Here is a 56,617-nt window from a genome sequence, read left to right as displayed (position 1 = left end):
ACCCGATCACTTTGTATGGATCGGCCTGGAAGAACCCGATGCCCAGGAACTGGCCAACCTGCAACGCCAGTTCAACCTGCATGAACTGGCCATCGAAGACGCCCTGGAAAAACACAGCCGCCCCAAGCTGGAAACCTTCGGCGATGCGCTGTTTATCGTCACCTATTCACCAGTGCGCGAGAACGGCAAGCTGGAGTTTATCGAGACGCATATCTTTGCCGGCAACGGCTACATCATTACCGCCCGCAACGGTCACTCGGCGTCCTACGGTTTTGTGCGCCAGCGCTGTGAGGCGCGTCCACTGTTACTGGAGCATGGGGAAGATTTCGTACTCTATGCGCTGCTGGATTTCGTCACCGAGAACTACCAGCCGGTGAGCGAAGCGATCCATGCCGAGATCGATGAGCTGGAGCGCAATGTGCTGTGCAGTTCGTTGAGCGAGCGTGATATCCAGAAGATCCACGGCCTGCGCCGCGACGTGCTGCGGCTCAAGCGCTACGTGGCGCCGATGGTGGAGATCAGCCAGGAGCTACAGAAACTCAGCTTTCCGTTTATCGACAAGAACATACGCCCGTATTTCCGTGATGTGCAGATCCACGTGACGCGGCAGATGGAAGACCTGACCACCCTGCGCGATATCGCCAGCCAGACCATCGAGATCGGTGTGCTGCTGGAGGCGTCACGCCAGAGTGTGGTGCAGCGCAAGTTCGCCGCATGGGCGGCGATCCTGGCGTTCCCCACCGCAGTGGCAGGGATTTACGGGATGAACTTCCAGAACATGCCCGAGCTGCAATGGCACTACGGCTATTTTGCGGTGCTCGGGTTTATTGCGGTGGGTTGCACCAGCCTGTGGGCCAGTTTCAAGCGTTCGGGCTGGCTTTAAGCCTGGGCCTCTGGCTTGTGCGCGACGAAACGCATCATCCATTCCGCCACGGTTGCGCCGTGGTGGTCGCGCTCCAGGCTGGCCACGCCGTTTGTGTAGACCTTTTCGCCCAATGTCGTCTGAAGAATCTCCAGCAACTCGCGAGAATAGTCGTGAACAAATTCTGGGTGCCCCTGGAAGCACAGGACCTGGTCACCGATGTGGTACGCCGCAAACGGGCAAAATGCGCTGGAGGCAATGACCTTGGCATTGTCCGGCAGCGTGGTCACCTGGTCCTGGTGGCTGATCAGTAGCGTCAGTTCTTCCACTTCCGGGCTCATCCACGGCGTCTTGGCATCCAGCTTATAGTCGTGGATGCCCATGCCCCAGCCTTGGCCGGCGCGTTCGGTCTTGCCGCCGAGCAACAGTGCCAGCAGTTGGTGACCGAAGCAGATGCCGAGCAGCTTGTCGCCGCGCTCATAACGTTCGAGCAGGTAGGTCTTGAGGGTCTGGATCCAAGGGTCCGTTCCAAAGGAATCGGCCTTGCTGCCGGTCACTAGGTAGGCATCGAACACTTCATCGTCCGACGGGTATTCGCCGTTCACCACGTTGTACACGACAAACTCGGCGGGAATGGGCTGCTTGGCGAACAGGCGCTTGAACATCTGCCCGTACCCTTGGTATTGATCGATCAAGCCTGGACGCAGGATATCGGTTTCCAGGATACAGACGCGTAGCGACATAAAAAATACCTGACACGGTGATGGGAATATTGCACACCCCAGAGCCTGCCTTGAAATACCCCTTCAAGGCAAGCCCCTCCTGCTTCACCGGAACACGTCACCTTGCGCCGCTTTCTCCAGCAACAACGCCGGTGGCGTGAAGCGTTCGCCATATTGCTCAGCCAAGTAGCGAGCGCGGGCAATGAAGTCGTTCAGCCCATATTGGTTGATGAACTGCAACGCGCCGCCGCTCCAGGCCGCAAAGCCAATGCCGAAAATCGACCCCACGTTCGCGTCCGCCGTAGACATCAACACACCCTCCTCCACGCAACGCACGGTCTCGATGGCCTGGATAAACAGCAAGCGGTCGCGCACATCCTGTGGCGAGATACGTTGGTCGGGCCGTTCAAAGCGGCTTTTCAGCTCTGGCCAAAGGTATTTCTGTCCACCGTTGGGATATTCATAAAAACCGCCCCCCGCCGCCTTGCCCACGCGTTTGTATTCGTTGACCAACAGATCGATCACCGCCGTTGCCGGATGCGTCGGCACAGCCTTGCCTTCTGCCTGCAGATCCTTAGCCGTTTGCTGCCTTATATGGCTCATCAGGCTGAGGGAAACTTCATCCGACACCGCCAGCGGCCCCACCGGCATGCCGGCTTTGCGCGCTTCAGTCTCGATCATCGGCGCGGCCACTCCTTCGCCGAGCATGGCGATGCCTTCGTTGGTGAAAGTGCCAAACACTCGCGAAGTGAAGAAGCCACGGCTGTCGTTGACCACGATCGGGGTTTTCTTGATTTGCAGCACGAAATCGAAACCACGGGCCAGGGTTTCGTCGCTGGTGTGGGAACCCTTGATGATTTCCACCAGGGGCATCTTGTCCACCGGGCTGAAAAAATGCAGGCCGATGAACTTGGCTTGATTCGGCACCGCCGTGGCCAGCCCACTGATGGGCAAGGTGGAGGTGTTGGAGGCAATCACGGCGTCGGTGCCGACCACGTGTTGCGCGGCGGCTGAGACCTTGGCCTTGAGTTCGCGATCTTCGAACACCGCTTCGATGATCAGGTCGCAACCGGCCAGGTCGTCATCGCTGGCCGTAGGAAGAATCCGCGCCAAGGTGGTTTCCCGCTGTTCGGCGGTCAGTTGCCCACGGCTGACTTTCTTGTCCAGCAACGCCGCCGAATGCGCCTTGCCTTTCTCGGCGGCCGCAAGATTGATGTCCTTGAGCACCACCTCAATTCCCGCGCTGGCGCTGACGTAAGCGATGCCTGCGCCCATCATCCCGGCACCGAGCACGCCGACTTTGCGTGTAACGTTGGGCGCAAAACCTTGCGGCCGAGAACTGCCTGCGTTGATCTCATTGAGCTGGAACCAGAACGTGCCGATCATGTTCTTCGCCACTTGCCCCGTCACCAGCTCGGTGAAATAGCGCGTTTCGATCAGGTGTGCGGTGTCGAAATCCACTTGGGCGCCTTCGACGGCGGCGCAGAGGATTTTCTCCGGAGCGGGGAAACAGCCCTGGGTTTTACTGCGCAAAATCGAAGGCGCAATCGCCAGCATCTGCGCAACTTTCGGGCTCGATGGTGTACCACCGGGAATCTGGTAAGCCTTGTTGTCCCACGGTTGCTTGGCATTCGGATTGGCCAGGATCCAGGCGCGGGACTTGGCCAGCAGTTCATCGCGATCCGCCGCCAGCTCATGCACCAGCCCGGCTTGCAGCGCCTGTTGCGGCCGGACCTTCTTGCCTTCGAGCAGATACGGCAAGGCCTTTTCCAACCCGAGCATGCGCACCATGCGCACCACCCCACCGCCGCCCGGCAGCAGGCCCAGAGTGACTTCCGGCAAGCCAAGCTGCACCGATTTGTCGTCCAGCGCCACGCGGTAATGGCATGCCAGGCAAATCTCCCAGCCGCCCCCCAACGCCGCGCCATTGATGGCGGCCACTACCGGTTTTCCGAGGGTTTCCAGCCGGCGTAGTTGCGCTTTCAGTACTAGCACGCCGTCGTAGAAATCCTTGGCGTGGGCCTTGTCGACCGCGATCAGTTCATTGAGGTCGCCGCCGGCAAAAAATGTCTTTTTGGCCGAGGTAATCACCACCCCGGCAAAGCTGTCTTTTTCCGCCTCCAGCCGCTCCACCGTGGCCGCCATGGCCTCGCGGTACGCACCGTTCATGGTGTTGGCGCTCTGGCCGGGCATATCGAGGGTCAGCACCACGACGCCGTCCTGGCCTTTTTCGTAACGAATAGCTTGGGTCATGACAAATTCCTTGGGCTCAGAGGCGTTCGATAATGGTGGCGATGCCCATGCCACCGCCGACACACAAGGTGGCCAGGCCGTAGCGCTGCTGGCGCACTTCCAGTTCGTCGAGCAAGGTGCCGAGGATGGCGCAACCGGTGGCACCCAGCGGGTGGCCCATGGCGATGGAGCCGCCATTCACGTTGACCCGCGCCGCGTCGATGCGCATGTCCTTGATGAACTTGAGTACCACCGAAGCAAAGGCTTCGTTGACCTCGAACAGGTCGATGTCTTCGACGCGCAACCCGGCCTTGGCCAGGGCCTTGCGCGTAGCGGGCGCGGGGCCGGTGAGCATGATGGTCGGGTCGGTACTGGTGACCGCCGTGGCGACGATACGCGCGCGGGGTTGCAGGCCCAGTTCGCGGCCCTTGGCCTCGGAGCCGATCAACATCAACGCGGCGCCATCGACGATGCCGGAGCTGTTGCCCGGCGTGTGCACATGGTGGATGCGCTCCACATGGCTGTAGACCCGCAACGCGGTGGCGTCGAAGCCCATCTGCCCCATCATTTCAAAGCTGGGCTTGAGCTTGCCCAGACCTTCCAGGGTCGAATCGCCCCGGATGAATTCGTCATGGTCCAGCAGCACAATACCGTTCTGGTCCTGCACCGCGATCAACGATTTATTGAAGGAACCTTCCGCACGCGCCCTGGCCGCTTTCTGTTGGGAATGTAGGGCGAAAGTGTCGACGTCTTCACGGGTAAAACCTTCCAGGGTCGCAATCAGGTCCGCGCCGATGCCCTGAGGAGTGAAGTGGCTGTGCATATTGGTCTGCGGATCGAGCACCCAGGCGCCGCCATCACTGCCCATGGGCACACGGGACATGGACTCGACGCCACCGACCACCACCAGGTCTTCGAAGCCGGAGCGCACTTTCATTGCGCCCAGGTTGACGGCTTCCAGGCCCGACGCGCAAAAGCGGTTGATCTGCACACCGGCGACGCTGATGTCCCAGTCCGCTACCAAGGCCGCGGTCTTGGCGATGTCGGCGCCCTGATCGCCGATCGGGGTCACGCAGCCGAGCACGATGTCGTCCACTTGATGGGTGTCGAGGTCACTGCGCCGGGCCAGCGCAGTGAGCAGGCCGGCCACCAGGTTCACCGGCTTGACGCTGTGCAAGGCACCGTCGGCCTTGCCTTTGCCACGGGGCGTGCGTATCGCATCAAAGATCAAAGCTTGGGTCATGACGTCCTCGAACCGCTGTGCATGTGTGCCTCTACCTTAGGCCCGATTGACACGGTTTCAATGACGGATGCGCTCATTGCTTTTGACCCCCTCGCTCGGACGAACGGTAGTGTCCTAAGCTAATTGCCGGGTTAATCGTTTTAGCTGTCTAGCCAAGGCATTGGCGCCAAGATGGCGATATGCCTCATGCCTTTTTAAGCTGAATTGCTTATTAGTTGATATGAAATGAGTCTAAGCCAAGAAGAACGAGGGCTCTAAGGTTGAATCAGTAGGAAGTCGCTGCCGGGTTTTGCTGGAGCGGCTGTAAGAAAAGCGACACGTCATCTCGCCATACTGAAATAAAACCGGCACGCATTTGACGCTCAGGAATAACAACAAAAGGCAGTCAGCCATGTTCAAACATTCGAAAGTACGTCAGGCGGGGCTCATTCTGTTCGCCACCACACTGATTCTGATCTTGCCCAATTTGACCAAGGTCATTGGGTGATCCCTCAACGCCCACATTCCGTGCCTTCACAGCACCGGGTTTGCAGCTTTTGGCAGCACCTGCCGGGACATTGCGCATAGCGGTCCTGCAGGGGCTGCCTTTTTGCGCGCCGATTTCCGGTATCGTGAGCGTCATTGCCACTTTACACCGGGCCTCCCTCTTGAAACCGATCTTCGCCCTCCTCGCCTTGCTGATCGCGCTTCCCGTTTCGGCAGCAAAATTGACCATCGAACTCGACCACACCCGCAAGACGTGGCAGACCGCTGACCTGCTCAAGCATCCACAGGCGCAAACGGTTCAGATCGTCGATGACGTTTCCTACAAGCGCACCATGAATTATCGCGCAGTGCCCTTGGCCGCACTCCTAACGGGACTGAAACCTGAAAGCCATCTGCAAGCCGTTGCGTTGGATGGTTTCGCCGCCGAACTCACGGCTGCGCCGCTGCTGGAGACCCACGGTGCACGCGCCTGGCTGGCGGTGGAAGATCCTGCCCAGCCATGGCCTGCACTGGCGGAAGGCAAACCGAGTGCCGGGCCGTTCTACCTGGTGTGGACTGACCCGCAAGCCGGGCGCATCAGCCCTGAGCAGTGGCCGTTCCAGATCTCCGGGATCAAACAGTTGAAGACGGTCGCGGAGCGCTTTCCGGCTTTGTTGCCCGATCCAAAACTGGCAGCCAATGACCCGATCAACCAGGGCTTTGTGCTGTTCCAGAAAAACTGCCTGGCTTGCCATCGCCTAAATGGCGCCGGCGATGCGCAGGTGGGGCCGGATTTGAACATTCCGTATAACCCCACTGAGTATTTTGGCGGTGATTTCCTCAAGCGCTATATTCGCGACCCGCAGAGCTTGCGGCATTGGCCGCAGGCGAAGATGCCGGCGTTTGCTGCCAGTGTGTTGCCGGACGGTGAGCTGGATTTGTTGGTGGGGTATTTGAAGCATATGGCGGGGCGTAAACAGCAACCTTAAACATCGGGAGGGGGGAACCCTTGTGGTGAGCGGGCTTGCCCCGCGTTGGGCTGCGCAGCGGCCCCTAAACCCGGCACCCAGGAAATACCTGACACACCGCATTCTGCTTGACTGGGGCCGCTTCGCAGCCCAGCGCGGGGCAAGCCCGCTCACTACAACAACCCCAGTCATTGCTGCTGGACGGAAATCACCGGTGTCGGCGCCACAAACACCTTGGCATGCATCTGCTCATGCCCGCCGCCACGGCGCATGCCGCGTACCGGGCAGGCGTCGAGGTAATCCAGCCCCACCGCCAACTTCAAATGCCGCTCCGGCCGCGCCAGTTGGTTGGTCACGTCAAAGCTGTACCAGGCGTCCTCCAGCCAGGCCTCGGCCCAGGCGTGGCTGGCCAGGTGCGTGCTGTCCTCCGAGTACAAATACCCCGACACATACCGCGCAGGAATCCCCAGGCTGCGTGCACACGCCAGGAACGCATGCGTGTGGTCCTGGCAAACGCCTGCGCGGCCAGCAAAGGCCTGGGCGGCGCAGGTGTCGACTTCGGTGGCGCCAGGCGTGTAGACCATCGCCTGGTTGAGTGCGTGCATCAAGTCGATCAACGCGGTGCGATCACGACGTTGATGGCACTGCTGATCGGCAAAGCTGCGCAAGGCTTCATCGGGTTCGGTCAGGCGGGTGCAACGCAGAAACGGGAATGCGGATTGGTGCTCATGTTCGGCCTCGCGCAACTCGTCGATATCCACCTGACCACGGGCGCCAATGATGATGGCATCGTGGGGTTCGTCCAGAGTCAACACATGCAGGATGTTGCCGAATGGGTCCACCTGCGCCCGCACCGGGCGCGGCAGGTCGAGCTGCCAGCTAAGTACGCGCTGGCGTTCGCTGTCGTGGGGCGTCAGGCGCAGGTACTGGATGCTGGCGCGCACTTGGTCTTCGTAGTGGTAGGTAGTTTCGTGGCTGATGGAGAGTCTCATGCCGCCTCCAGGTAGGAACTGTAGATGGCGTCGCCCAACTGGCGGACCAAGGGGATAAAGTCGGTCAGCCAGGCGTGCAGGCCTTCCTCGAGGATTTCATCGATGGCGGTGAAGCGCAGGCGCGCGTCCATCTCGGCGGCCAGGCGCTGGGCCGGCCGACCATTGAGGCCGGGTAGGCTGGCGAGGATCTGGTCGATCTCTTCGCTGCAGGCACGCAGCGAGCGCGGCACATCGGCGCGCAGCAGCAACAATTCCGCCACTTGCCGGGCACCGGGGGCATCGCGGTAGATCTCGGTGTAGGCCTCGAACGACGACAACGCACGCAACAAGGCGCTCCATTGATAGTAGGCGTGGGCCGTGCCATCGGTGACGGCTTCGGCGCGGTCGCCCGCCATCTCATAGCGGGCGTCCAGCAGGCGCAGCGTGTTGTCGGCCCGCTCGATAAAAGTGCCCAGGCGAATGAAGCGAAACGCATCGTTACGCATGATGGTGCCGTAGGTGGCGCCGCGAAACAGATGGGAACGCTCTTTTACCCACTCGCAGAAACGGCTCATGCCATAGCGGCTCAAGCCCTGCTGGGCGATGTCGCGAATATCCAGCCAGGTCGCGTTGATGTTTTCCCACATGTCGGCGGTAATTCGCCCACGCACTGCATGGGCGCTGGCCCGCGCGGCGCCAAGACAGCTGTAGATGCTGGCCGGGTTGGCCGCATCCAGGGCAAAAAAGTGCAACAGGCGCTCGGCGTGCAGTTCGCCGTGGCGTTCGTGGTAATCCTCCAGGGTGCCGGTGATCAACAGCGGCATGGCCAGTTCATGCAGGCCATCGCCGCGCCCGTCCTGGGGCATCAGCGACAGCGAATAGCTGACATCGAGCATGCGCGCGAGGTTTTCCGCACGTTCCAGGTAGCGCGACATCCAGTACAAATCCGAGGCAGTTCGACTCAACATGGCATCAGTCCTCGACCACCCAGGTGTCTTTGGTGCCGCCGCCCTGGGACGAGTTGACCACCAGCGAGCCTTCGCGCAACGCCACGCGGGTCAAGCCGCCGGGGACCACACGGGTTTCCTTGCCGGACAACACGAACGGGCGCAGGTCGATATGACGCGGCGCGATGCCGTTTTCGACAAAGGTCGGGCAGGTGGATAAACACAGGGTTGGCTGGGCGATATAGGCGTGGGGCTTGGCCTTGATACGCGCACGGAAGGCTTCGATTTCCGCCGCTGTGGACGCGGGGCCGACCAGCATGCCGTAGCCGCCGGAACCCTGGGTTTCCTTCACCACCAGGTCGGGCAGGTTGGCCAGCACGTGGGACAGTTCGTCGGGCTTACGGCACTGGAAGGTCGGAACATTCTTCAGGATAGGTTCTTCATCCAGGTAAAAACGGATCATCTCGGTGACGAAGGGGTACACCGACTTGTCATCCGCCACCCCGGTGCCGATGGCATTGGCCAGCACCACATTGCCGGAGCGATAGGCTGCGAGCAGGCCGGGCACGCCGAGCATGGAGTCCGGGTTGAAGGCCAACGGATCGAGGAACGCGTCATCCAGGCGACGGTAGATCACATCCACGGCCTTGGGCCCGTCGGTGGTGCGCATGAAGACGCGATCATCACGCACGAACAGATCGGCGCCTTCCACCAGTTCCACGCCCATTTCTCGGGCGAGAAAGGCATGTTCGAAGAACGCGCTGTTGAAGCGCCCGGGGGTCAGCACGACCACGCTGGGGTTATCCAGGGGGCTTGAGCTTTTCAGGGTGTCGAGCAGCAAATTGGGGTAATGGTCGATAGGCGCGATGCGCTGGGCAGCGAACAGTTCGGGGAACAGGCGCATCATCATCTTGCGGTCTTCGAGCATGTAGCTGACGCCGCTCGGTGTACGCAGGTTGTCCTCCAGCACGTAGTAAGTGCCGTCACCGTCGCGTACGAGGTCGACGCCGGAGATGTGGGAATACAAGTCACGGTGCAAGTCCAGACCCTGCATCGCCAACTGGTATTGCTCGTTCGCCAGCACCTGTTCGGCGGGGATGATTCCGGCCTTGATGATGCGCTGTTCGTGATACAGGTCAGCGAGAAACATGTTCAGCGCCTTGACCCGTTGGATACACCCGCGCTCGACAATCCGCCATTCGCTGGCGGGGATGCTGCGCGGGATGGTGTCGAAGGGAATCAACCGTTCGGTGCCTTGCTCGTCCCCGTAAAGCGTGAAGGTGATCCCGGCACGGTGAAACAGCAAATCGGCTTCGCGCCGGCGCTGGGCCAGCAGATCATCTGGGGTATCGGCCAACCAGCGGGCGAACTCGCGGTAATGAGGCCGGACCTGGCCTGCCCCATCGTACATTTCATCGTAATAAGTGCGGATCATGCCGAACTCCTTGTCACCCGGGCGCTAGAACCATCGCAAGGCCCGTGCCAGCGGCATAAACACTTAAAAATCAGTGTGTTGAATTACAACCAGAATCCAGCCGCACCGTCCTGGTGCGCAGAATGCCCGGTGCACCGCCCGACGCTTCATCGCAATGCGGGCTTTGACTATCAACAGCATAGTCAGAGTTGATTTCACTGCCCGGCCCAAGCTACGGATAATTGCCCCATCTGCTGAACTGCCTTCAGCGAACCGCTCTTCCCTTTAAGCCACCCTCTTGGGTGGTTTTTTTTTGGTGCGTAAAAATAGCGCGCAAGTTCCGAGAGCTTTCCCACGGCACAAACAAAATCGGCCGACCCAAAGGTCAGCCGATACGCTGCGTTTCTCATACTTCAAGCTGCTACATGGGTAACCCACGCACCTCCTGCTTCACGCCCCATCCCTCGATGATCCCGCCCAGCGGCTCGACCACCGCCCCGAAGTCTTGCTCAAAGTCTCCAATGCCATCGTAGGTGGCGGACATGATTTTGCTCAGCTCCAGGTACCAGGCGCCATCGTCGCGCGCACTGACCTGGGCATTCAGGGATTCCCCACGAAACTCACCCGCCGCCCTGCGCGCACGTTCCTCATCCGGGAAAATGGCGTAGAACTCGATGGGGTGGAAACGCGAGAAGTCGAAGCCGCCCTCTTTCATGCGGCGCAGAACGTTGGTGCTGATGTCTTCTTGATAGGCTGTGCTCATGAAAAGTGCTCCTCGAATTGATGGATAGACTTTCCGTGCTTCCCGAAGCCCACGCCCTACTGGCGTGGGGACTACGGCAACAACATCACCGCTGGAAAACAAGCATGTAGCTGACAAGACCAGAACTAGCGATTCATTCGCTGATCTCACTTGCAGAGTAGCGCGAAGCTATCACCTCCACCAGAGGTGCTTTAAGGGTGTACAGGGAATGTTCAGGCGGCGGGAGAGATGTCGAGGATCTGGATACTGTTCTGGTCTTTGAGGATCTTGACCGTCGGTTCGGGCTTGCGGCCCTCAAGGTCATTGAGGTCCAGCTCGGCGGCGACGGGCACCAGCTTGTTGCGAATCATGTGTGCCGCATCTTCGAGGCTGGGCTTCTGGTCGCAGGTGAACTGCTCGACGGACTGCACGCCGTGATCATCAACGAAGGTAATCTGCCACTTTTGCATCGGTGCCTCCTCGATAAAACCCATGTGTGGGCTTACCTCTATCTGGACCTTGGGGGCTCGGAAAACGTTCCACCCAAGGTAGGAGACACCTGATCAGTTGCGCTTACTTTTCAGCGTGTTCTTTCAAGGCTTTCAAGGTGTTGAACGGCGCGTCCACCACGAACTTGTTGGCCAACCACGAGGGCACGCTGCCGCCTGGCTCGGTGTGCACCTGGTAGGTGACTTCGGTCTGGTTGTCGCCTTTAGGCACCAGTGTCCAGATGCCGTCGACCTGGGCGACACGTACGTAGCCTTTTTCTTCCGGCTTGTAGGTCGGCACGCCTTTCAGCTTACGGGTCAGCGTGCCGTCGGCCGCCTTGGTGGTGGTGATATGCAGGTAGGAATCACGATCCGTCACGGGGAACGGGGCTTTGAATTGGGTGTAGGTCCAACTCTCGTCGCCTTTCTTGTCGACCAGCTTCTGGGATTTGCACTCGTGGATCCAGGCACAGGCACCGGCTACGTCTTCCTGGAGGGCGACGATTTTTGCCAACGGCGCCTTGATCACGGTCACACCGCGATACGCCTTGTATTTGGAGCCGGCAATCTCGCTCAGGGACACTTTGATACCGTCTTCGTCCTTGGCGACTTGCCAATCTTCAGCCTGGGCAGTGGCAGCAAACAACACCGTAAAACCGCACAACACAGCCATTCGTTTCAGCGAACCCATTGTTGTATTCCTTATTGTTGAAGTTCCGATAGTAAAGCCCATCAAGCCGCCGTCATCTGCTCCCACCAGCCGATCAAACGGATTGCATCGGCCTGGTCGGTGCCGCAGACCTCGAGATCCGCCTTGAAATCACTGCACACCGCCGGTCGCTCCGGCTGACCGAAAATCTGACATAACAGTTCGACCGATAGGTGCACACAGCGAACGCCTGCCGGTTTGCCCTGGGGCATTCCGGGTAAAGGCGAACTGATGGAGGGGGCGATGCAGCACGCGCCACAGCCTTCACGGCAATTCATGACCAGCAGGTCCTCGACGACTCAATGTGGATGGCCGGGCTAGAGTACGCCCTAAAACAGCCGTTTTAAAATGGTCTAACAGGGGTTTTTCGCAGAAAACAAAAGTGACTGACCAGTCTCCGACACATGGTCGGCGGTCCACGTCACCTTTGTGGGAAAAGTTTACTGCTTGAACTCGAAATCCAACGCTGCACCTTCCACATCACGCCGTTCTTCGTTGCGCAATTGCAGCTTCATCTCATTGCTGAGCAGGCGGCCGTTGATCTGGAAGGCACTGTTGTCGGTGGGCTTCTCGCCAAACATCGGTGGCAGCAGGGGCACACTCTTGGGCTTGGGCATGGTACCGATGGGCTGCAAGTGCCTGACCATGTCCGACGGCAACGACAGGTCCAACTGTGCCGGTGGCAATTGTGTCTGCGTCACTTCGCGCGACGCCTTGGACTTACTGGCCGCACGTTTTTTGGCGGCAGCAGTGGGTTTCTTCACCGCTGGCGCTTTTTTTACGGAGGCCGGTTTTTTTGCGGGGGTATTCTGCTCGGTACCGGCGACGGGCTTGGTTTCGCTCACAGGTGCCGCCGCCAGCGCTGTGCCGACGTTGCACAGGCTTAACAGGCCAATCACCAAAACCGCACGAAAAATCGAAGTCATATTGCCTACAGCTTTAACGGCAGAGGGCCATATGCTCGCTTGTTGTGCGCGGCATGACAAGCGCGGTGATTAGCTTGCTATAGGATTTGTCCCCTATCTGAGCGTCACAGTCCGGCGGCGGTTTCCTGGCAGAGCTGGCTCGCCAGCATCCCCAACGTCATCAGCGCCCGCTCTGCCTCGCGGTTCCACGGCGTGCCGCAGTTGAGGCGAATACAGTGGTTGAACTGCTCGGTGTTACTGAAGATCAGCCCCGGCGCGATGCTGATGCCCTGTTGCAGTGCACGTACGTGCAGTTCCTGGGTATTGACCCGTCCGGGCAAACTGACCCACAGGATGAAGCCGCCGGTCGGACGCGTCATCTGGGTGCCTTCCGGGAAATATTGCTGCACGGCCAGTTGGAAGGCGCTGAGGTTCTTGCGGTACTCCTGGCGGATGTAACGCAGGTGCCGGTCGTAACCGCCGTTTTCCAGGTACGCGGCGACGCCCATCTGCGTGACGCTGCACGCGGAGTGGGTGCTGAACATCTGCAAGCGCTGGATCTCCTGCTGGTACTTGCCGGCAATCATCCAACCGATGCGCACGCCGGGAGACAGCGTCTTGGAAAAGCTGGAGCAATAGATCACCCGATCCAGACGATCATAGGCCTTCAGGGCCTTGGTGCGGCCCAGTTCGAACATCAGCTCGCCGTAGATATCGTCCTCGACAATCTGGATATCGAAGTCCGACGCCAGGCGCAGCAACTGTTTCTGCCGTTCTTCGGGCATGGTACCGCCCAGCGGGTTACTCAAGCGCGTGGTCAGCACCAGCGCCTTGATCGACCATTGGTTGGCCGCCAGTTGCAGGGCTTCCAGGCTCATGCCGGTGGACGGGTCGCTGGGGATCTCAATGACTTTGAGGCCCAACAGGTCGGCCAATTGCAGCAAGCCGTAATAGGTCGGTGATTCAGCGGCAATCAGGTCGCCAGGCCGCGTCAGTACGCGCAGCGACATTTGCAAGGCATCGACGCAACCGTGGGTGATCACCACTTCGGAAGGGTCCACCACCACGCCTGCATCACGCATGCGGATCGCCACCTGGCGGCGCAGCGGTTCGAAACCGGGGCTGAACATGTAGCTGAATGCCCGTGGGCTCTGGAAGCGCGTGACCTTGGCCAATTGCTGGTGCAGCGCGCGTACCGGCAGGTAATCCACGCTCGGCACAGCGGCGCCCAGCGGGAACACTCCTTCGCGGCGCGACTCGCCCAATACCTGCTGGATGATACTGCTGCGGGTGACCAGGCCCGGGCGTTCGACCCGGGCGATGTCCGGCGTCGGCGCGGTGAGTGCTGGCGTCTGGTGCACGTAATAGCCGGACTGCGGCCGCGCCCGAATCAGCCCCTGGTCTTCCAGGTTGGCGTAGGCCTGCAACACCGTGGCGTGGCTCACGTTCAACTGCGAGCTCATCTTGCGCACCGAAGGCACGCGCTCGCCCGGTTGATAGACACCGCGCCGGATATCCTCAGCCAGTTGCTGGGCGATACGTTGGTAAAGCAACAGATTGGTCATGACGCAGCACTCGATTTCACGGGTATTTTATTTTTGTGTGAAACATACCGGCACAGTTTAGAAGTGTACGGGGACAGTTGCCACAATAGTCGAGCGCGCGTTGTAGTGACAGCAAAAACTGTGAGGGTGTACACCCAACAAATGTGGGAGGGGGCTTGCCCCCGATAGCGATGGTTCAATCAACCTCTTCGGTGACTGACGCTCCGCCATCGGGGGCAAGCCCCCTCCCACAGTTAAATCGATGCAAGCCTTTATCGGGCTGCGCCGAGTTGGCCTTTCTCGTCGGAGAACACAATTTCCACACGACGGTTCTGCGCCCTGCCCCGCTCGGAAGCATTGGCCTCCACCGGGTACTGGTCGCCATAACCCTCGACCTGGATGCGTTTTTCGTCGATCCCCAGGTCAACCAGCACATCCGCCACCGACTGTGCGCGGTCACGCGACAGTTTGAGGTTTTCGCGCTCGCCGCCGGTATTGTCGGCATACCCCTCGATGCGCACCACGCGCTTGGGGTTGAGTTGCAGGAACTGTACGATTTTCAGCACCGTGCGGTTGGCCGAGTTTTTCAGCTCTGCTTCACCGGTATCGAACAGCACATCGCCCAGGGTCATCACCAGGCCACGATCGGTCTGGGTAGTGGCCAGGCTGGCGATCTGTTCTTCAAGCCATTTGCCCTGCTGCTGCACGCTGATCAGCTTGTTTTCACGCAGGGCCAACTGCAGGCGCTGGCGCTCCAGTTCGAGCTTTACACCCCGCTCTTGGTTGAGCGCCTGTTCGGTATGTTCGCGGGCGATGGCGCTGTAGCGCTGGCTCAGGTAGGCGTAATGCACTACATCGGCACCGCTGCCCCAGTAGCTGGACAAGCGATCGGCGCGCGCCAGGGATTCACCGGCGCGGATCACGTCCTTGGGCGCAAAACGCAGCACGTTGGCGTCTTCCTTGACTTGCTGGAAGTCGTTACCTGCCTGCTGCAAGGCCTGCTCGCTGTCGGGATGGCTGGCGCAACCGCCCAACACGGCGGTGCCCAACAGTACCGCACAGCTCAAACCGCGGATCATCGGGTTCATTGGGCTTCTCCCAACTGCAACTGCTTGCGCAGACGGGTGATGCGGGCGTTGAGCACGTTCAACTGTTCCTGGCTCTTGCGGGTCAGCACTTGGGCTTCTGCCAGGCGTGCATCCAGTTCGGCTTGCTCGAAACGCATACGTGCGTTTTTGTAGGATTGGTCGGCCATGCTCGACTTGGCCCGGGCGAACTTGGCTTCAGCCAGTTTCAATTCAGGCGATTCATCCGCGTTGGCCCCCACGGCACTGGCTTGCTCCAAGGCTTGCTGGGTGAGGCGCATTTGTTCATTCGGCGCAGGATCGACTGCACATCCCGCCAGAGCGACAACGGCGAGGGCCGCGAAAAGAGGTCGAAGAGTCACTGAAAATCCCTACTTTGTTGGGGTGCCGACGGGTTGCTGCAATTGCGCTTTCCAGCGCTCCAGATTGCTCTGCAACGCAGCTTGCGCCACACCGGACGCGGGCAATTCTGTCATCTTTTTGGCCAGCTGTCCGCGCAGCCACGGATCATTGCAGGCCGAGTTGTGGGAAATCGCCAGGTACAGGCCCGGCTGGTCGATGGGAATATCGCGGGCAACCAAGTCGTTGCTCATGCCCAAGGTCTGCGCCATGGCCATACCGGAATAACGCCCGGCGAGCACGTAGTCCACTTCACCCAGCAGCAGTTTCTGGAACGCCGGCGTCAGCGACGGCAGGCGTTGCAGGCTCAGTTGCTCACCGGCGAAGGTTTCGAAGGCCGCACTCAAACGCGCACGTTCCGACACTGCGCCTTTGTGCCCGTGCAGGTCGGCGGCCGTGGCATAGGCCAGCGTCGAGTCCTTGCGCGTCCACACCAAGTAGTCGAGCTGCACCAGCGCTGGGTGGATGTAGTCGAGGGTTTCCAGCTCACCCAGGTTCAGCGGCGCGTCGGCGAGGATATCCATGCGCCCGCTGCGCACTTCCTCCAGGGCCAGGGAGCGTTTGCCACCGTAGAGCAGGTCGACTTTCAAGCCGAGGTCCTTGCCCACTTGTTGCAACACATCGGCGGTGGCGCCGATCAGGTGCGTGGGGTCTTGTGGGTCGCGCCAGAGCAACGGCGGTGCGTCCGGGCTGCCGGTGATCACCAGGCGATCGCATTTGCCGGCGGCCAGCGACAGCGTCGGCAGCAATGTGAGGCCCAGCAGTACCGCCCAAGGGCGCAATTCCATGGCGTGTGTCTCCAAGTCAAAAAAAAGCCCGGTCACAAGGACCGGGCTCTTTATAAGTGAAGCGACTGGATTAGACCAGCTTCTCCAACTCAGGGACGGCTTCGAACAAGTCCGCCACCAGGCCGTAATCGGCGACCTGGAAGATCGGCGCTTCTTCGTCCTTGTTGATCGCAACGATCACTTTGGAGTCTTTCATACCGGCCAAGTGCTGGATCGCGCCGGAGATACCGACGGCGATGTACAGCTGTGGCGCAACGATCTTGCCGGTCTGACCGACCTGCATGTCGTTGGGTACGAAACCTGCGTCAACGGCCGCGCGGGAAGCGCCGACCGCAGCGCCCAGCTTGTCGGCCAGGGCGTACAGGTGCTTGAAGTTGTCACCGTTCTGCATGCCACGGCCGCCGGAAACGACGATCTTGGCAGCGGTCAGCTCAGGACGATCCGACTTGGCCAGCTCTTCGCCTACGAAGCTGGAAGTGCCAGCGTCGTGGGCAGACGCAACGGCTTCAACGGCAGCCGAACCACCTTCGGCGGCAACCGGGTCGAAACCGGTAGCACGCACGGTGATGACTTTGACCGAAGCGTTGGACTGTACGGTAGCGATGGCGTTACCGGCGTAGATCGGGCGCTTGAACGTGTCGGCGCTTTCAACCGAAATGATCTCGGAGATCTGGTCAACGTCCAACTGCGCGGCAACGCGTGGCAGGATGTTTTTACCGTTGGAGGTAGCAGCAGCCAGGATGTGGCTGTAGCCAGCGCCCAACTCAGCTACCAGCGGAGCAACGTTTTCTGGCAACTGATGCGCGTAGGCGGCGTTGTCAGCGTTCAGGACTTTGCTCACGCCCGCGATTTTCGCAGCGGCTTCAGCCACGGCGCCAGCGCCCTGGCCGGCAACCAGCACGTGAATGTCGCCACCGATTTTAACGGCAGCGGCCACGGTGTTCAGGGTGGCCGGGGCCAGCACCTTGTTATCGTGTTCGGCGATTACGAGGATAGTCATGATCAGATCACCTTCGCTTCGTTTTTCAGTTTCTCGACCAGTTCGGCCACCGACTTGACCTTAATGCCCGCGCTGCGTGCAGCCGGTGCTTCAACCTTGACGGTCTTGTTGGTGGAGGCGGTGGAAACGCCCAAAGCTTCAGGAGTAACCGACTCAAGCGGCTTCTTCTTGGCTTTCATGATGTTTGGCAGGGACGCGTAGCGCGGCTCGTTCAAACGCAGGTCGGTGGTGACGATGGCCGGCAGTTTCAAGGAAACGGTCTGCGCGCCGCCGTCGATTTCACGGGTTACAGCTACGCTGTCGCCGCTCACTTCGACTTTGGAAGCGAAGGTGCCCTGGCCATAACCGGTCAGTGCAGCCAGCATCTGGCCGGTCTGGTTGTTGTCGCTGTCGATGGCCTGTTTGCCGAGGATCACCAGCTGAGGCTGTTCCTTGTCGACAACGGCTTTGAGCAGCTTGGCCACGGCCAGGGAGGTTAGCTCTTCAGCGGACTCGACCAGGATGGCGCGGTCGGCACCCAGTGCCAGGGCGGTACGCAGCTGCTCTTGAGCAGTGGTAGGGCCGATGGAAACCACGACGATTTCAGTCGCCACGCCTTTCTCTTTCAGGCGGACGGCTTCTTCCACAGCGATTTCGCAGAAAGGGTTCATCGACATCTTGACGTTAGCAAGGTCGACGCCGGAATTGTCCGCCTTGACGCGAACTTTCACGTTGTAATCGACAACGCGTTTGACAGCTACAAGAACCTTCATGGATTCCTCGTTACTCTCCGGTGAAAAGAAAGTCGCCTAGGCGAACCTGGCGGTTGATGCTCATCGGCACACAAGGGCACCTCCAAAAACGCAGGCGGCGACCTTGCTCACGGGAAATGATGACCGTTCGTCAGTGGTGACTGAGAGGTCATTCTTTATCGCAGCGTGTAAACTGCGCGCCATTGTCTGGACGCGCGCCACCTGTCTCGCTTTTGGACGTGCTCTTGAAACCTGCAGTCTGCCTACGGTTAGCGCAAAACCGACCGTATATTGACCGGAACACCTATTCTGGTCAATACGGCAAAATAGCCAGTCATAAGCCGCACCACTTTGATTTACCTAGCCTGCGGGCAATTCAAACAAACGTTTGTATTGGACGCTAGCAGTGGTGTAGATATAATGCGCCACCTAGAGAGAAAGGTGGGTCTTGCCGTTGCCGCAAGACAACACCGAACCTCCACCCATTAGAAAAAAAAGCCTGTTGAGCCTTGAGTAGGAGATAGCCTGTGGAACGCGAATACATGGAATTCGACGTGGTCATCGTCGGCGCTGGCCCGGCGGGACTGTCTGCCGCCTGCCGACTGAAGCAGAAGGCCGCCGAAGCCGGTAAGGAAATCAGCGTCTGCGTGGTCGAGAAAGGCTCCGAAGTCGGCGCGCATATCCTCTCCGGTGCCGTGTTCGAACCACGCGCCCTGAACGAACTGTTCCCGGACTGGAAAGAACTCGGCGCCCCGCTCAACACTCCGGTGGTGCGCGATGACATCTATGTACTGCGCAGCCCCGAAGCCTCCACCAAGGTGCCTGACTTCTTCGTGCCCAAGACCATGCACAACGAAGGCAACTACATCATCTCCCTGGGCAACCTGTGCCGCTGGCTGGCCCAGCAGGCCGAGAACCTGGGCGTGGAAGTCTACCCAGGCTTCGCCGCACAGGAAGCGCTGTTCGACGAAAACGGCGTAGTGCGCGGGATCATCACCGGCGACCTCGGCGTCGACCGTGAAGGCAACCCGAAAGAAGGCGTCTACACCCCCGGCATGGAACTGCGCGGCAAGTACACGCTGTTCGCCGAAGGTTGCCGTGGCCACATCGGCAAGCAGCTGATCCAGCGTTTCAACCTGGACAGCGACGCCGACGCCCAGCATTACGGCATCGGCCTGAAGGAAATCTGGGAAATCGACCCAGCCAAGCACCAACCTGGCCTGGTGGTGCACACCGCCGGTTGGCCGCTGGACATCATGAGCGCCGAAAATACCGGCGGCTCGTTCCTCTATCACCTGGAAAACAACCAGGTGGTGGTCGGATTGATCGTCGACCTGTCCTACAGCAACACCTTCCTGTCGCCGTTCGATGAGTTCCAGCGCCTCAAGCACCACCCGGTGCTGGCCCAATACCTGGAAGGCGGCAAGCGCATCAGCTACGGCGCACGCGCCATCTGCAAAGGCGGCCTGAACTCGCTGCCGAAGATGGTCTTCAAGGGCGGCGCGCTGATCGGTTGCGACCTCGGCACCCTGAACTTCGCCAAGATCAAGGGCAGCCATACCGCGATGAAGTCCGGCATGCTCGCCGCCGACGCCGTGGCCGACCGCCTGTTCGCCGAATCCGAGGGCGGTGATGAACTGACCGCTTACGTCGACAGCTTCAAGTCCAGCTGGCTCTACGAAGAACTGTTCGCCAGCCGCAACTTCGGCCCGGCGATGCACAAGTTCGGCCCGATCATCGGCGCCGGCTTCAACTGGTTCGACCAGAACATCCTCGGCGGCAAAATGCCGTTCACCCTGCACGACACCAAGCCGGACTACGCCTGCCTCAAGCTGGCCAAGGACAGCAAGAAAATCGACTATCCGAAACCCGACGGCAAGCTGAGCTTCGACAAGCTGAGCTCGGTGTTCATCTCCGGTACCAACCACGAAGAAGAGCAACCGTGCCACTTGAAGCTCAAAGACCCGAGCATCCCGATCGGCACCAACCTGCCGCTCTACGATGAACCGGCGCAGCGCTACTGCCCGGCCGGCGTGTATGAAGTGATCACCAAAGAAGACGGCGAGAAGCGCTTCCAGATCAACGCCCAGAACTGCGTGCACTGCAAGACCTGTGACATCAAGGACCCTTCGCAGAACATCACCTGGGTCACACCGGAAGGCGCGGGTGGGCCGACTTACCCGAATATGTAAGCTCGCAACTCGAACAAAAAGGCTCCCAAATGGGAGCCTTTTTTATGGGTGGAACTCGGTCAAATGTGGGAGGGGGCTTGCCCCCGATGACAATAGGTCAGCTACAGATATGTTGGCTGATGTACCGCTATCGGGGGCAAGCCCCCTCCCACATTTTTAACCACAGTGTGCCAGGCAGAATCAGGCGGCCCGCTCCTCGCCGGGATTGCGCAGGAAGTAGCGTTTATATTCCCGACTGAACTGCGACGTACTCTGATACCCCACGTTATGCGCCGCCTGCGCCACGCCCATGCCGTCCACCAACAGCAGTTGCTGGGCCTTGAGCAAGCGCAGACGCTTCAGGTACTGCACCGGTGACAACAACGTACAGCGCTTGAAATGTTCATGAAACGTCGACGCACTCATGTGCGCATACCCCGCCAGCGTCTCGATATTCAGCGGCTCGGCGTAATGGGCATGCAGGTGATTCAGCGACGTGGCGATCCGCGAAAACTGCCCCTGCTGTTCCACCAGCGCCCGCAATACATCCGCTTGCGGGCCACGCAACGCGGTGAACAACACTTCCCTGACCCGCGCCGGGCCCATGATCCGGCTTTCCAGCGGATCGTGCAGGCATTGCAATAGTCGCTCGACGGCGCCGCGCATTGCGTCATCGAGCATCACCGAGCTCATCGACTCCAGCGTCTGTGCGGTCGGTGGCGGCCCGGCCTGAATGCCCATGGCCATGACCAGTTCACCCAACACCACGCGGTCGATGCCCACCGTGACGCCGTACAACGGCGCATCGGGGGCCATGGCAAACGTCTCGCACTCGAACGGCACCGGCATCGCCTGGATCAGGTAATGCCCGGCGCCATACTCCAGCGTACGCGGGCCGAGGTAGGCGACTTTGCTGCCCTGGGCCACGAACATCAGGCTTGGCTCGTAGATCTGCGGCCCACGCGCCACGTCGCAACTGGCGCGCAGCACCTGCACGCCGGGCAGGTTCGTCGGCGAGAAACCGTCGCAGGGCGTGAGCCCTTCAATCAAGGCAACCAGCGTGGCGTTGGCGTCGAGATGGCGGGTGAGCAACATGGCAAAAAACTTCGCGAAAAGGGGATGAGAGCATCATCGCAGGTCTCGCGTCACAAGGATCCAAACACGGGGCACTCCCGGACGAATAGGCATGAGACTCGGAGCAATCGCCATGGCCGCATCAGGACCCGGCGCGGAGAATGCGCCACCTCACCTGTCATTGCTTTTGCGAGGTCTCCCCATGTACACCGCCATCGGTTACGCCGCCCAGTCGGCCACCACTCCCCTCGCCCCCATGTCGTTCCAGCGCCGCAGCCCACGCGCCGATGATGTGGCGATCGAGATCCTGTACTGCGGCGTGTGCCACTCCGACATCCACCAGGCACGCAACGAGTGGGGCATCGCCGTGTACCCGCTGATGCCCGGCCACGAGATCGTCGGCAAAGTCACCGCCGTTGGCGCCAACGTCACCGCGCACAAAATCGGTGATCTGGTCGGCGTGGGCTGCATGGTCGATTCGTGCCGTCACTGCGACGCCTGCCAATCGAACCTGGAGCAATACTGCCTCGAAGGCCCGACCATGACCTACGCCACCCCGGACCGCGTTGACGGCAGCAACACCATGGGCGGTTACTCCGACAGCATCGTGGTCAGCGAACATTTCGTGGTGAAGATCCCAGCCAAGCTCGACCTGGCCAGCGCCGCGCCGATTCTGTGTGCCGGCATCACCACCTACTCGCCGCTCAAGCACTACGGCGTGAAGGCCGGCGATAAAGTCGGCGTGCTCGGCATGGGCGGCCTGGGCCATATGGGCATCAAGTTTGCCAAGGCCATGGGCGCGGAAGTGACCTTGTTCACCCGCTCGGCAAGCAAGGCCGAAGAAGGCCGTCGCCAGGGCGCCGATCATGTGATCGTGTCCACCGACGAGGCCCAGATGAAAGCTGCCGCCGGGCACTTCGACTTCCTGCTGGACACCATTCCGGTGCAACACGACCTGAACCCCTACCTCGACGTGCTGCGCTTTGACGGCGTGCACATCCTGGTCGGCCTGATCGAGCCGGTGGACCCGCCCGTCAACGCCGCCAAGCTGGTGCTGGGCCGCAAAGTACTGGCCGGTTCCCTGATCGGTGGCATTGCCGAAACCCAGGAAGTCCTGGATTTCTGCGACGAGCACGGCATCACCTGCGACATCGAAATGCTCGACATCCGCAATATCAACGAAGCCTACAGCCGCATGATCGCCGGCGACGTGAAGTACCGCTTTGTCATCGACATGGCGACCCTGAAGGCCTGATCAGGCCTTCGCGCCCAACTCCGCCGACAGCCGGGCTGCGACCTGTTTGACCACAGGAATCAGCTCGGCCATTTTCTCCAGCGGCATGTAGGGCACGGTACTGGCGATGCTGATACCGGCGACAATGCGCCGGCTGGCATCGCGCACCGGTGCCGCCACGCAACGGATCGACGGTTCGTTGTCTTCCAGGTCGAACGCATAACCGCCCACCACGTATTCATGCATGCGCTGCTCGAACTGCGCCCAGGATTGCTCCGGGTGCTGCGGCCACTGCAGGCTTTTCCCACCGGCTGGCAGGCTGGCTTCGTACAGACGTTGCCACTCTGCGAGCGTGTCATCCAGCAGCAATGCCTTGCCGATCCCGGTGCGCGCCAGCGGCATGCGATGGCCGACCCGCGAGCGCATTTCCGGGCCATTACGGCCGGGGTTCTTGTGCAGGTACAGCACGTCGTCGTATTCACGGATGGCCAGGTGGATGGTGTCGCCGGTCAGCGCCGACAACTCATCCAGATACGGAATGGCCAAGGTCACCAGCGGCAGCTCTTCGCGTGCCTGAAAACCCAGCTCGATCAACTTCGGCCCCAACAGGTAACCGACCTGCGGCACCACGCGCAGGTAACGCTCTTCCACCAGGCAACTGGCCAGGCGGTGGGTGGTGCTGCGGGTGGTACCGATGCGCTTGGCGATCTCTTTCAGATCCCGCGCACCGGCCGCCACCGCCTGCACCACGCCCAGGCCACGCAGCAGGGTCTGGGTGCCGGTGGGGGCGGCGTCTTTGACGGGGGTGTGGGCGTTTTCCTGCATATCGGGCCTATGTGGTGGTACGAAAACGGCGAGCATTATGACCCAATCAGCGCTGCTTCATGCGGTCGATGATGACGGCCAGCAACAGGATGGAGCCACGGATAACGTACTGGTAAAAGGTGTCGATGTTCTTCAGGTTCATCGCATTCTCGATGATCGCCAAAATCAGCACCCCGGCAATCACGTGACGGATCATGCCGATGCCGCCACTCAACGACACCCCGCCCAATACACACGCCGAGATCACGGTCAGCTCAAACCCCTGGCCAATCATCGGCTGGCCCGAGGTCATGCGCGACGCAAGAATCACCCCGGCCAACGCTCCAATCAGGCCGTGCACGGCAAAGATGATGATCTTGGTACGATCAACATTCACCCCGGCCAACAACGCCGCTTCCTGGTTACCGCCGATGGCCATGGTGTTGCGCCCGTAGGTGGTGTAGTTGAGCAGCCAGCCAAAGAACACAAAGCACAGCACGGTGATGATGATCGGCACCGGCACGCCCATCAGTTGGCCGTTGCCGAACACGAAGAAACCTTCATCCATCACGCCGACGGCCTTGCCGTTGGAAAAGATGTACGCCAGTCCACGCACGATCTGCATGGTCGCCAAGGTCGCGATCAATGCGTTGATACGCAGCTTGGCGATGACAATGCCGTTGATCAGTCCCACCACCAGGCCCATGGCCAACGCAGCGGACACGCCGAGCACCACGCTGTCGGTGTCGCGGATCACAATGCCCGCGACCACACCGGCACAGGCAATCACCGAGCCCACCGACAAGTCGAAGTGCCCCGACGCCAGGCAGAACAGCATGGTGCACGCCGCAATACCCACGGTAGAAATCGCCAGGCCCAACCCGCGCATGTTCAGCGGCGAAAGGAAGTTATCGATAAACAACGCACTGAGCACGAAGATGCTCAACGCGGCGAGCAACATCACCCAGTCATCGAGGAACTTGCGCTGGTTGAAACCCGGCCAGAAGCCCTTTGCAGTTTTTACCTCAGACATCATTCACCTCGAATTCTTCAAGCCCGCGAACGCGGGAGAGCCAGTTGCAACAGCCGTGCTTCGTCCGCCTGGTCGCGGGTGAGTTCGCCGGTCAGGGCGCCTTCGCTCATCACCAGGATGCGGTCGCTGATGCCCATCACTTCCATCAGGTCGCTGGACACCACGATCACCGCAATACCGCTGGCGGCGAGGTTGTGGATGATCTGGTAGATCTCCGACTTGGCGCCGATGTCGATACCACGGGTCGGCTCGTCCAACAGCAGCACCTTCATCGGCATCGACAGCCAGCGGCCGAGAATGGCCTTCTGCTGGTTGCCGCCGGAGAGGTACATGATTTTCTGTTCGGCGTTGGGCGTCTTGACCTTCATCGCCTTGATCTGCCGGTCGGCGTTGGTGGTTTCCCAGCCGTCGCGCAACAGCCAGCCAAAAGTGGAATGGGCACCGCGCGCGCTGATATTGATGTTCTCGGCCACACTGGACAGCGGAATGATCCCCTCCTTCTTGCGGTCTTCCGGGCACAGCAAGACGCCGGCAGCAATCGCGTCGCGGGGTGAACGCAATTGCAATGTTTGCCCGCAGAGTTCAAGGCTACCGGCGGTGCTGCGAGTCAAACCGCTCAGCAGCCGAAACAGCTCCGTGCGCCCTGCCCCGACCAATCCGAACAGGCCAAGAATCTCGCCCTTGTGCACCTGCAAGCTGACCGGCTCACGCAGGCCTGGTCCGAGCAAACCCCCGACCTTAAGCGCTACGTCGCCCTGTTCCCGTGGCCGGTAATCGTAGATGTCCTGGATATCGCGACCGACCATGCACGTCACCAACTGGTCATGGGTCAGCGCGTTCATATCGTCGAAAGTGCGCACATAACGGCCGTCCTTGAACACCGTCACCGCGTTGCAGATGCGGAACACCTCTTCCATACGGTGCGACACATAGAGCACGACTTTGCCCTCATCGCGCAGGCGGGTGATGATCGCCATCAAGCGGTCGATCTCCCGCGCCGACAAGCTGCTGGTGGGTTCGTCGAAGGCAATCACATGGGCGCCACGGGACAACGCCTTGGCGATTTCCACCAGTTGGCGCTGACCCAGTGACAGGCGTCCGAGCTTTTCGTCCGGATCGATTTCATCGGCCAGGCCTTTGAGACACGCCAACGCTTGCTTGCGCAATTGACTGCGGTTGACCACCCCGAAGCGCGTCGGCAAATGCCCGAGGAACAGGTTTTCGGCGACGGTCATTTCCGGCACCAGATGCAGCTCCTGGTGGATCACCGCCACGCCGCTGGCAATGCTGTCGGCGGCGGACTTGAAGTCCATGGTCTGCTCGCCGATCTGCAGTGTTCCGCTGCTCGGCAGGTAGGCGCCGCCGAGAATCTTCAGCAGCGTCGACTTGCCCGCGCCGTTTTCACCCATCAACGCATGCACCTCGCGCGGCCGCGCTTCAAAGCTGATTTGCGCCAGGGCTTTCACACCGGGAAATTCCTTGCCGATGCCGTTGAATCGCAGGGCCGCGCCGATCATTTCCACAGCCCGATTTTGCTCAGCTCTTCCTTGAAGTTGGCGCGGGTGATCAGGGTCACGTTGTCCAACGCGGTGAACTTGGCAGGCTCGGTGCCTTTGGTGACCCATTCGAACATGGCGCTGGCGGTTTTGTAGCCGGAGGCGTCAGGGCTTAGCAGCATCGAGCCGTAAAAACCGGTGTCGGTTTTCTTCAGTTCTTCAATCGCATCGGTACCGTTGATGCCGACGCCGATCACGTTGGCCGCTTTGAAACCGGCGCTTTCGGTGGCGCGCACGCCGCCCAGTACGGTGCTGTCGTTCATGCCGCCGATGATCAGGTTTTTCGCAGCGCTGGGCAGTTTCACCAGGGCCGAGTTGGTGGCGTCCATGCTGCCGGGCACGTCGAGGGTCTTCTGCGCACTGAACAGGATATGGTCTGCGGGCAGGCCGGCAGCCTTGAGCCCTTCTACCGAACCGTCGGTGCGTTTCTTGCCGGTTTCCAGCTCGTCAAAGGTGTTGATGACGGCGTAGGTTTCCTTCCAATCCCAGTTGCGATGCTTGGCTTCGGCGGCCATGGCTTCGCCTTGTTTCTGGCCGATCTTGTAGGCATCCAGGCCGACGTAAGGCACGTCTTCCATGGGCTTGCCCTTGGCGTCGACGAAACGGTCGTCCACCGCCAGCACCTTAAGGTTATTGAGCTTGGCCTTGGCCATGATTGCCGGGCCGAGGGACACATCCGGCGGGCAGATGACGAAGCCCTTGGCGCCGTTGGCGGCCAGGGTGTCGATGGCCGACAGGGTTTTCTCACCATCGGGCACAGCGATCTTGATCACGGTGAAGCCCTGGTCCTTGCCGGCTTTTTCAGCGAAGGCCCATTCGGTCTGGAACCAGGGTTCTTCGGCCTGCTTGACCAGGAAGCCGATTTTCACTTCTTCGGCGGATACAACGCCGCTGAACGCGACCGCGAGGGCCAGGGTGCCGAGTGTCTTCTTGAGCATGAACCACCTCGTTCTTGTTATTGGAAAACGGTTTAGTCGTGGTACATCACAGACCGCCCGCCATCGATCATCAGGCAGGTTGCATTGATAAAGGGCGCCTCGTCGGTCGCCAGGAACAGTGCCGTCATCGCCACCTCGACCGGCTGGCCAATGCGCTTGGGCGGGTGCAGGTCGAAGGCGCGCTGGCGCTCGGCGTGGGGGTCGGGAAAACCGTTCCAGTAGTCGACGTTGAGCTGGGTTTCGATGTAACCCGGCGCGATGGCATTCACGCGGATGCCTTTGGGCGCGTATTCGATGCCGAGGGCGCGGGTCAGTCCGAGCAGGCCGTGCTTGGCCACGGGATAGGGAAAGCAGCCGGGGATGATGTGGCTGGAATGGGTGGACGCAATGTTGATGATATTGCCGATGCCTTGCTCGATCATGTGCGGCAACACCGCGCGGCAGCCGAACCAGGCACCGTCGAGGTCGATGGCGAAGCAGCGGCGCCAGTCTTCGTCGGTCATTTCCAGCGGGTCGCGGAACACGTTGACGCCGGCGCAGTTGACCAGCACATCCACGCGGCCAAAGCGCTCGATAGCCAGGTTGACCAGCGTCTGCCATTGATCTTTGGACGTGATGTCGACGGCTTGTGCATAGATGTCGGCGCCGCGTTCGCGCCAGTGGGCGGCGACCCTCTCGACCTTTTCGCCCTGGATATCCGCAATGATCAAGCGCGCCTGCTGGGCCTGAAAACACGCGACGATTGCCTCGCCAATGCCTTGGGCGGCGCCGGTGATGATCACCACTTTGCCTTTGAGCCGCTCGCCATAGGTTGGCTCGGGCACGGCGGGGAGTGACAACGGTTGTGCCTGCATCGCTTCACCTGTTTTATTTTTGGTAGTGAGTGCTGATGCGGATGACTATAAACCCATCATTTGAAATATCTCAATATATAAATTTGCATCCCATATGTTGAGCGAAAATCAAAAAAATGGCAGAGGTTTTTCCCCTGCCACATTTGATCTTCAGTGTTTACAAAATAGCGAGCTAGCCGAGGGCGAAGTCACGCAGCGCATCGCCTTCCATGCGATAGCGCACCCACTCTTCCTGCGGCTGGGCGCCGATGGATTTGTAGAAGGCAATCGCCGGTTCGTTCCAGTCCAGCACGCTCCACTCAAAGCGCCCGCAACCGTTGTCAAAGGCGATCTTCGCCAGGTGGCGCAGCAGCTTCTTGCCCGCCCCGCCGCCGCGTTGTTCCGGGTTGATGTAGAGGTCTTCCAGGTACAGGCAGTTGCTGCCCAGCCAAGTGGAATAGCTGAAAAAGAACACCGCAAACCCGATCGGCAAGCCGTCGCGCAGGCAGATCAGGCCATGGGCGGTGGCGCCTTCGCTGAACAGGCTACGCTCGATGTCCACCACACTGGCGATCACTTCGTGCCGGGCCTTCTCGTACTCGGCCAGCTCGGTGATAAACGTCAGGATCTGCGCAGCATCGCTGGGCACGGCGGGGCGAATCTCGATGGTCATGGGCGAGCCTTGGCAATTTCAAAGCACACATACTAAGACGCTTTCGTGACGGATTGCAGTGCAATTTCACTGCATCCCCTTACTCCGTCCACGGCTAACGCTGGCACCACCAACCACACAACAATCGGCAAAGCGGTGCATGGTAAAAAGTCCGGCATAACTCCAATGACTTCCAGGCCATCTTATGCATTCCAAGTCTGCGGTGAGCACGCCGTTGTTCGCCCTGTTTTGCCTTGCCAGTTTTCTGTTGTCGCTGTCTTACGGCTCGACCTTTCTGTTGTCGTTGCTGATTCATACGCGCGGCGGTAACGAGCACGATGCAGGCAGTGTGATCTCCATGGCGATGCTCAGCACCTTTGTGGCGGTGGTGGTCTCCGGGCATTTGGCTGATGTGCTGGGCGCGGCGCGGGCGATTGCGGGAATGGGCCTGCTGTTGGTGGTGGCATGCCTGGGTTTTGCCCTGATGCCAGGTTTCGGCCTGGGCTTGATGGGGTTTGGCCTGGCCCTGGGACTCGGTTGGGGGGTGTTCTATACCTTGGGACCGATCATCGTGGCCATGCTGGTAGAACCGCAGCAGCGGGCCAAGTACTTTGCGTTATTGTCCGGCAGCATGATGAGCGGGATCGGGGCCGGCCCCTTGCTCGGGCGTGCGGCGAGCGCATTGGAGCTGCCGCTGACCAGCGCGTTTTACATCGCCGCCTTCGCCAGCCTGGTGGGCGTGGTGATGTTCTGGCGACTGGGTGCCCATCTCAAACAAGACGCGGTTGTGGCAAAAATTTCCTGGCGTGCCACCCGCCAGGTGCTGTCATCGAGGGCCGTGTTCGCGATCATCATGGTCGGCCTGGGCGGTTGTGTGTTCGGCGGGTTGTCCTCATTCCAGACCAGCTACGCAGCGGCGCATTCCCTGGACTATTCGCTGTTTTTCGTGGGTTTCCTGAGCGCGGCGATTACCAGCCGCTTGTTGATTGCCGGGCTTGTCGTCAAGCGTGATGCCTATCGCTCGGCGTGCGTACTGTCGGGGCTGATGCTGGTGTCGGTGTTGATGTTCGGCTTCACGGTGTCGGGGACCTTCAGCTACCTGCTCGCCGCCATCACCCTGGGCGTGGGTTATGGGCTGACGTACTCGGTGATCAACGGGCTGGTGGCCAATGAAGCCCCCGCTGGCACCACGTCCCAAGCGTTGCTGCTGTTCAGCCTCGGGTACTTCGTCGGGGTGTTCGGGTTCCCGATGCTGGCGGGGCGGATCATCGTCGAGTATGGCCTGCAATCGCTGCTGCTGAGTGTGACTGCAGTGGCGTTGCTCAATTGGTTGATCAGCCTCGCGAGACTGATCTGGCGGCGGGCCTCGGCACACAAAATCTTACAGGAGAGCTAAGACCGTTCGTCGCCATCAAGGCACGAACGCCAAGGCCGGGCTGACCAATAGAGGGTAAGGACATTAATCATATGGAGACACCCTCATGAAAAATTCCAAGTTTGCTGCCCTCGCCCTCACAGGCCTGTTGTCTGCTGTGTCGCTGAGCGCCTTTGCCGCCAGCTCGACCACCGGGCCAACCGATCCAACGCCGGATGCCACCACTGAGTCGCAGAAATCCATGGGTACTGGCATGGACACCAATGGTGGCGCGGTCATTAAGCCCGGCGCTGACCCGCGCACCCAAGGCAACGATACCCAGCGTCAAGCGCCTGCTGCCGTCGGTAACGGCAAAATGGGCCCGGCGATCAACCAGCCCAACATCAATAAGGGCGATGACTCCAACGTCCCAGGTGCGCCGAAACAACCTGCGCCTTGACCCATCGAACGCAAGACGAACACCCGATCATTTCCCAGTGAAGAGGTACGCATGAACGTCGATAGAAACCTTGAAAAAGAAGTCCTCACCCGCCTGCTGCACGCCCATCCGCAAGGTCTGGGCAAGGAGGTGCTGGATAACTACCGCGGCGAAAAAGAGGTGGCCAGTGTCTTGGCGTTCCTGCAGGACCGTGGGTTGATCAAGGATGGGCATGTGACCACTGACGCTGCCGGTGAGTATGCGTTGAACCTGCCGATCAAGCTGACGGCGTCGGGTGTGGATGAGGCGCGTAAGCTCGACAGCGAGACTCGCCAGTAATCCAGAAGGCACTGCAACACAATGTGGGAGCCGGGCTTGCCCGCGATGGCGGAGTATCAGTCACCATTCTCCGTGACTGACAGAACGCCATCGCGGGCAAGCCCGGCTCCCACATTTTCGATTGGGTTTATTCAGCTATTAAAGCATCCACTTCGGCAGTGCCGGGGGACGTAGCCGGCCCCCAGCGTGTCACCGCCAACGCCGCTGCCGCATTGGCGCGACGTGCCGCTTGAGCGGGTGTCAGGCCATTCGCCAACCCTGCGATAAACACACCCGCATGCGCATCCCCCGCTCCATTGCTGTCCACCGCCCTTACCTTGAAACCCGGCACATGCTCCGCCTGGCCATTGCGGCTGACCCAGCAACCATTCGGTCCATCCCGCACCACTAGCAAGGCATCAACGGGCAGGCGACGATTGAGATCGACCAGCGCATCCGCCAACGTACCGGCTCCGGTAAATGCCAGGGCTTCCGGGCCATTACTGGTCCAGATATCGATGCGCGGCAACAACGCCATCATCAGCGCCGAATCCGACGCCTTGACCAACGGGCCCGGATCGAACACCACGGTGATCGCTCGCGGCAGCGCCAGCAGCCAATCGAGCAATGCCTGCGCCTTGCCTTCCAATAAAAGGCTGTAGCCGCTGACATACACGTAATCGTCCGCTTGCGGGACCATTCGCGCCAAGTCATCGGCACTCAAGTCACCTTCAGCGCCGATATGGGAAATGAAGGTGCGCTCGGTGGTGGCCTCGGTCAGCGACACACACAAACCGGTGTCTTTATCGGTGCTGACCGTCTGGGCCATTTCAACCCCTTCGGCGTGCATCGCCGCGCGCGCCAGGTCACCAAAGCGCCCATTGCCATGACGGCCGAGGTAAACCACCGCCAATCCATTGCGCCGCGCGGCCGCCATCACATTGAAGCCTCCTCCGGCCTCAAAGCTGGCCGATTGCGCCAGCACGTCGCCGCCGGTGGCGGGCAAGGTATCGAGGGCCATCACCAGGTCGACGATGACCTGGCCGGTGTGCAGCAATCTAGACATTAGGACGCTCTACCAAAGCCGGGCGACGGTCAGCCGCGCCACCCAGTACTGCATAAATCCCGCCGGCCACCAGGAAGGTGACGATCCAGCCCAGGCCGTTGTGGCCCAGCCAGGAATCGGACAAAGGCCCGGCGAACCAGATGTTTTCGGCGGTGGTGCCGATGGTGGTGAAGCTGAAGCCCAGCGCAATCGCCACCGCCCAGGCGCCGAACGCACGCCACTCCACACCGCCGCGATACCAGTAGGCGCTGCTTGGGCTCACGTCCAGCAGGTCCTTGGGGCTGTAGTAGTGACGGTGGATCAGGTCAACCACGAAGATGCCGACCCACGCCGTGATCGGCACTGCCAGCAACGAGATGAAGGTGATGAACGGGCCGTAGAAACTGTCGGCGATCAACATGAAGTAAATCGAGCCGGCGAAGATCGCCACGATGTCGACGATCACCGCATGCACGCGCTTGACCTTCAAGCCGAGGGTCAGGGTGGTGAGGCCGGCCGAGTACACCGACAGGTTGTTGGACAGCAGCAGCCCGCCAAACGCGGTGACCAGGTACGGCACCGCCATCCAGGTCGGCAGCATGTCGCGGATCGCGACGATCGGGTCAGTGGCCGAGGCCAGGTCGTTGTTGCCCACCGACAGCAAGCCGCCTAGGGTGATCAGCAAGACCAGCGGAATGCCTGCGCCAAACGCGGCCGATGCCACCAGGCGCACGGCGGTGACGCTGCGGTGCTGATAGCGCGACATGTCGGCACCGGCATTCGCCCAGCCAATACCGGTACCGGCAGCCATGGTGCCGACGCCGATGATCATCGCGCTCAGCGGCGCCGGGGTGGCGTTGAACACCGCGCTCCAATCGATGGTCGCGCAGAGGAAGCCGCCGACCAGAATGTTCAGGGCGCCAAACACATACGTAGCCCACTTCTGGATCACCAGCAACGTGGCATGGCCCAGGCCGGAAACCGACAGGGTCAGCAAGACGAAGATGGCGATGAAGATCAGGGTCAGCACCGGCGCACTCTTCGCCTCGACCGGCGAACCAAACAGGATCGAGCACAACGACAGCAGCACGAAGGCGGCCGTGGTGGTGTTGACGGTCTCCCAACCCAGGCGTGACATCAATGACACCAGCGTCGGCCCGATATTGCCGCGCACACCGAAGATGGCGCGGGACAGCGTCAGGCTCGGCGCACGCCCACGACGGCCAGCGATGGAGATGATGCCCACCACCGCGAACGAACCGGCAGCGCCGAGGATCGCCACGATAATCGCCTGCCAGATCGCCAGGCCGCGAAACGCCACCAATGTGGCGCCGAGCGGCAAACCGAGGATGCTGATGTTGGCGGCGAACCACACCCAGAACAGTTGCAGCGGGTGCCCGTTGCACTCCCCTTCAGGGACCGGTTCGATGCCGCGTGTTTCCAATTGCCCGGCACTTTGGCCGGAAGAGGTGCTGCTCATGAGGGGGTGCTCCTGGTGCCTGTATTGTTGTGGTTGTGGCAGGGGTACAAAGCGAATCGTGTTTCCGGTCGTCCTGACTCAGCGCATTTTCAACAGCTCTTGAACCAGCGGCTGCAACTCCAGGCCATTGACCTCTTTGACCTGTTCGATCATCGCGTCAGGCCAGCACTGCATGCCCAAGCACGCACCCAGCATGGCGCCGAGAATGGCGGCAATCGTGTCTGTGTCACCGCCAAGGCTGGCGGCCAGGCACAAGGCCTCCAACGCACTCATCTCACCCACCGCCACTTGCTGGGCCAGGGCAAACGACACCACCACCGACTCCTGGGACGCGACGGAAGTGCCGATCAATTCATACAGCAGGTCGGCGAACAGGGCCTTGTCGCCACTGCCGACGCTCAAAGTGCGTGCCCAACTGATGCGCGTGGAAATACGCCCGCCGGCAATCCAGTGACCATGGCCTTCAGCCTGCTGGGCAATCTGGGTGCCGATGTTGAGTGCTTCGCCCAGGTCCACGCCGTTGATGCCGGCCGACACCACCGCAGCCACCGCCGCCGCACTGGAAATCCCCAGGGTGGTGTTATGGGTGACCTGACAGGCCTGGATCACCGCCGGGATAAATCGCGCCGGGTCGCTGACGTCGGCGGCGATCCCCACCGGGGTGATGCGCATCGCAGCGCCGTTGGTGGTGCCGTAGCGGCCGGATTCTTCCGGCGTGTGACCGGCGAGGATCATGTCGATCGCACGCTTGGTGGAGGGGCCGAGCAAATCCTGCGAGCCCTTGGCGCGCATCACTGCTTCCCAGTCGATCAAGCGCTGGGCGAGCACCGTCGGTTCGATGACGCCCTGTCCTTCCACCAGCAATTCACCCACCAGGATCGCCTGCTCTGTGTCATCGGTGATGGAACCGGCGGGCATGTTCGGCGCGATCGGCTGGTCGGCGTCGGCATCTTCCAGGCCAGTGATGGCACCGAAACGCGCCCGGACCTGCTCGCGGCTCAAGGACTGGGTCGGCATACCCAGGGCATCGCCCAAGGCCAAGCCGTAGAAGGCGCCGAGGGCGCGGTTGTGCGGGGTCATTTCGAGTTTCCAAACTGGAGGTGCAGGCGAAAGTGCAGTGGATCGAGCAAGCTTTCGACGTACTCCATGAAACGCTCGCGACGGTCATAGGTGGTACGCGACGCCTTGAGGAACACCGTGCCTGCGGGGCGACCAAGCAATTCTGCATCTTCATCGCTGAGGGGTTCGGCGCCGATCCATTGGTCCCCTTCGGCGCCGACGTAACCGTAGGCGGCCAGGGTGATGGTCAGGGAGTTATCGATCAGTCCCACGTTTGGCAGGCTCTCCAGGCCGCCGGACGCAGGCATCAGCGAACGTTCCAGGGACACCGCCGTGCCGTCGGCGGTGCGGCGGCGCCGATCAAGGGCGATGAACTGATCGGTGCCGAAACGGCTGAACAGGTCCGGGCGGGTGACCGCTTCCAGGCGCAGGATGTCGGTCTTCACCCGCGCGCCTGTGTCGGCCAGGGCCTGGGCCCAACCGCTGCGTTGGTCGAGCACCATACCGTCAAACGTGACGATGGAGCCGACGCCGCTCTGGGTCGCGATGTAGTTGCGTCGCTTGAGTTCGGCGAGGGCTTCGCGCAGGGTGCCGCGGCTGACCGCGAACTCTTCGGCCAGTTGGTGCTCGCCCGGCAGCAGGAAACCGTCGGCCATCACTCCACCCTCGATACGGCGGATGAGCTCGTCGACGACGCGTTTTTTCTTATCAAATCGAACATGTCTAATCATGTACAAATTGATAACCGAAAGCGGCCGTTTGCAGCAAGCGAATTATTTCAGGGAGATGAAAAAACCGGCTTCACGGCTCCAGGCCGATACGGAAAAACTCCCCGCCGCTCCAGACGCCCAGCCAGTTCTGACCGTTGATCGGACGGCTCACTGCCAACTCCACCAATTGGTAGAACGCGTTGCGGTGCACCAGGGCTTCGAGGTTGGTGCGCACCCGCAGATAGGGCGCAGGTTCCTGGGTGACCGGATCGATCACTACCCGCAAGGGGTGTTCAAGGCCCGCTTCGACCTGATCGTCCACGTTGGTGGTAAAGCGCAGAACCTGGCCTTCGCCCTGCCCTTCGACCTCCAGCGTTACCGCCACGAACGGCGCATCATCGACGCTGATGCCGACCTTTTCCACGGGAGTGACCAGGAAGTAGTCATCGCCATCGCGGCGGATGATGTTGGAGAATAGCTTGACCATTGGCTTGCGCCCGATCGGCGTGCCCTGATAGAACCAGGTGCCGTCGCGGGCGATGCGCATGTCGATATTGCCGCAGAAGTCCGGGTTCCACAGGTGTACCGGCGCCGGTCCCTTGCCCTTGGGCAGTTGGGCCAACAGATCGTTAGCCTTGGCGGAATCGGTCATGGGGCTCTCCTGGTGCTTATTGATCACTCATGCCCAGCAGGCTGCGGGCGTACTGGCGCAGTGGACGGGCAATCAGATCTTGTGGCTTGTTGTCGTGGAACGTCAGTAAACCACCACGACTGCGAATACGTGCAGTATCGATCAAATACTGGGTGCTGGTCTCGATCAACATGATCTGGATGACCCCGCTGTCCAGCCCGACACGGTCGAGGGCTTCCTGGTCGGCCCACTCATCGGCGTTGCCGATACGGTCATCCGCCTTGGCGAAACGACAGTACAGCAGGTAGTGAGCGCCGGCCGCACGGGCTTCGGACATTGCCTGCTCCAGACCTTCCGGCTGACGGGCGCGACGCACCATGGGGAAATATTCGATGAAACCGTTGAAGGCTTCCTCGGCCACCACGTTTGGACGCGGATAAGCGCTGCCCGGCGGCACAAAGGCACCTTGGGCGATAAACACGAAAGAGTCCGGCTGTATGCGAACCGAGGCGGTGCGACGGGTATCGCTGTGGTCCAGCAAACCGGCATCGCTCATCTGATAGCGGGTGCCTTCGGCCATATCGCTGACGGTCATGCAACCACTCAGCGTCAACGACGCCAGCAACAAAACCAGACTACGCATCCTAATCCTCCAGAAGCCGGTGACGGAAAACCGGCGAATGGGCGTGAGATGCAGGTTCTGGGCCAGGGGAGCAGCTACAAGCTTCAAGCTCGGCGTCAGCCGCCAATAATCTTCATGATGGTCGCGCCGCCGGAGAAGGCAACTTCCTGCTTGTCGCCCAAGGCCTTCATCAACAGGCCCTGCAGCGCTGGCAGCGCTTGATGGCGGGGTTTGTCCAGCAGGTCACCGACATAGTGACGGTTGCTCGACGACAGGCAACCATGCAACCAGCCGGTGGACGACAACCGCAACCGCGAACAGGTCCGGCAGAACGGCACGCTTTCGTTGGCAATCACACCAAAGAAGCCTTTACCGGGGATTTCGTAGCGTACGGCAGTGGCATCCACAGGCGCATTGGCTTGCAGGTATTCATGCTGCTCACCGATCAAACCCAGCAGTTGTTGCAGGCTGACAAACTGCTGCAGGAACGCGTTGGAGTCCTTGGCCAGATGACCCATGCGCATCAACTCGATAAAGCGCAGTTCATACCCCCGCTCCAGGCAGTAATCGAGCAGCGGCATCACCTGGTCGAGGTTCTGGCCGCGCAACGGCACCATGTTGACCTTGATCTTGATTCCGGCAGCGCGGGCCTGGTCCATGCCGTCGAGCACGGTGGCCAAGTCGCCGCCACGGGCGATGCTGCGGAAGGCATCCGCATCCAGGGTATCGAGGGAGACGTTGATGCGCTTGATCCCGGCGTCCACCAACAGCGGCAGTTTGCGCGCCAGCAGTTGGCCGTTGGTGGTCAGGCTGATGTCACTGAGGCCCATCCGCCCGACGGCGCCCATGAAGGCTTCCAGCTTGGGGCTGACCAGCGGTTCACCGCCGGTGATGCGCAGGCGGTCGATGCCGGCGGCCTCGATCAGATAAGCCACGCCACGAGCCATGGCCTCGGCCGAGAGTTCGTCCTGGGCAGCCACCAGCCGCTTGCCATTCGGCACGCAGTAGGTACACGCGTAATTGCAGGCTGAGGTCAGGCTGATCCGCAAATTGCGAAAACGCCTGCCTTGACGATCAACGATCATGGATCACTCCGGCAGAGGATGATTCGGGCGCGCTAAAAGCTGACTGATAAATCAGCTTTTAGCAAGAGTCCTTGCCTGAGTATATTCCTGGGGTACTACGCGTGGCAGCAAATCATTACGTGGAAGGCGATTCCAGCGGCGGCTGCTCGGTGCTGTGCTTGCGCTTGTTGCCCATGCGCACACCGATGTCCATCAGAAACTGGAAGAAGCCTTCCTGATCTTCCAGCACATTACTCCAGAACGGCGAGTGATACAGCGCCACGGCGCCGTGCACCAACGCCCAGGCGGCGCAGTAGTGGAAATACGGCGGCACGTCTTCAAGCTTGCCTTCGCTGATGCGCCCCTTGATCAACAGGGTCAGGCGTTCGAAGTTCGATGCACGGATCTTGTGCAGTTCCTCGACCATCTCCGGCACCTGATGCCCCTTGACCACCTTCTCTTCCAGACGGTCGAACAGGCGATAGCGTTGCGGGTCACGCATGCGGAACTCGAAATAGGCGCGGGACAGGGCTTCCTTGTCCTTGTCCACGTCGGCCGAATGCAGCAGTTCGTTCAAGTCGCGCTCGTAGTCGAGCATCAGGCGCAGATAGATCTCGGCCTTGGACTTGAAGTGCTTGTAGATCGTGCCTTTGCCGATACCCACGGCATCCGCGATCATCTCGACGGTGACGCTGTCTTCACCCTGTTCGAGGAACAGCTTGAGGGCGGTGTCGAGAATTTCCTGCTCACGGCGGCGAAACTCACGGACCTTACGGGGTTCTTTGTGCATGAGGAAGAGGTCTGCAAAGGTCAAAATAGGGAGGGTTACGCACGGCCACGGATACGCGGCGATACGATTTACCCGGTGCGAGGGATTATCCCGACTGAACGGTCGCTGGGCAATGCCTATGTGAACCGCAAACGCACTTTACTTTCAGCGCGCCAACGTTTTGATGGATCTCAGTCAGAAATAATACGCAACAACCGCCGCCGTGCACCTGCCCAATGAGAACTCAAGCGAAGCGCGCGTATTCCAAATCTGTTTAAAAAACGACCAGTCGCGACTGGACTGAATCGGATACTGATCAATACTTGAACTGTCGGCGTGACATCTCCCCCAAGTGACGCGCCGATCTGGGTACCAACGGACCGCGTACCCTTGTTTTACTCCTAATGGTCTTAGCCCGGATTCACCCCCCAGAACCCGGGTTTTTTTTGCCTAGGATTTGGCCGCGTCAGCCAGCGACGTGAGCCAGCGGGAACAGGCGCTTGAAGTTCTCGGTGGTCTGCTCGGCAAAACGCTCGTAGGACTCGCCACGCAGCATTGCCAGGTAATCCGCCACATCACGCACGTACTCGGGCAGGTTTGGCTTGCCGCGATGAGGAATCGGCGCCAGGTACGGCGAGTCGGTTTCCACCAGCAAGCGGTCGGCCGGCACTTGGCGCGCAACGTCGCGCAGGGCGTCGGCGTTGCGGAAGGTGACGATGCCCGACAGGGAAATGTAGAACCCCAGGTCCAGGGCCGCCCTGGCCATGTCCCAGTCCTCGGTGAAGCAATGCAACACGCCGGCTTGGGGCAGCGCGGCTTCGCGCAGCAGGGTCAGGGTGTCGGCACGGGCGCCACGGGTGTGGACGATCACCGGTTTGCCGGTCTGCTGGGCGGCTTGCAAGTGCAGGCGGAACGAAGCCTGCTGCAACTCGGCGGCTTCGGGCTCGTAGTGGTAATCCAGGCCAGTTTCGCCGATGGCCACTACGCGCGGGTGATTGAGCTCAGTCAGCAGCCAGTCGAGGGCAGGGGCTTCGCCAGGCTTCAGGTCCAGCGGGTGAATGCCCACCGAGCAATCCACATCAGCGTAGCGATCAGCCAGGGCCTTGACGTCGGCCGCGTTTTCCGCGCTGACGCCGATGCACAGGAAGTGCCCTACTCCGCGCTGGCGCGCGGCTTCGAGGGCAGCATCAAGGGAACCGCCGTGCTGGGTCAGGTCAAGGCGATCGAGGTGGCAATGGGAATCTACGAGCATAGGGATCTACAACTTCAGTCACGAAAAGTGTCTGGCCGACGATATACCTGTCGGCCACAGAATTTAACGGCGGCCGAGCAAGCCAACCCACTGCACCAGCAGCGCCTCAAGCAACAGCACGCGGTTAAGGTTGGCCTTGCCGAGTACCTTCTGGCGCTGGGCGAGGATCCAGTCCTGGATCGTCAGCACCTTCTCCTGGGCACTTTTCTGCGCCAGGTACTGCACCACTTTGCGCATGTCCGGCAGGCCCAGGCCGTTTTCATCCTGGGTCAGCTGGTAGCGCAGGATCAGGCTCGACCAGTCGCAGAACCAGTCAAACAGCAGCAGCAGGGGAATGTCCTTCCAGGCGCTTTCGGCCAGTTGAGTGGCGGACACTTCCTGCTTGATGAGTTTCTTCACGCCTTCCACCACCAGCGCGCGTTGCTCACGCACGCCCTGGGCTTGCAGCTTGACCGCCGCCAACGGCGAACCGGCCGCCAGGGTCAGCAGTTCGACCCGCTCGTCCTGACCGCAGTCCGGCAACGCCTGCGCGAGCCATTCGAGGCTCATGGCCTCGCTCGGCAGCGGGCACGCCTGCTGTACACAACGGCTGCGGATGGTCGGCAACAAACGGCTGGACTGGTGGCTGACCAGCAACAGCACGGTATCGCCGGACGGCTCTTCGAGGCTCTTGAGCAAGGCGTTGGCGGCGTTGATGTTCATCGCCTCCACCGGTTCGATCAACACGACCTTGCGCCCGCCCATCTGCGCGGTCTGCACCACGAAGCTGACGAGGTCGCGCACCTGGTCGACCTTGATCGCCTTGTCGGCCTCCTCGGGCTCCAACAGGTAGTTATCCGGATGACTGCCGGCCTTGAGCAGCAGGCAGGACTTGCACTCGCCGCAAGCTTCCAGGCTGACCGGGCGCTGGCACAGCAGGCTGGCCATGAGGCGCTCGGCCAGGTCACGCTTGCCGATCCCGGCCGGCCCATGCAACAGGTAGGCGTGGGCGTGCTGCGCGCGGCCGGCCAGTTGTTGCCACAGGCTGTCCTGCCACGGGTAGGCTTCAGCCACGGGCGCGCTCCAGCAGTGTCGGCAACAGCGCGTCGATGGCGTGCTGCACCTGGGCCAGCGGTTGGGCGGCGTCCAGCAGGTAGTAGCGCGCAGGTTCGGCCGCGGCACGCTTGAGGAACGCGGTGCGTACGGCGTCAAAGAAGGCCTGGCCTTCCAGCTCGAAGCGATCCAGGCGACCCCGGGCGCTGGCGCGAGCCAGGCCCACTTCCACCGGCAGATCGAAGACCAGGGTCAGATCAGGGCGCAGGTCGCCTTGAACGAAGGTTTCCAGGGTGGCGATGCGTTCCAGGGACAGGCCCCGACCACCGCCCTGGTAGGCATAGGTGGAGTCGGTGAACCGGTCGCAGATCACCACGGCACCGCGTGCCAGGGCCGGACGAATCACTTCGGCCAGGTGCTGGGCACGGGCGGCGAACACCAGCAGCAGCTCGGTGTCCGGGTTCATCTGCTCTTCACCCGGCGCCAGCAGCACTTCGCGGATACGCTCGGCCAGCGGCGTGCCACCGGGCTCACGGGTCAACACCACCTCAATGCCTTCGCTGCGCAGACGCCCAGCCAGGTAATCACGGTTGGTGCTTTTGCCGGCGCCTTCGGGGCCTTCCAGGGTTATAAACAAGCCAGTCACAGGCAGTCCTTAGTCAGAATTATTGCGGGTTTTGCGGCGCTTCAACATCTGGCGCAGACTCGGCCGGCTTTTCAACGGGCACATCGGCCGGCGGCGTTGCATCTTCCGCAGGCTTCACCACTGGCGCCGGGCTGGAGCGATAATCGGCGCGGCGCTTGAGCTGGAACTCACGCACGGCGGCATTATGCGCATCCAGATCATCAGAGAAAATATGGCTGCCATCACCTCGGGCAACAAAATACAGGCTGCTGCCCGGCACCGGGTTCAGCGCGGCATGAATCGCCTCGCGGCCGACCATGGCGATGGGCGTCGGCGGCAGGCCGGCGACCATATAGGTGTTGTAAGGGTTGGCTTCCTTGAGGTGGGCGCGGGTCAACTTGCCGTTGTAGCGCTCGCCCAGGCCGTAGATCACTGTTGGGTCGGTCTGCAACAGCATGCCGATTTTCAGGCGACGCACAAATACCCCGGCGATCTGCCCACGCTCTTCAGGTACGCCAGTCTCTTTTTCCACCAGGGAGGCCATGATCAGCGCTTGATAAGGGTCGGTGTACGGCGCATCGGAAGCGCGCTTGCTCCACTCCTGGGCGAGGACATCATCCAGGCGGTTGTAGGCTTTTTTCAGGAATTCGACGTCGGTCATGCCACGCACAAAGCGATAGGTATCGGGGAAGAATCGCCCTTCGGGAAACACGCCGGGGTGGCCGAGCTTGTCCATGACTTCGCTGTCACTAAGGCCTGCGAGGGTCTGCACGATCTTTTCATGCTTGGCCAACGCCGAGCGCACCTGACGGAAGTTCCAGCCTTCCACTAGCGTCAGGCTGTATTGCACCACTTCGCCACGCTGCCACAGGCCGATCAGGCCTTGCGCCGTCATGCCAGGGGTCATGCGGTATTCGCCGCTGTGCAGAGGCTGGCCGTCAAGGTTGAAGCGCCAGTACAGGCGCAACCAGAAGGCGCCATCCAGCACACCCTCGGCTTCCAGGCGATTGAAGGTGCCGGTGGGGGTCGCCCCGGCCGGTACGTCGAGCAATTGCTCCTGAGTCAGGTTCAAGGGCTGCTTCAGGGCCGCGTCGTATTTCCAGGCGCCATAGCCCAACAGCAAAGCCGCCGAGAACAGACCGATCAGCAGCAGTACAACCAGTTTTCGTATCAACTCAAATTTCCAATAGCGCGCGAACAATGCCTTGCAGTTTACGGGTGAGCGGCCCAACCGGCCAGCTCATCCCGGCACAACCGCGCACCGGCCAAATGCCATAAACGCTGTTGCACACGAAGACTTCGTCGGCCTGCTGCAACTGCTCAAGATCGATGTGGGCCACGGCCACCGGGAGGCCCAGTCGATCTGCCTGGGCCAGAATCTCGGCACGCATCACGCCGGCAACGCCGCAACGGGTCAGATCAGCGGTTAGTAACAAGCCGTTGCGCACGAGGAACAGGTTGCTGAACACGCCCTCGATGACACGCCCGGACACATCCAGCATCAAGCCTTCAGCGTGCTCGGCGTCTTGCCACTCGGCACGGGCGATCACCTGTTCAAGGCGATTGAGGTGCTTGAGACCGGCCAGCAACGGCTGCTCGGCCAAGCGGGTCGCACACGCAAACAGACGGATGCCGTCGACTGCATGGGCGTGAGGATAGGTAGCGGGCGGACTGCCCTGCAAAATACGGCGCACCGGCGCGCCAGGGTTGATGCCATAACCGCGCAGGCTGTCGCCACGGGTGAGGATCAACTTGAGGACACCGTCGCCGAGGGCGGCGGCATAGGCCAGCACTTCGCTGCGGATCAACCCATGATCCGCAACCAAGGCGAGGCGCCTGCAACCCTCAGCGAGGCGTTGCAGGTGACGGTCGAGCAGCACCGGCTGCCCGGCTCTGACGGCGATGGTCTCGAACAGCCCATCGCCATACGCCAGGCCGCGATCTTTCAGGGGCACGCTGTCCGCTGGCTGACCGTCGACCCAGCTGTGCATCACTCAGCGAACCGGCGGAACACCAGGGAACCGTTGGTGCCACCAAAACCGAACGAGTTGGAGATCACCACGTCGATCGGCATCGGTTGCGCTTCGTGGGGCACGAAGTTCAGGTCGCAGCCTTCGTCCGGCTCATCCAGGTTGATGGTCGGTGGAGCGACCTGATCCTTGATGGCCATGACGCTGAAGATCGCTTCGACCGCGCCCGCCGCACCCAACAAGTGGCCGGTCATGGATTTGGTGGAGCTGACCGCCAGCTTGTAGGCATGCTCGCCGAACACCGACTTGATGGCTTCGGCTTCCGCCAAGTCGCCAGTCGGAGTCGACGTGCCGTGGGCGTTGATGTACTGCACCTGGTCCGCATTGACCTTCGCGTCACGCAAGGCGTTGGTGATGCAACGCGCAGCACCGGCACCGTCGGACGGTGGCGAAGTCATGTGGTAAGCATCGCCGCTCATGCCGAAGCCGATCAGCTCGGCGTAGATGGTGGCGCCACGCGCCTTAGCGTGTTCCAACTCTTCCAGCACCAGGGCGCCGGCACCGTCTGACAAGACGAAACCGTCACGGCCTTTGTCCCATGGACGGCTGGCGCGGGTCGGCTCGTCGTTGCGTGTCGACAGCGCACGGGACGCGCCGAAGCCGCCCATGCCGAGACCGCAGGCCGCCATCTCGGCGCCACCAGCGATCATCACGTCGGCTTCGTCATAAGCGATGTTGCGTGCAGCCATGCCGATGCAGTGCGTGCCGGTGGTGCACGCCGTGGCGATAGCGTAGTTAGGCCCCTGTGCGCCCAAGTGGATCGACAGGAAACCGGAAATCATGTTGATGATCGAGCCCGGAACGAAGAACGGTGAAATTCGACGGGGGCCGGAATCGTGCAACGTGCGGCTGGTTTCTTCGATATTGGTCAAACCGCCAATACCCGAACCCATGGCCACGCCGATGCGATCACGGTTGGCGTCGGTGACTTCCAGGCCAGCGTTACGCACTGCCTGAAAACCGGCTGCCAAGCCGTATTGAATGAACAGGTCGAGTTTGCGGGATTCTTTGACCGAGAGATATTCCTCGACATTGAAACCCTTTACCGAGCCGCCAAAACGGGTGGAATAGGCAGAAAGGTCCGTGTGTTCGATCAGACCAATACCACTGCGGCCAGCCAGAATGCCCTGCCAACTGCTCGGCACATCCGTGCCCAGTGGCGACAACATACCCATACCGGTGACTACGACGCGTCTACGCGACACAGCACTCTCCTTTTTCTAATGACGACACTTTTGCTTCAGCGCTTGTTTTTCATCAGGGCTAAAGAAAAAACCGCACGCCGTTACAGCAGTGCGGTTTTTCCCTGACAGCAAGCGACGACTACAAACTATTACGCCTGGTGGCTAGTAACGTAGTCGATAGCAGCTTGAACAGTAGTGATTTTTTCAGCTTCTTCGTCCGGGATTTCGGTCTCGAATTCCTCTTCCAGAGCCATCACCAGCTCAACGGTGTCAAGGGAATCGGCACCCAGGTCTTCTACGAAGGAAGCAGTGTTGACCACTTCTTCTTCTTTAACGCCCAGTTGCTCGGCGACGATTTTCTTGACGCGCTCTTCGATGGTGCTCATACCTTGTTTAACTCCTAATGGACAAATTCAGGCAGCTGGCCAGTGGGTAAGTGTATAGAAAGCCATTTCAGCTTTTCAACTGAAAGCTTCACCCTGTACCCGGTCGGCCACCTGCCTATAAATTAAGTTGCAGCTTTATAACGGATTTTAGACAGCTCGTATGACATTTTTTTGAAGCGATCCGTCACAATTTAACTCATGTACATCCCGCCGTTCACCGGGATTGTAGCCCCAGTCACGTATGCCGCACCGTCGGATGCCAGGAAAGTGACCACATTCGCGATCTCTTGAGCCTGGCCCAGACGGCCCAGCGGAATCTGCGTCAGCAAAGCTTCACGCTGTGCTTCCGGCAGTTCGCGGGTCATATCGGTGTCGATGAACCCTGGGGCCACCGAGTTGACCGTAATCGACCGCGAGCCGACTTCACGTGCCAAGGCACGGCTGAAACCTTCCAGACCGGCTTTGGCGGAGGCGTAGTTTACTTGGCCTGCGTTGCCCATGGCACCCACTACGGAGCCAATATTGATAATTCGGCCCCAACGCGCCTTGGTCATACCGCGCAAAACGCCCTTGGACAGGCGAAACAGACTGTTCAAGTTGGTGTCGACCACGTCGTACCACTCGTCGTCTTTCATGCGCATCATCAGGTTATCGCGGGTGATACCGGCGTTGTTCACCAGAATCGCCGGCGCACCGAATTGTGCGGTGATCTCGGCCAATACGGCAGCCACGGACTCATCGCTGGTCACGTTCAGCTCAAGGCCAGTGCCTTGCACGCCATTTTCCTTCAGGGTCGCGGCGATACGCTCGGCGCCCGAAGCGGACGTGGCGGTGCCGATCACAACGGCGCCCTGACGGCCCAGTTCCAGGGCGATCGCCTGGCCAATGCCACGGCTTGCGCCGGTAACCAGTGCAACTTTACCTTGCAGACTCATGCAGGCTTCTCCTTAGTTCGGGGATTAGGCCAGTGCCGCGCGAGCGGCAGCGAAGGCATCCGGGGTATTGAGGTTGGCAGTCGACACGCCGTCGGCGCAGCGCTTGTTCAGGCCGGCCAGGACTTTGCCCGGACCGCACTCGATCAGCTCGGTGGCGCCGTTGGCCGCCAGGGTCTGGACCGATTCAACCCAGCGTACGGGCTTGTAGAGTTGCTCCAGCAGGTCGCGCTTGAGGGTGTCGAGGTCGGCAGCCACGGCTGCGCTGACGTTCTGCACCAACGGGATCTGCGGCGCCTGCCAGTTGATGGCAGCGATGGACTCGGCAAAGCGCTCGGCCGCCGGGCGCATCAGCTCGCAGTGCGACGGCACGCTCACCGGCAGCGGCAACGCACGCTTGGCGCCACGGGCCTTGCAGCCTTCGATGGCACGCTCAACAGCCGCCTTGGCACCGGCGATCACCACCTGGCCAGGTGAGTTGAAGTTCACGGCGCTGACCACTTCGCCCTGGGCTGCTTCAGCACAGGCTTCGATCACCACGGCATCGTCCAGACCCAGGATCGCGGCCATGCCGCCCTGCCCGGCCGGAACGGCCTCTTGCATCAACTGGCCACGACGCTCGACCAGCTTGACCGCCTCACCAAGGGTCAGGCTGCCCGCAGCCACCAGCGCGCTGTATTCGCCCAGGCTGTGACCGGCAACGAATGCCGGACGCGCACCACCTTCGGCCAGCCACAAGCGCCACAGGGCGATCGAAGCGGTCAGGATGGCCGGCTGGGTTTTATCGGTTTGATTGAGTTGCTCTTCCGGCCCTTGCTGGGTCAATGCCCACAGGTCATAACCGAGGGCGTCGGAAGCTTCTTTAAAGGTGTCCAGGATCAGCGGGTATTGCGCGCCCAACTCGGCCAACATGCCGAGGGACTGCGAACCCTGCCCTGGAAAGACGAATGCGAGGGATGTAGACATGTAACAAGCCCCTAATGATCTGGTCGTCAAAAATGCGCACTCCTACGGTGGGAGCGCACGAAACTGACAGATTGGATGGACAATTGAACTGGCCGGTCACATTTAAGCACTCTCGGGCCGATTCGCCTAAGGCAACAGGTCCTCAAGACGGCCGTGCAAGCGTTGCGGCAGGTTTTCCTGGATCTCGATCAGGGCCCGTGCTATCGCGCTTTGAAAGCCTTCTACGCCAGCCGAGCCATGGCTTTTCACCACAATGCCCTGCAAGCCCAGGAAACTCGCGCCATTATGCCGCGCCGGGGCCAGGTCGGCCTGCAGGCGACGCATCAACGGCAGCGCCAGGGCGCCAACGAGACGGGACGCCAGGTTCCGCCTGAACAAAGCCTCGATACGCGTGGCAATCATGGTCGCCAGGCCCTCGCTGGACTTGAGCAGGATATTGCCGACGAACCCGTCGCACACCACTACATCCGCCTCACCGCGATACAAGCCGTCACCCTCGACAAAGCCGATGTAGTTCAAGCCACGCGCGCCTTGCAGCAAAGTGGCGGCCAGCTTGACCTGCTGGTTACCCTTGATGTCTTCGGTACCGATATTCAGCAACGCCACCCGCGGGCGGGCCACGCCCAGCGCCTCGGCGGCCACCGAGCCCATCACCGCAAACTGGAACAGGTGCTCGGCACTGCAATCGACGTTCGCGCCCAGGTCCAGCAGTTGGCAATAGCCTTTCTGCGTTGGAATTGCCGCCACCATCGCCGGCCGGTCAATGCCGGGCAAGGTCTTGAGTACAAACCGCGACAACGCCATCAACGCCCCGGTATTGCCGGCGCTGACACAGGCTTGCACCTTGCCATCACGCAGCAGCTCCAGAGCCACGCGCATCGAAGAGTCGGGCTTGCCACGCAGGGCAGAGGCCGGCTTTTCATCCATGGTGATGATTTCGCTGGCCGGAGTAATCGTCAGGCGCGCACGATCCACCGCCGGATGGCTGGCAATCAGTTCTTCAAGTAGGGAGGGTTGACCGACAAGGGTCAGGTGCAGCGAGGGTGTTGCAGTCAGGCTGGCAATGCAGGCCTGAACAATGCTGCGGGGACCGAAGTCCCCGCCCATTGCGTCTATCGCGATGACTAGAGCAGACAAGTGATTACTCGTCAGCGCCCTTGTCGATCACTTTACGACCACGGTATACGCCTTCTGGCGATACGTGGTGACGCAGGTGAATTTCACCGGTGGTTTTTTCTACAGACAGAGTGCTCGCCGTCAGGGCATCGTGCGAACGACGCATGTCACGGGCAGAGCGGGATTTTTTGTTCTGCTGAACAGCCATAATTGATTAACTCCTAAACGTTTGGGTCACGCTTTAACTGCGCCAATACACTGAACGGGTTGGACCGCGTTACCTCGTCCTCGCTCGGTTCGGGCTCGTCATCGAGACCCGCCGGCTGCTGGCATTCTTCCGGATGATGAGCAGGCACAATGGGCAAGGCGAGCAGAAGCTCCTCCTCGATCAGTGCATGCAGATCCAAAGGATCTTCGCCCAGTTCCAGCACGTCATAACCTTTCGGCAACGACTGGGTATTCGCACCCTCCTTCACCACAGCATAACTGCACTCGCTGTGGATCGGCAGGGTGACCAGCTCAAGACAACGCTGGCAAACCATTTTGACCTCGGTGTCGATAAAGCTGTGGATTACCACAGACTTACGTTCATCTCGTTCAAAAACGAATTTGGCCTGCACCGTACCGACAGTGTCGGAAAGCGGGTCGCAGAGTCTCTCCAAATCGGCCAGCAGCAACTCACCTTGAAGGGAAGTGCCACGATCAGCCAATTTGCGCGGGTCAACGTGAGGTGGAATCGGGTCATTCAACATAGGCGCAGCATTATAGGGATGCACCCAGCCATGTCAAAGGAAATTCAGCCCTGTGCGTCAGCCGGTCGCCCCGCTAGAATCCCCGGCAGCCCTGAGGAGACGCCCATGCTGCCTTTATTACTCGCATCCAGCTCGGTTTATCGCCGGGAATTGCTGAGCCGCCTGCACCTGCCGTTCATCTGCAGTTCGCCGGATATCGACGAAAGCCACCGTGAAAATGAGTCCGCCGTGGAACTGGTCAAGCGCCTGGCCGAACAGAAAGCCCGCGCCCTCGCCGCCAGCCATCCAGGGCATTTGATTATAGGCTCCGACCAGGTCGCGGCGCTCGACGGCCGGATCATCGGCAAACCGCACACCTTCGAAAACGCTCGCGAACAACTGTTGGCCGCCAGTGGCAAGCGTGTGAGTTTCCTGACTGGCCTGGCGCTGCTCAATGCCGAGACAGGCCGCTGCCAGGTCGACTGCGTACCTTTTACGGTGCACATGCGTGAGTTGGACGCTGAACGCATCGAGCGTTACCTGCGCATAGAGCAGCCCTATGACTGCGCAGGCAGTTTCAAGGCTGAAGGGCTGGGCGTGAGCCTGTTTCAAAGCACCGAAGGACCGGATGCGACGAGCCTGGTAGGCCTGCCACTGATCCGACTGGTAGACATGCTGCTGGCCGAAGGCGTACAGACCCCCTGAGAACACCACAAGACCAAATGTGGGAGGGGGCTTGCCCCCGATAGCAGAGGATCAGCCAACTAACCCGTAGCTGACCCACCGCAATCGGGGGCAAGCCCCCTCCCACATTTTGATCTACATGTAACCTGCGGCTCAGCGCAAGGTCGGGCCTTGGAAGCCCATATAGAAGGCCAGCTTCTCCGCCACGCTGGCACCGAGCCGCTTGGAGAAACGATCAAACGGCGATTCTTCCACCGTGAAATCCACCAGCTCCTTCTCGCCAATCACATCCCGCGCCACTGAACTGGCACTGCCCAGGCCGTCGATCAGACCCAGCGGCAACGCCTGCTCGCCCGACCACACCAGCCCAGAGAACAGTTCCGGATGATCCTTGTCCTTCAGGCGATCGCCGCGCCCCTGCTTCACGCTGGCAATGAACTGACGATGCGTGGTGTCGAGCACGCCCTGCCAGAACTGGGTCTCGTCAGCCTTCTGCGGCTGGAACGGATCAAGGAACGACTTGTGCTCGCCCGACGTGTAGGTGCGACGCTCCACCCCCAGTTTCTCCATGGTGCCGACAAACCCGTAACCGGCCGCCGTCACACCAATGGACCCCACCAGGCTAGCCTTGTCGGCGTAAATCTGATCAGCAGCACTGGCGATGTAATAAGCACCCGAAGCCCCCAGGTCGGAAATCACCGCATACAGCTTGATATCAGGGTGCAGGCCACGCAGACGGCGAATCTCGTCATACACATAGCCGGACTGCACCGGACTGCCACCCGGGCTGTTGATGCGCAGGATCACGCCCTTGACCTTGGGGTCTTCAAACGCAGCACGCAGGCTGCTGACGATGTTGTCGGCGCTGGCGGACTCCTTGTCGGCAATCACCCCGCGCACTTCGATCAACGCGGTGTAATTGGCGCCACGGGTTGCGCTTTTTTCCATGTCCATCAGCGGGCTGAACAAGGCGAGCATGGCGATAAGCCAGACGAACGTCAGCAACTTGAAGAAAATCCCCCAACGCCGTGCACGACGCTGCTCCTGAACGCTGGCCAAAAGGGTTTTCTCCAGCAGCTTCCAGCTTTTGTCATCACTGCTTTCAGCCTTTTCGGGCGCTTTCCACTCGTCATTCATGCCATCAACCCCAGCAAAGACTTATCGGACCCGGCCGAGCCAGGCCTGCAATTCGGAAAAATGATCGATCGTCAGACGCGGCTCGTATTGCTGCAAGGCCTCGGCAGCCTGGGCGCCATAACTGACCGCCACGCTGTCCATGCCCGCATTGCGCGCCATCATCAAGTCGAAGGAAGCATCACCCACCATCAAGGCCTGGCGTGGCGACACGCCGCAATGGGCCAGGATCTGCTCCAGCATCAGAGGGTGAGGCTTGCTGGCAGTTTCATCGGCGGCACGGGTGATATCGAAATAATCTTCCCAACCGTGAGCCTTGAGCACACGGTCCAGCCCGCGACGCGCCTTGCCGGTGGCGACCGCCAGGTGATAACCCTCGGCGCGGAACGCCTCCAGAGACTGCACCACACCGTCGAACAACGGCGAAGGTGTGGCCTCCAGGGCGATGTAGTGATCGGCATAGTGATCACGGAAGGTGACCAGTTCGGCGTCACTGATCTCGGGGTACAAGGTACGAATCGCCTCAGGCAGGCCCAGGCCGATAATGCCCTTGACCGCATGATCGGTGCACAGCGCGTAGCCCGAGCGGGTCGACGCCGCATGCATCGACTCGACAATCCGGCCAATGGAGTTGGCCAGAGTGCCGTCCCAATCGAAAATCAGCAGTTTGTAATCAAGGTGCGACACTCAAGCGCTCCACGGTCTTGGCCCACATTTCATCGACCGGCGCCTGCAGCTTCAACTCGCCACCATCGGGCAGCGGCACGGTGAGCATGTAAGCGTGCAGGAACAGGCGCTTGCCGCCCAGATCGCGGATCTCCTTGGAGAAATCCTCGTCGCCGTACTTGGTATCGCCAGCGATGCAATGACCAGCGTGCAAGGTGTGCACGCGGATCTGGTGGGTACGCCCGGTCACCGGCTTGGCCTCGACCAGGGTGGCGAAGTCACCGAAGCGGCGCAGCACCTTGAACAGGGTCAGGGCCTCTTTGCCCTCCTCGTCCACTTCCACCATGCGCTCGCCGGAACGCAGGTTGCTCTTCTGCAACGGCGCACGGACGCTCTTGATGGAACTGGCCCAGTTGCCGCGCACCAGCGCCATGTAGCGCTTGTCCACACCATCGCCACGCAGGGCGGTGTGCAGGTGGCGCAACATGCTGCGTTTCTTGGCGATCATCAGCAGGCCAGAGGTGTCGCGGTCCAGGCGATGGACCAGCTCCAGCTCCTTGGCGTCCGGGCGCAACTGACGAAAGGCTTCGATCACGCCGAAATTCAGCCCACTGCCGCCGTGAACCGCAATGCCGCAAGGCTTGTTGATCACGATCAGCTTGTTGTCTTCGAAGACAATCGAGGCTTCCAGGCGTTGCAACAACCCCTGCGCCAAGGGCACAGGCTCGTCACGCTCCGGCACGCGAACCGGCGGCACACGGACGATATCGCCCGCCTGCAACTTGTACTCGGGCTTGATCCGGCCCTTGTTCACCCGCACTTCACCTTTACGTAAGATGCGGTAAATCAAGGTCTTGGGCACGCCTTTGAGCCTGGCCAGGAGAAAATTGTCGATGCGTTGGCCGGCATATTCCGGCGAGACCTCAAGCAGCTGGACGCTGGGGGTCTGGGGGGCGGTAGTCGTCATGGCGGCGATGATAACAATTTTTTATGGAATTGAAGCACTTAATCATTGCTGCTATAGTCGCGAACGCCGCCAAAAGCGGCCTGGACAGAGGACTTGCGGCAAACTGCCGGCCCTGACCATCGCAATTCATCAGGACGCGAGGCCGTCCTACGGGGCTTTCGCCACCCTGGAAGGCTCAAGATTGTAACAAGCGCAGGTGACATGAGGCCTGAAGCGAGTGCAGAAAGCAGAGTGAATACTCGCGTTCTGCGCCGATATTTACGGCCAGTTCACAAAGTGCAGTCAGTCTTGGACCAGACCACGGCGAATACTTCGGAAACAACGCCTGTTAAGAGCTGAGTGAGAGCGCAACCGCCCACACCTAGTCTTGTTTAGCCATGAGCGTGGACTCCCCATTGGAGAACACGGTAAATGCCAACCCGCTGCGGATTCTGCGCGCGGCAGCACCCGAATTATCAGGGATACGTGTAGGGTGGAGATGCACAACCGTCGGACTGTGTAGCACTAGGCTTATATTTAGACGCTTCATCTCGTCCACAGTCGCCGGTTGATTCCTCCTCCTGACCTTAGCTTTTGTTGAAGTGGTGCCTTTGTCACCACCGCTAACAAGCAGGACGCGTCCGTCGCGATACCGGCCCAATTGGCTGGTTTTTGCTGGACACTGGAGTGGCCAACCACTCTTGACGCACCTGACACCGACCGTGAGAAGTCGTGTGTGCCGAACGCCGTTTCCGGCAGCCCGGAAACCGACGGTACAACATGAAAAGAATGCTGATTAACGCAACTCAACCCGAAGAGTTGCGTGTTGCACTGGTAGATGGCCAACGCCTCTACGACCTGGACATCGAATCCGGTGCACGCGAGCAAAAGAAGGCCAACATCTATAAAGGCCGTATTACTCGCATCGAACCAAGCCTTGAGGCTGCCTTTGTCGATTTCGGCTCCGAGCGCCACGGCTTCCTGCCACTCAAAGAAATCTCCCGCGAATACTTCAAGAAAGCCCCTGAAGGCCGCGTGAACATCAAGGACGTCCTGAGCGAAGGCCAGGAAGTCATCGTCCAGGTAGAAAAAGAAGAACGTGGCAACAAGGGCGCAGCCCTGACCACCTTCATCAGCCTGGCCGGCCGTTACCTGGTCCTGATGCCAAACAACCCACGTGCCGGCGGCATTTCCCGTCGCATCGAAGGCGAAGAGCGCAACGAACTGCGTGAAGCGCTGAACGGCCTGATCGCACCGGCCGACATGGGCCTGATCGTTCGCACTGCAGGCCTGGGCCGCAGCAGCGAAGAAATGCAGTGGGACCTCGACTACCTGCTGCAACTGTGGACCGCTATCAAAGAAGCGTCCCTGGATCGTTCCGCGCCGTTCCTGATCTATCAGGAAAGCAACGTGATCATTCGCGCCATCCGCGATTACCTGCGCCAGGACATCGGCGAAGTGCTGATCGACAGCGTTGAAGCCCAGGACGAAGCCCTGACCTTCATCCGCCAGGTGATGCCGCAGTACGCCAGCAAGATCAAACTGTACGAAGACAGCGTTCCGCTGTTCAACCGTTTCCAGATCGAAAGCCAGATCGAGACCGCCTTCCAGCGCGTGGTCGAACTGCCTTCCGGTGGCTCCATCGTGATCGACCCGACCGAAGCCCTGGTGTCCATCGACATCAACTCGGCGCGTGCGACCAAAGGCAGCGACATCGAAGAAACCGCCCTGCAGACCAACCTGGAAGCGGCTGAAGAAATCGCCCGCCAGTTGCGCCTGCGTGACATCGGCGGCCTGATCGTGATCGACTTCATCGACATGACCCCGGCCAAGAACCAGCGCGCCGTGGAAGAAAAAGTCCGCGAATGCCTGGAAGCTGACCGTGCCCGTGTACAGGTCGGCCGCATTTCGCGCTTCGGCCTGCTGGAAATGTCCCGTCAGCGCCTGCGTCCATCCCTGGGCGAGAGCAGCGGCATCGTCTGCCCGCGTTGCAACGGCACCGGCATCATCCGCGACGTTGAATCGCTGTCGCTGGCGATCCTGCGCCTGATCGAAGAAGAAGCCCTGAAAGACCGCACCGCAGAAGTCCGCGCGCAAGTGCCGATCCCGGTTGCAGCGTTCCTGCTCAACGAAAAACGCAACTCGATCACCAAGATCGAACTGCGCACCCGTGCCCGTATCGTCATCCTGCCGAACGATCACCTCGAAACCCCGCACTTCGAAGTGCAGCGCCTGCGTGACGACAGCCCGGAAGCCCACAGCGGCCAGTCCAGCTACGAAATCGCCGCTGCCGCTGCCGAAGTGGAAGAAGTCCAGCCTGCCGCCGCGACCCGCACCCTGGTTCGCCAGGAAGCCGCAGTCAAGACCGCGCCGGCCCGCGCCAACGCACCGGTTCCGACCGAAGTCGCCGCGCCAGTTGCCGCACCGACCGCCCTGCCTGAGCCAAGCCTGTTCAAAGGCCTGGTGAAGTCGCTGGTCAGCCTGTTCGCCACCAAGGAAGAGCCAGCTGCTCCGGTTGTGGTTGAGAAACCTGCCGCCGAGCGCCCTGCGCGCAACGAAGAACGTCGCAACGGTCGCCAACAGAGCCGTAACCGCAATGGTCGTCGTGACGAAGAGCGCAAGCCGCGCGAAGAACGTGCACCGCGTGAAGAACGCGCTCCACGCGAAGAGCGTGCCCCTCGCGAAGCCCGTGAAGAAACCCCGACCGTAGAACGCGCACCACGCGAAGAGCGCGCACCGCGCACTCCACGTGCCCCGCGTGAAGACCGCAAGCCACGTGGCGAGCGTGAAGAACGTGTGCGCGAACTGCGTGAGCCGCTGGACGCAGCACCTGCTGTAGCCGGTGCCGCCGCTGCCGCGACCGAAGAGCGTCCAGCTCGCCAGCCGCGTGAAGAACGTGCGCCACGTGAAGAACGCCAACCTCGCGCCCCGCGTGAAGAGCGTCAACCACGTGCCGAACAAGCCGCTGCCGCCAGCGAAGAAGAAGTGCTGACCGGCGAAGAGCAACTGCAGGAAGACGGTCAGGAAGGCGCCGAAGGCGATCGTCCACGCCGCCGCTCCCGTGGCCAGCGTCGTCGCAGCAACCGTCGTGAGCGTCAACGTGATGCCAACGGCAACGTGATCGAAGGCTCGGAAGAGACCGGCGAAAACGCAGAAGCCGCTACCAGCGAACCGACTGGCGCCGAACTGGCTGCCGGCCTGGCCGTTACCGCTGCGGTTGCCAGCTCGGTCATCAGCGCACCGGCTGAAGCCCAGGCTCACGAACAGGCTGAACGTGCCACTGCTGCTGTTGAAGAAACCGTAGCGGTTGAAGCACCTGCTGCCGAGACCCCAGTGGTTGAAGCGCCGGTTGTTGAAGCGCCTGCAGTTGAAGCGCCAGTCGTAGAGGCTCCGGTTGTCGAAGCCACCACCCCAATCGAAGCGCCGGTTGTTCCGGAAGTGGAAGTTGCCCAGGCACCTGAAACCCAACCAGAAGTCGAAGTGACGGTTGTTGAGCCGGCACCTGTGGTTGAGCCTGAGGCCGTGGTTGAAGCACCGGTTGTCGAAGCCGTTCCAGAAGTGCGTGAAGTTCGCGAGGAACAGACCGCCTTCCAATGGACCGCCGAACCAGCCGCTCCGGTTGAAGCGCCAGAATCTGCCCCAGCGGTAGAAGAAGCGCCAGCACCGGTTGCCGAAGTCGTGGTTGCCGAGCCAGCCCCAGTGGTTGAGCCTGCTCCGGTCGCAGAACCTGCACCCGCAGTTGAAGCGCCGGTAGCTGCCGAAGTGGCAGCGCCAGTGGTTGAAGCCGCACCGGTCAGCGCCCTGACCGAAAATGGCCGTGCACCGAACGATCCACGTGAAGTGCGTCGTCGTCGCAAGGAAGCTGAAGCCGCAGCAGCTGCTGCCGCAGCACAGGAAGCAGAACACGAGAGCAAACCTCTCGCCTGATTCCAGCAGCCACTAAAAAGCCCCGCCTGAGTGATCAGGCGGGGCTTTTTTATTGATTACTGGTTTCTGGCTTGGAACCCATTCAACTGTAGGAGCCGGCTTGCCGGCGATAGCGGTATACCCGCCAACTCACCTTTGACTGATACACCGCAATCGCTGGCAAGCCAGCTCCTACAGTTAGCGTGCAGAGAAATTCAAAGATTGCGGCAGGTCGACGTCCCAGAGTACGCCGGGGTCATCTACTGGCACCTCCCGTACCGTCGCCTGAGCAAACAATGGCCTGGCGCCGCGATCACCGGTCAAGGCCATCAGCCCAGCCCCCAATGCCTGGCCAAACGCCACGGGATGCCCGTAGCGCCCATTCTGCAACGGCACGCTGATACCGCCCTCCTCCAGCCCATCGATCACCCGCTCAATACTCGACGACCGGATAAACGGCATGTCCCCCAGCACCACCAGCCAGCCATCTGCCGGGCCACTGGCCGCCACCGCCGCCGCGATGCTGTCGCCCATACCGGCCGAACGCAGCAGCAGCACTTCGCAGCCATAGGTTTCAGCCAACCGAATGACATCCGTACGATCAGGTGCCGTCACCACCCAACGCTTCACGACGCACTCAGGCAGGTTCACCAGCACCTGCTCGATCACCGGCCGCACCACGCCGTCCAGGCCAACGCAATCCGCCAACAACTTGTCCTGGTCCGCCCCGGCTTCGGCGCGGAAACGACTGCCCTGCCCCGCCGCCAGCACAATCGCAGTGACTGTCACTCAGCAACCACCGGCAACGGCTTCTTCTGCATCGGTGCCACGCCGTTCTTGATCGCGACAATTTCCGCCATCAACGACAACGCAATTTCGGCCGGCGTGTGGCTGCCAATATGCAAGCCGATCGGCCCGTGCAAGCGCGCAATCGCCTCCGCCGACAACCCCAGCGCCGCGAGATTCTCCCGACGTTTCTGGGTGTTCACACGCGAACCGAGGGCACCAATGTAGAACGCCGAGGAA

General features: G+C 60.7%; 58 protein-coding genes (2 of these 58 only partly in view). 9 read left to right on the top strand and 49 right to left on the bottom strand.

The genetic code is table 11. The features are described from left to right. A protein-coding gene (locus EJ576_RS13720; RefSeq protein ID WP_126570532.1) for a magnesium and cobalt transport protein CorA crosses the window boundary here: on the top strand, window positions 1-883 show its 3' portion. It extends 89 nt beyond the left edge of the window; the window shows 883 of its 972 coding nt (coding positions 90-972); the start codon falls outside the window, past its left edge; it ends in the stop codon at window positions 881-883. Here EJ576_RS13720 and EJ576_RS13715 read toward each other — a convergent pair. The 3 genes from EJ576_RS13715 to EJ576_RS13705 form a co-directional block, all read right to left on the bottom strand. After that, complete coding sequence (locus EJ576_RS13715; RefSeq protein ID WP_126570531.1) at window positions 880-1,605, bottom strand: amidotransferase; 726 nt, start codon at window positions 1,603-1,605, stop codon at window positions 880-882. The genes EJ576_RS13720 and EJ576_RS13715 overlap by 4 nt on opposite strands. 84 nt (window positions 1,606-1,689) lie before the next feature. After that, complete coding sequence (locus EJ576_RS13710; RefSeq protein WP_126570530.1) at window positions 1,690-3,837, bottom strand: 3-hydroxyacyl-CoA dehydrogenase NAD-binding domain-containing protein; 2,148 nt, start codon at window positions 3,835-3,837, stop codon at window positions 1,690-1,692. Window positions 3,838-3,853: 16 nt separating this feature from the next. Then, on the bottom strand, window positions 3,854-5,059 hold the full coding sequence (locus EJ576_RS13705) for an acetyl-CoA C-acetyltransferase (protein ID WP_126570529.1): 1,206 nt from the start codon (window positions 5,057-5,059) through the stop codon (window positions 3,854-3,856). Window positions 5,060-5,706: 647 nt separating this feature from the next. Here EJ576_RS13705 and EJ576_RS13700 point away from each other — a divergent pair. After that, entirely contained in the window at window positions 5,707-6,513 is an 807-nt protein-coding gene (locus EJ576_RS13700) for a cytochrome c (protein WP_126570528.1), read from the top strand. A 167-nt stretch (window positions 6,514-6,680) separates the two neighbouring features. Here the strand turns inward: EJ576_RS13700 and EJ576_RS13695 are convergent, their stop codons facing one another. The 14 genes from EJ576_RS13695 to EJ576_RS13630 form a co-directional block, all read right to left on the bottom strand. Further along, window positions 6,681-7,484, bottom strand: a complete 804-nt coding sequence (locus EJ576_RS13695) for a transglutaminase family protein (protein ID WP_122726491.1) — start codon at window positions 7,482-7,484, stop codon at window positions 6,681-6,683. Further along, window positions 7,481-8,431, bottom strand: a complete 951-nt coding sequence (locus EJ576_RS13690) for an alpha-E domain-containing protein (RefSeq protein ID WP_016979378.1) — start codon at window positions 8,429-8,431, stop codon at window positions 7,481-7,483. The genes EJ576_RS13695 and EJ576_RS13690 overlap by 4 nt, the downstream gene beginning before the upstream one ends. Before the next feature lie 4 nt (window positions 8,432-8,435). Further along, complete coding sequence (locus EJ576_RS13685) at window positions 8,436-9,845, bottom strand: circularly permuted type 2 ATP-grasp protein (protein ID WP_028617549.1); 1,410 nt, start codon at window positions 9,843-9,845, stop codon at window positions 8,436-8,438. 400 nt (window positions 9,846-10,245) lie between these two features. Then, window positions 10,246-10,587, bottom strand: a complete 342-nt coding sequence (locus EJ576_RS13680; protein WP_010208429.1) for a ribonuclease E inhibitor RraB — start codon at window positions 10,585-10,587, stop codon at window positions 10,246-10,248. A 212-nt stretch (window positions 10,588-10,799) separates the two neighbouring features. Then, the gene (locus tag EJ576_RS13675; RefSeq protein ID WP_015885396.1) at window positions 10,800-11,036 is read right to left on the bottom strand and encodes a hypothetical protein; all 237 of its coding nucleotides are present in this window, start codon (window positions 11,034-11,036) and stop codon (window positions 10,800-10,802) included. Between the two features lie 103 nt (window positions 11,037-11,139). Beyond that, window positions 11,140-11,745, bottom strand: coding sequence for an START domain-containing protein (locus EJ576_RS13670; protein WP_126570527.1), 606 nt, complete (start codon window positions 11,743-11,745; stop codon window positions 11,140-11,142). Between the two features lie 41 nt (window positions 11,746-11,786). Then, complete coding sequence (locus EJ576_RS13665; RefSeq protein WP_016979374.1) at window positions 11,787-12,041, bottom strand: YkgJ family cysteine cluster protein; 255 nt, start codon at window positions 12,039-12,041, stop codon at window positions 11,787-11,789. Between the two features lie 162 nt (window positions 12,042-12,203). Beyond that, a complete protein-coding gene (locus tag EJ576_RS13660) occupies window positions 12,204-12,689 on the bottom strand; it encodes a translation initiation factor 2 (protein WP_126570526.1) in 486 nt (161 codons plus the stop codon). Window positions 12,690-12,793: 104 nt separating this feature from the next. Beyond that, window positions 12,794-14,233 carry a PLP-dependent aminotransferase family protein gene (locus EJ576_RS13655; RefSeq protein ID WP_015885400.1) on the bottom strand — a complete coding sequence of 480 codons (1,440 nt, stop codon included), beginning with the start codon at window positions 14,231-14,233 and terminating at the stop codon, window positions 12,794-12,796. Between the two features lie 251 nt (window positions 14,234-14,484). Then, window positions 14,485-15,300 (bottom strand): OmpA family protein, encoded by an 816-nt coding sequence (locus tag EJ576_RS13650; RefSeq protein ID WP_122726484.1) that lies wholly within the window; start codon window positions 15,298-15,300, stop codon window positions 14,485-14,487. Next, entirely contained in the window at window positions 15,297-15,659 is a 363-nt protein-coding gene (locus EJ576_RS13645) for a DUF4398 domain-containing protein (protein WP_122726482.1), read from the bottom strand. Before EJ576_RS13645 ends, EJ576_RS13650 begins: the two co-directional genes overlap by 4 nt. Window positions 15,660-15,668: 9 nt before the next feature. Further along, window positions 15,669-16,484 carry an ABC transporter substrate-binding protein gene (locus EJ576_RS13640; protein WP_122726480.1) on the bottom strand — a complete coding sequence of 272 codons (816 nt, stop codon included), beginning with the start codon at window positions 16,482-16,484 and terminating at the stop codon, window positions 15,669-15,671. A gap of 70 nt (window positions 16,485-16,554) precedes the next feature. Next, window positions 16,555-17,484, bottom strand: a complete 930-nt coding sequence (locus EJ576_RS13635) for an electron transfer flavoprotein subunit alpha/FixB family protein (protein ID WP_126570525.1) — start codon at window positions 17,482-17,484, stop codon at window positions 16,555-16,557. Window positions 17,485-17,486: 2 nt separating this feature from the next. Next, a complete protein-coding gene (locus tag EJ576_RS13630; RefSeq protein WP_028617555.1) occupies window positions 17,487-18,236 on the bottom strand; it encodes an electron transfer flavoprotein subunit beta/FixA family protein in 750 nt (249 codons plus the stop codon). A gap of 506 nt (window positions 18,237-18,742) precedes the next feature. Between EJ576_RS13630 and EJ576_RS13625 the strand changes: the two genes are divergently transcribed. Beyond that, on the top strand, window positions 18,743-20,407 hold the full coding sequence (locus tag EJ576_RS13625; protein ID WP_010208416.1) for an electron transfer flavoprotein-ubiquinone oxidoreductase: 1,665 nt from the start codon (window positions 18,743-18,745) through the stop codon (window positions 20,405-20,407). Between the two features lie 180 nt (window positions 20,408-20,587). On the opposite strand, the gene EJ576_RS13620 is transcribed toward EJ576_RS13625, so the two are convergent. Next, window positions 20,588-21,481: an AraC family transcriptional regulator gene (locus tag EJ576_RS13620; protein WP_123474561.1), complete on the bottom strand. Its 894-nt coding sequence runs from the start codon at window positions 21,479-21,481 to the stop codon at window positions 20,588-20,590. Between the two features lie 181 nt (window positions 21,482-21,662). On the opposite strand from EJ576_RS13620, the gene EJ576_RS13615 reads away from it, so the two are divergent. Then, complete coding sequence (locus EJ576_RS13615) at window positions 21,663-22,715, top strand: NAD(P)-dependent alcohol dehydrogenase (protein ID WP_126570524.1); 1,053 nt, start codon at window positions 21,663-21,665, stop codon at window positions 22,713-22,715. On the opposite strand, the gene EJ576_RS13610 is transcribed toward EJ576_RS13615, so the two are convergent. The 6 genes from EJ576_RS13610 to EJ576_RS13585 all read right to left on the bottom strand — a co-directional run bounded on the left by EJ576_RS13610 (window position 22,716) and on the right by EJ576_RS13585 (window position 28,531). Continuing rightward, on the bottom strand, window positions 22,716-23,519 hold the full coding sequence (locus tag EJ576_RS13610) for an IclR family transcriptional regulator (protein ID WP_126570523.1): 804 nt from the start codon (window positions 23,517-23,519) through the stop codon (window positions 22,716-22,718). A gap of 46 nt (window positions 23,520-23,565) precedes the next feature. Next, on the bottom strand, window positions 23,566-24,531 hold the full coding sequence (gene araH / locus EJ576_RS13605) for an L-arabinose ABC transporter permease AraH (RefSeq protein WP_028617559.1): 966 nt from the start codon (window positions 24,529-24,531) through the stop codon (window positions 23,566-23,568). Between the two features lie 17 nt (window positions 24,532-24,548). Continuing rightward, complete coding sequence (gene araG / locus EJ576_RS13600) at window positions 24,549-26,048, bottom strand: L-arabinose ABC transporter ATP-binding protein AraG (RefSeq protein WP_126570522.1); 1,500 nt, start codon at window positions 26,046-26,048, stop codon at window positions 24,549-24,551. Beyond that, entirely contained in the window at window positions 26,045-27,025 is a 981-nt protein-coding gene (locus EJ576_RS13595; protein ID WP_122726471.1) for a substrate-binding domain-containing protein, read from the bottom strand. Before EJ576_RS13595 ends, araG begins: the two co-directional genes overlap by 4 nt. A gap of 32 nt (window positions 27,026-27,057) precedes the next feature. After that, the gene (locus tag EJ576_RS13590; protein ID WP_122726469.1) at window positions 27,058-27,879 is read right to left on the bottom strand and encodes an SDR family oxidoreductase; all 822 of its coding nucleotides are present in this window, start codon (window positions 27,877-27,879) and stop codon (window positions 27,058-27,060) included. 172 nt (window positions 27,880-28,051) lie between these two features. Continuing rightward, window positions 28,052-28,531 carry a GNAT family N-acetyltransferase gene (locus EJ576_RS13585; protein WP_010208407.1) on the bottom strand — a complete coding sequence of 160 codons (480 nt, stop codon included), beginning with the start codon at window positions 28,529-28,531 and terminating at the stop codon, window positions 28,052-28,054. Window positions 28,532-28,715: 184 nt separating this feature from the next. Here EJ576_RS13585 and EJ576_RS13580 point away from each other — a divergent pair, with 184 nt between their 5' ends. The 3 genes from EJ576_RS13580 to EJ576_RS13570 all read left to right on the top strand — a co-directional run bounded on the left by EJ576_RS13580 (window position 28,716) and on the right by EJ576_RS13570 (window position 30,642). Further along, window positions 28,716-29,906: an MFS transporter gene (locus EJ576_RS13580; RefSeq protein ID WP_126570521.1), complete on the top strand. Its 1,191-nt coding sequence runs from the start codon at window positions 28,716-28,718 to the stop codon at window positions 29,904-29,906. Between the two features lie 85 nt (window positions 29,907-29,991). After that, window positions 29,992-30,324 (top strand): hypothetical protein, encoded by a 333-nt coding sequence (locus EJ576_RS13575; protein WP_126570520.1) that lies wholly within the window; start codon window positions 29,992-29,994, stop codon window positions 30,322-30,324. Window positions 30,325-30,375: 51 nt separating this feature from the next. Beyond that, on the top strand, window positions 30,376-30,642 hold the full coding sequence (locus tag EJ576_RS13570; protein ID WP_122726465.1) for a hypothetical protein: 267 nt from the start codon (window positions 30,376-30,378) through the stop codon (window positions 30,640-30,642). 127 nt (window positions 30,643-30,769) lie between these two features. Here EJ576_RS13570 and EJ576_RS13565 read toward each other — a convergent pair whose 3' ends face one another. From EJ576_RS13565 to EJ576_RS13470, 20 genes are all read right to left on the bottom strand, one after another. Further along, on the bottom strand, window positions 30,770-31,687 hold the full coding sequence (locus EJ576_RS13565; protein WP_126570519.1) for a PfkB family carbohydrate kinase: 918 nt from the start codon (window positions 31,685-31,687) through the stop codon (window positions 30,770-30,772). Then, window positions 31,680-33,146, bottom strand: a complete 1,467-nt coding sequence (locus EJ576_RS13560) for a cytosine permease (RefSeq protein WP_126570518.1) — start codon at window positions 33,144-33,146, stop codon at window positions 31,680-31,682. Before EJ576_RS13560 ends, EJ576_RS13565 begins: the two co-directional genes overlap by 8 nt. A 78-nt stretch (window positions 33,147-33,224) precedes the next feature. Beyond that, the gene (locus EJ576_RS13555) at window positions 33,225-34,226 is read right to left on the bottom strand and encodes an ADP-ribosylglycohydrolase family protein (RefSeq protein ID WP_126570517.1); all 1,002 of its coding nucleotides are present in this window, start codon (window positions 34,224-34,226) and stop codon (window positions 33,225-33,227) included. Continuing rightward, entirely contained in the window at window positions 34,223-34,936 is a 714-nt protein-coding gene (locus EJ576_RS13550) for a GntR family transcriptional regulator (RefSeq protein ID WP_126570516.1), read from the bottom strand. Before EJ576_RS13550 ends, EJ576_RS13555 begins: the two co-directional genes overlap by 4 nt. Window positions 34,937-35,006: 70 nt before the next feature. Beyond that, window positions 35,007-35,567: a DUF1285 domain-containing protein gene (locus tag EJ576_RS13545; RefSeq protein WP_028617570.1), complete on the bottom strand. Its 561-nt coding sequence runs from the start codon at window positions 35,565-35,567 to the stop codon at window positions 35,007-35,009. 16 nt (window positions 35,568-35,583) lie between these two features. Then, window positions 35,584-36,189, bottom strand: a complete 606-nt coding sequence (locus tag EJ576_RS13540) for a DUF4823 domain-containing protein (RefSeq protein WP_016979738.1) — start codon at window positions 36,187-36,189, stop codon at window positions 35,584-35,586. A gap of 95 nt (window positions 36,190-36,284) precedes the next feature. Beyond that, window positions 36,285-37,253 carry a GTP 3',8-cyclase MoaA gene (locus EJ576_RS13535; RefSeq protein WP_126570515.1) on the bottom strand — a complete coding sequence of 323 codons (969 nt, stop codon included), beginning with the start codon at window positions 37,251-37,253 and terminating at the stop codon, window positions 36,285-36,287. Window positions 37,254-37,368: 115 nt separating this feature from the next. Further along, a complete protein-coding gene (locus EJ576_RS13530) occupies window positions 37,369-38,022 on the bottom strand; it encodes a TetR/AcrR family transcriptional regulator (RefSeq protein ID WP_016979740.1) in 654 nt (217 codons plus the stop codon). A gap of 445 nt (window positions 38,023-38,467) precedes the next feature. After that, complete coding sequence (locus tag EJ576_RS13525) at window positions 38,468-39,253, bottom strand: TatD family hydrolase (protein ID WP_126570514.1); 786 nt, start codon at window positions 39,251-39,253, stop codon at window positions 38,468-38,470. A gap of 63 nt (window positions 39,254-39,316) precedes the next feature. Then, entirely contained in the window at window positions 39,317-40,306 is a 990-nt protein-coding gene (locus EJ576_RS13520; protein ID WP_123474572.1) for a DNA polymerase III subunit delta', read from the bottom strand. After that, window positions 40,299-40,931, bottom strand: a complete 633-nt coding sequence (gene tmk / locus EJ576_RS13515) for a dTMP kinase (protein WP_126570513.1) — start codon at window positions 40,929-40,931, stop codon at window positions 40,299-40,301. The genes EJ576_RS13520 and tmk overlap by 8 nt, the downstream gene beginning before the upstream one ends. A gap of 19 nt (window positions 40,932-40,950) precedes the next feature. Then, window positions 40,951-42,084 (bottom strand): endolytic transglycosylase MltG, encoded by a 1,134-nt coding sequence (gene mltG, locus EJ576_RS13510; RefSeq protein ID WP_126570512.1) that lies wholly within the window; start codon window positions 42,082-42,084, stop codon window positions 40,951-40,953. 1 nt (window position 42,085) lies between these two features. Then, complete coding sequence (gene pabC / locus EJ576_RS13505; protein WP_028617577.1) at window positions 42,086-42,901, bottom strand: aminodeoxychorismate lyase; 816 nt, start codon at window positions 42,899-42,901, stop codon at window positions 42,086-42,088. Beyond that, window positions 42,901-44,145, bottom strand: a complete 1,245-nt coding sequence (gene fabF / locus EJ576_RS13500) for a beta-ketoacyl-ACP synthase II (protein WP_058427473.1) — start codon at window positions 44,143-44,145, stop codon at window positions 42,901-42,903. The genes pabC and fabF overlap by 1 nt, the downstream gene beginning before the upstream one ends. A gap of 128 nt (window positions 44,146-44,273) precedes the next feature. Further along, window positions 44,274-44,510, bottom strand: coding sequence for an acyl carrier protein (acpP, locus tag EJ576_RS13495; RefSeq protein WP_003175607.1), 237 nt, complete (start codon window positions 44,508-44,510; stop codon window positions 44,274-44,276). Between the two features lie 191 nt (window positions 44,511-44,701). Beyond that, window positions 44,702-45,445, bottom strand: coding sequence for a 3-oxoacyl-ACP reductase FabG (gene fabG / locus EJ576_RS13490; RefSeq protein ID WP_005790544.1), 744 nt, complete (start codon window positions 45,443-45,445; stop codon window positions 44,702-44,704). A 24-nt stretch (window positions 45,446-45,469) separates the two neighbouring features. Beyond that, the gene (fabD, locus tag EJ576_RS13485) at window positions 45,470-46,408 is read right to left on the bottom strand and encodes an ACP S-malonyltransferase (RefSeq protein ID WP_126570511.1); all 939 of its coding nucleotides are present in this window, start codon (window positions 46,406-46,408) and stop codon (window positions 45,470-45,472) included. Between the two features lie 126 nt (window positions 46,409-46,534). Further along, window positions 46,535-47,545 carry a phosphate acyltransferase PlsX gene (gene plsX / locus EJ576_RS13480; protein ID WP_122726446.1) on the bottom strand — a complete coding sequence of 337 codons (1,011 nt, stop codon included), beginning with the start codon at window positions 47,543-47,545 and terminating at the stop codon, window positions 46,535-46,537. A 4-nt stretch (window positions 47,546-47,549) separates the two neighbouring features. After that, window positions 47,550-47,732, bottom strand: coding sequence for a 50S ribosomal protein L32 (rpmF, locus tag EJ576_RS13475; RefSeq protein WP_008152339.1), 183 nt, complete (start codon window positions 47,730-47,732; stop codon window positions 47,550-47,552). Between the two features lie 13 nt (window positions 47,733-47,745). Next, entirely contained in the window at window positions 47,746-48,276 is a 531-nt protein-coding gene (locus EJ576_RS13470) for a YceD family protein (RefSeq protein WP_010566563.1), read from the bottom strand. Between the two features lie 105 nt (window positions 48,277-48,381). Here EJ576_RS13470 and EJ576_RS13465 point away from each other — a divergent pair, with 105 nt between their 5' ends. Then, window positions 48,382-48,960, top strand: a complete 579-nt coding sequence (locus tag EJ576_RS13465; protein WP_122726444.1) for a nucleoside triphosphate pyrophosphatase — start codon at window positions 48,382-48,384, stop codon at window positions 48,958-48,960. Between the two features lie 132 nt (window positions 48,961-49,092). Here EJ576_RS13465 and EJ576_RS13460 read toward each other — a convergent pair whose 3' ends face one another. The 3 genes from EJ576_RS13460 to rluC are packed head-to-tail and all read right to left on the bottom strand — an operon-like array spanning window position 49,093 to window position 51,706. Then, window positions 49,093-50,076 (bottom strand): S49 family peptidase, encoded by a 984-nt coding sequence (locus EJ576_RS13460; RefSeq protein WP_126570510.1) that lies wholly within the window; start codon window positions 50,074-50,076, stop codon window positions 49,093-49,095. Between the two features lie 21 nt (window positions 50,077-50,097). Beyond that, window positions 50,098-50,760: an HAD-IA family hydrolase gene (locus EJ576_RS13455; protein ID WP_068937479.1), complete on the bottom strand. Its 663-nt coding sequence runs from the start codon at window positions 50,758-50,760 to the stop codon at window positions 50,098-50,100. After that, window positions 50,747-51,706, bottom strand: coding sequence for a 23S rRNA pseudouridine(955/2504/2580) synthase RluC (gene rluC / locus EJ576_RS13450; protein WP_028617584.1), 960 nt, complete (start codon window positions 51,704-51,706; stop codon window positions 50,747-50,749). The genes EJ576_RS13455 and rluC overlap by 14 nt, the downstream gene beginning before the upstream one ends. Before the next feature lie 768 nt (window positions 51,707-52,474). On the opposite strand from rluC, the gene rne reads away from it, so the two are divergent. Then, a complete protein-coding gene (rne, locus tag EJ576_RS13445) occupies window positions 52,475-55,612 on the top strand; it encodes a ribonuclease E (RefSeq protein ID WP_218570335.1) in 3,138 nt (1,045 codons plus the stop codon). Window positions 55,613-55,789: 177 nt separating this feature from the next. Here the strand turns inward: rne and EJ576_RS13440 are convergent, their stop codons facing one another. Both EJ576_RS13440 and EJ576_RS13435 read right to left on the bottom strand, forming a co-directional pair. Further along, a complete protein-coding gene (locus EJ576_RS13440; RefSeq protein WP_126570508.1) occupies window positions 55,790-56,380 on the bottom strand; it encodes an NTP transferase domain-containing protein in 591 nt (196 codons plus the stop codon). Beyond that, window positions 56,377-56,617: the 3' portion of an XdhC family protein gene (locus tag EJ576_RS13435; RefSeq protein WP_122726436.1), read on the bottom strand. 746 nt of this gene lie beyond the right edge of the window; the window shows 241 of its 987 coding nt (coding positions 747-987); the start codon falls outside the window, past its right edge — the gene reads right to left on this strand; it ends in the stop codon at window positions 56,377-56,379. Before EJ576_RS13435 ends, EJ576_RS13440 begins: the two co-directional genes overlap by 4 nt.

This window comes from Pseudomonas sp. C 49-2 (assembly GCF_003970195.1).
GTDB lineage: Bacteria > Pseudomonadota > Gammaproteobacteria > Pseudomonadales > Pseudomonadaceae > Aquipseudomonas > Aquipseudomonas canadensis.
Note: the sequence above shows the minus strand (reverse complement) of the source record. Positions and strands in the feature narration are given on the sequence as shown.

Bases quoted from the DNA above. Each gene is read 5' to 3' on its own strand.
- EJ576_RS13715 (WP_126570531.1), bottom strand. From the start codon at position 1,605: ATGTCGCTACGCGTCTGTATCCTGGAAACCGATATCCTGCGTCCAGGC.
- EJ576_RS13710 (WP_126570530.1), bottom strand. From the start codon at position 3,837: ATGACCCAAGCTATTCGTTACGAAAAAGGCCAGGACGGCGTCGTGGTG.
- EJ576_RS13705 (WP_126570529.1), bottom strand. From the start codon at position 5,059: ATGACCCAAGCTTTGATCTTTGATGCGATACGCACGCCCCGTGGCAAA.
- EJ576_RS13695 (WP_122726491.1), bottom strand. From the start codon at position 7,484: ATGAGACTCTCCATCAGCCACGAAACTACCTACCACTACGAAGACCAA.
- EJ576_RS13690 (WP_016979378.1), bottom strand. From the start codon at position 8,431: ATGTTGAGTCGAACTGCCTCGGATTTGTACTGGATGTCGCGCTACCTG.
- EJ576_RS13685 (WP_028617549.1), bottom strand. From the start codon at position 9,845: ATGATCCGCACTTATTACGATGAAATGTACGATGGGGCAGGCCAGGTC.
- EJ576_RS13680 (WP_010208429.1), bottom strand. From the start codon at position 10,587: ATGAGCACAGCCTATCAAGAAGACATCAGCACCAACGTTCTGCGCCGC.
- EJ576_RS13675 (WP_015885396.1), bottom strand. From the start codon at position 11,036: ATGCAAAAGTGGCAGATTACCTTCGTTGATGATCACGGCGTGCAGTCC.
- EJ576_RS13670 (WP_126570527.1), bottom strand. From the start codon at position 11,745: ATGGGTTCGCTGAAACGAATGGCTGTGTTGTGCGGTTTTACGGTGTTG.
- EJ576_RS13665 (WP_016979374.1), bottom strand. From the start codon at position 12,041: ATGAATTGCCGTGAAGGCTGTGGCGCGTGCTGCATCGCCCCCTCCATC.
- EJ576_RS13660 (WP_126570526.1), bottom strand. From the start codon at position 12,689: ATGACTTCGATTTTTCGTGCGGTTTTGGTGATTGGCCTGTTAAGCCTG.
- EJ576_RS13655 (WP_015885400.1), bottom strand. From the start codon at position 14,233: ATGACCAATCTGTTGCTTTACCAACGTATCGCCCAGCAACTGGCTGAG.
- EJ576_RS13650 (WP_122726484.1), bottom strand. From the start codon at position 15,300: ATGAACCCGATGATCCGCGGTTTGAGCTGTGCGGTACTGTTGGGCACC.
- EJ576_RS13640 (WP_122726480.1), bottom strand. From the start codon at position 16,484: ATGGAATTGCGCCCTTGGGCGGTACTGCTGGGCCTCACATTGCTGCCG.
- EJ576_RS13635 (WP_126570525.1), bottom strand. From the start codon at position 17,484: ATGACTATCCTCGTAATCGCCGAACACGATAACAAGGTGCTGGCCCCG.
- EJ576_RS13630 (WP_028617555.1), bottom strand. From the start codon at position 18,236: ATGAAGGTTCTTGTAGCTGTCAAACGCGTTGTCGATTACAACGTGAAA.
- EJ576_RS13620 (WP_123474561.1), bottom strand. From the start codon at position 21,481: ATGTTGCTCACCCGCCATCTCGACGCCAACGCCACGCTGGTTGCCTTG.
- EJ576_RS13615 (WP_126570524.1), top strand. From the start codon at position 21,663: ATGTACACCGCCATCGGTTACGCCGCCCAGTCGGCCACCACTCCCCTC.
- EJ576_RS13610 (WP_126570523.1), bottom strand. From the start codon at position 23,519: ATGCAGGAAAACGCCCACACCCCCGTCAAAGACGCCGCCCCCACCGGC.
- araH (WP_028617559.1), bottom strand. From the start codon at position 24,531: ATGTCTGAGGTAAAAACTGCAAAGGGCTTCTGGCCGGGTTTCAACCAG.
- araG (WP_126570522.1), bottom strand. From the start codon at position 26,048: ATGATCGGCGCGGCCCTGCGATTCAACGGCATCGGCAAGGAATTTCCC.
- EJ576_RS13595 (WP_122726471.1), bottom strand. From the start codon at position 27,025: ATGCTCAAGAAGACACTCGGCACCCTGGCCCTCGCGGTCGCGTTCAGC.
- EJ576_RS13590 (WP_122726469.1), bottom strand. From the start codon at position 27,879: ATGCAGGCACAACCGTTGTCACTCCCCGCCGTGCCCGAGCCAACCTAT.
- EJ576_RS13585 (WP_010208407.1), bottom strand. From the start codon at position 28,531: ATGACCATCGAGATTCGCCCCGCCGTGCCCAGCGATGCTGCGCAGATC.
- EJ576_RS13580 (WP_126570521.1), top strand. From the start codon at position 28,716: ATGCATTCCAAGTCTGCGGTGAGCACGCCGTTGTTCGCCCTGTTTTGC.
- EJ576_RS13575 (WP_126570520.1), top strand. From the start codon at position 29,992: ATGAAAAATTCCAAGTTTGCTGCCCTCGCCCTCACAGGCCTGTTGTCT.
- EJ576_RS13570 (WP_122726465.1), top strand. From the start codon at position 30,376: ATGAACGTCGATAGAAACCTTGAAAAAGAAGTCCTCACCCGCCTGCTG.
- EJ576_RS13565 (WP_126570519.1), bottom strand. From the start codon at position 31,687: ATGTCTAGATTGCTGCACACCGGCCAGGTCATCGTCGACCTGGTGATG.
- EJ576_RS13560 (WP_126570518.1), bottom strand. From the start codon at position 33,146: ATGAGCAGCACCTCTTCCGGCCAAAGTGCCGGGCAATTGGAAACACGC.
- EJ576_RS13555 (WP_126570517.1), bottom strand. From the start codon at position 34,226: ATGACCCCGCACAACCGCGCCCTCGGCGCCTTCTACGGCTTGGCCTTG.
- EJ576_RS13550 (WP_126570516.1), bottom strand. From the start codon at position 34,936: ATGATTAGACATGTTCGATTTGATAAGAAAAAACGCGTCGTCGACGAG.
- EJ576_RS13545 (WP_028617570.1), bottom strand. From the start codon at position 35,567: ATGACCGATTCCGCCAAGGCTAACGATCTGTTGGCCCAACTGCCCAAG.
- EJ576_RS13540 (WP_016979738.1), bottom strand. From the start codon at position 36,189: ATGCGTAGTCTGGTTTTGTTGCTGGCGTCGTTGACGCTGAGTGGTTGC.
- EJ576_RS13535 (WP_126570515.1), bottom strand. From the start codon at position 37,253: ATGATCGTTGATCGTCAAGGCAGGCGTTTTCGCAATTTGCGGATCAGC.
- EJ576_RS13530 (WP_016979740.1), bottom strand. From the start codon at position 38,022: ATGCACAAAGAACCCCGTAAGGTCCGTGAGTTTCGCCGCCGTGAGCAG.
- EJ576_RS13525 (WP_126570514.1), bottom strand. From the start codon at position 39,253: ATGCTCGTAGATTCCCATTGCCACCTCGATCGCCTTGACCTGACCCAG.
- pabC (WP_028617577.1), bottom strand. From the start codon at position 42,901: ATGCACAGCTGGGTCGACGGTCAGCCAGCGGACAGCGTGCCCCTGAAA.
- acpP (WP_003175607.1), bottom strand. From the start codon at position 44,510: ATGAGCACCATCGAAGAGCGCGTCAAGAAAATCGTCGCCGAGCAACTG.
- fabG (WP_005790544.1), bottom strand. From the start codon at position 45,445: ATGAGTCTGCAAGGTAAAGTTGCACTGGTTACCGGCGCAAGCCGTGGC.
- fabD (WP_126570511.1), bottom strand. From the start codon at position 46,408: ATGTCTACATCCCTCGCATTCGTCTTTCCAGGGCAGGGTTCGCAGTCC.
- rpmF (WP_008152339.1), bottom strand. From the start codon at position 47,732: ATGGCTGTTCAGCAGAACAAAAAATCCCGCTCTGCCCGTGACATGCGT.
- EJ576_RS13470 (WP_010566563.1), bottom strand. From the start codon at position 48,276: ATGTTGAATGACCCGATTCCACCTCACGTTGACCCGCGCAAATTGGCT.
- EJ576_RS13465 (WP_122726444.1), top strand. From the start codon at position 48,382: ATGCTGCCTTTATTACTCGCATCCAGCTCGGTTTATCGCCGGGAATTG.
- EJ576_RS13460 (WP_126570510.1), bottom strand. From the start codon at position 50,076: ATGAATGACGAGTGGAAAGCGCCCGAAAAGGCTGAAAGCAGTGATGAC.
- rluC (WP_028617584.1), bottom strand. From the start codon at position 51,706: ATGACGACTACCGCCCCCCAGACCCCCAGCGTCCAGCTGCTTGAGGTC.
- rne (WP_218570335.1), top strand. From the start codon at position 52,475: ATGCTGATTAACGCAACTCAACCCGAAGAGTTGCGTGTTGCACTGGTA.